The organism is Pseudomonas sp. BS-2016, from assembly GCF_001806145.1.
In the GTDB taxonomy this organism is placed as follows: Bacteria; Pseudomonadota; Gammaproteobacteria; order Pseudomonadales; family Pseudomonadaceae; genus Aquipseudomonas; species Aquipseudomonas lundensis.
The window spans coordinates 113,689-171,359 of sequence record NZ_MLCT01000019.1 but is presented as its reverse complement, the minus strand read 5'-3'; the positions used below and the strand labels follow the sequence as shown (position 1 = coordinate 171,359).

Sequence of the window (57,671 nt, the reverse complement as noted above, 5' to 3'; positions counted from 1 at the left end):
GTCGCAATCCGAATCACCGCCGCCACCAGCCACGCCAGTAGAATCGGCGAAATTTGCGCATTCACCGCCATGTGACCGATCACGTCGCCCACACCGCTGGCCACCAGCATTTGCTTGAAACCACCGCCAGCACCAATGATCAAAATGATCGCCGCCGTCGGCGCCAGGCTCGCGTCCAGCAATTTGAGGATGCGCTTGGAGTCGATGCCCTGGCGCGCGCCAAAGGTGTACAGCGACAGCAGCAAGGCCAGCAACAGCGCGGTGATCGGGTGGCCGATCATGTCCATCCAGCCGCGGAAGAAGTTACCGTCGGGCAACGCCACGTCGGCAAAGGTCTTGAGCAACATCAGGAACACCGGCAGCAACACTGTGGCCAGCGTGATGCCGAAACTCGGGAGGCTGCTGGATTCCGGCTCGCTGGCCAGTTGATCCACCAGTTCCTGGGACGGGTTGCCGGGAATGTACTTGGAGATAAAGCTGCCGTAGATCGGCCCCGCGATGATGGCCGTCGGCAAGGCAACGATCAGGCCATACAGAATGGTCTTACCGATGTCTGCGCCAAAGACCCCAATGGCCAGCAACGGTCCCGGATGCGGTGGCACCAGGCCATGAACGGCAGACAAACCGGCCAGCAGCGGAATGCCGATCTTGATCAACGACACGCCGGTGCGGCGCGCCACGATGAACACCAACGGAATCAGCAGGACAAACCCGATCTCGAAAAACAGCGGAATGCCCACCAGAAACGCAGCGAACATCATCGCCCACTGCACGCGCTCTTTACCGAACGCGCGAATCAGGGTGCGGGCGATCTGATCGGCCCCGCCTGAGTCGGCCATCATTTTGCCGAGCATGGTGCCCAGCGCGAGGATGATGCCGACAAAGCCCAGCACGCCACCGAACCCGTCCTGGAAAGACTTGATGATTTTGTCCGTAGGCATGCCCGAGGTCAGGCCGAGGAACGCCGAGGCAATAATCAACGCGATAAACGGATGCAGCTTGAACCGGGTGATCAACACGATCAACCCGATGATGGTGACGACAGCGTCAAGCAGTAGAAAGGTGTTCTGGGACATGCCTAGCATGGGGCGTCTCCTGGCTTGTTGTTGTTATCGGGCGCGAATGTGCAGCCGGGGATGAGTCGGATAGCGCTGTCTTTTTTATGCAAAATCATGGGGTTGTCTGCAACGAATGTTCATGCCACCAATCGCGGGCCTGAGACGCCAGCTCATCGATGTCATGGGTGGCCGCGTTCAGGGTCAACACCAGAGGTTCATTGACCGGCGATTCAAGGGCAGCGAACTGGCTGTCAATCAGGGTTTTGGGCATGAAATGCCCGGGGCGATGAGCCACCCGATCTGCCGCTACTTCGGGCGTCAACTCAAGGAACACGAAGCCCAAACCGTCGACGGCGCTGCGCAGACGCTCGCGATAACGCAACTTGAGCGCCGAGCAGGTCAATACCGGGCGCTGGCCCCGCTCAACGGCAAGGCGCAACTCGTCTGCCAGGCTGGCCAGCCATCCGGCACGGTCGTCGTCGGTCAGGGGGATCCCGGCACTCATCTTGGCAATGTTGGCCGCGGGGTGAAACGCGTCACCCTCAATCGGGGTCGCGCCATTGAGCAGGCACAATGCCTGGCTCACGCTGGATTTGCCGCAGCCGGCAACACCCATGATGACCAGGGCAGTGATAGGTTGACTCATGAAACACCTCAGTCCGTAGACAGCGCTGTCTTTGTCCGTGCGTTCAGTACCTGAAAGCAAAGCACAAAGCCGGGGCTACCGACGTCTATTTCTCATTTTTGTGGGGAGACGCGGTGACGCTCTCGACATACAAAGCTGGGGTAACCGGAGTGCCGACAATCAGGCAATTGCGGGCATCCGTGGACAGCGCTACCTTAGTGGCTTGTTTTTTGTTTGGCAAGCCGCGATGACCTCCGTCAAAAACGATAAAAATACCCGCACAACGGGCCGTCCGACCCTCAATGAAGTCGCCCGACTGGCAGGCGTAAGCCCTATTACAGCCTCGCGCGCATTGCGCGGCATCAGCAGTGTGGCCACCGAACTGGCCGAAAAAGTGCGCCAGGCCGCCGCCGACCTGAACTACGTGGTCAACCCTGCGGCACGCGCCCTGGCCTCGGCCCAGAGCCATTCGGTGGTGGTTTTAGTCCCGTCGTTGTCCAACCTGCTGTTTATCGACACCCTCGAAGCCATCCATTCGGTATTACGACCCAAGGGTTTTGAAGTCTTGATCGGCAACTTCCATTACTCGCGTGACGAAGAAGAAGACCTGCTGCGCAACTACATGGCGTACCAGCCGCGCGGGCTGCTGCTGACCGGGTTCGATCGCTCTGAAAGCTCACGGCGCATGATCGAGTCCAGCAATGTGCCCTGCGTGTACATGATGGAACTGGACGCGGGCGCCGGACTGAACTGCGTAGGGTTCTCCCAGTTGGAAGCGGGCGAGACCGCCGCGCACCATTTGATTTCCAGCGGCCGTCAACACCTGGCTTATATAGGGGCGCAACTCGACCAACGCACCTTGCTGCGCGGTGAAGGCTATCGGCGCGCGCTGCAAGCCGTCGGCCTTTACAACCCGGACCTTGAAGTGCTGACGCCACGCCCTTCATCCGTGGGGCTGGGTGGCGAGTTGTTCTTGCAGTTGATAGCCGCACACCCGCAGGTGGATGCCATTTTCTTCGGCAATGACGACCTTGCCCACGGCGCCTTGCTGGAAGCGGCGCGGTTCGGGATCAAAATCCCTGAACAAATCGCCATGCTGGGGTTCAACGACCTGCCCTCTTCCGAGTTTATGGTGCCGCGGCTCAGCAGCATTCGCACGCCTCGCGAAGCCATTGGCCGTCGTGCGGCGGAACAAATGCTGACCCTGATGGCCGGTAATCGAGTCGCCAATCCTGTGCAAGACATGGGGTTTGAATTGATGGTGCGCGAAAGCAGTTAATCCTTAACCGGCCCAAAAGCGGCAAGCGGGCGGCAAGGTTTCTCCGCCCGGCCTTGCCGTTGACCGCCAGGCCCCGCGCGGGACGGGGGTTAACGTGCCCGGCATGCTAATTGCTCGATAAGTGGCTATCCACGATTTGAACAGGGCTCACGCATGCTAGTTACTGCGCAAAACACCTTGACCCTCCTGAAGACCCAGCGCCCGGACCTGGACCCTGTCACAGGGGCCGCCAGCGCGCTGTACAACGGTCAACTGCAAAACAGCCAGCCGCTGACCAATATTCAAGCCACGCCGACGTCGGCGGCCGGCAATGCTCAGGCCGATAACGTCAACGCCGCCTTCGCCAAAACCCGCGTGCTGTTGCAGGCCAGCGTGCCTGAAACCGCTGCCACCCAAGGAACTGCCACCCAAGCCTTCAAGGACTACATGGACACGCCTGTGGCGCAGCGCATTCGTGAACAGTTTTTGAAGGAAATGGGCCTGACCGAGGACGACGTAAAAGCCATGCCGCCCGAAAAGCAGCAAGCGATCAACGACAAAATCAGCGATTTGATGCAACACAAAGAAGCCCTCAAACACGCTGAAAGTGCCCGACACAAACAAGAAGAGCAGGTTTAGCGCTTGCCTGTCATCGCTGACAGACAATGCGAAGGACCTGTCAGTGCAACTGCAACGTGGCGTTGAACTGGCTGATAGCGTCTACCACGTGCCTGGAGCCTTGCTGAATTTCCAGAATCGCCACCCCGGCTTCATTGGCCAGTTCAACGCCTAATCCTGTTCGGCTCAAACTCGATTGCATGCTGTTGACGGCATTAAGGGACAAGTCGTGGTTTTTGCGCACCACTTCCACTATTTCCACGGTTGCCGCACTGGTGCGCGCGGCCAGGCTTCTGACCTCATCGGCCACCACGGCAAAACCCCGCCCATGCTCTCCGGCACGCGCCGCTTCAATGGCCGCATTGAGTGCCAGCAAGTTGGTCTGATCGGCGATGCTGCGAATTGTTTGCACAATCTTGCCGATGCTGTCCGATTGCTTGCTGACCGCATCGATGCTCTGCGCTGCCTCGTTCAGGTCCTGGGAGATGGCCTCGATGATTTGCACCGTTTGCTGAACCACCTCAGAACCTTTCTGCGCACTTGCATCGTTTTGCACCGAAGTGGCATGGGCTGATTCGGCCGCTGTTTGCAGGTTGGTGACTTGAGCCGTGATATCACTGGCGAATTTCACCACTTTGTATAAACGGCCCTTGGCATCGAAGATCGGGTTATAGGAGGCCTCAAGGAACACCTGACGGCCATATTTATCGAGCCGCTCAAATCGTCGCGAGTGCACTTCGCCGCGGTTGAGTGACGCCCAAAATGTCTTGTACTGCGCCGACTCTCGTTCGCTCGGCGTGCAAAACATGCCATGGTGCTGGCCCACAATCTCTGCCAACGAATAATGCATGGTGTTGAGAAAGTTCTGATTGGCGTTGATTACGCAACCGTCCGGCGAAAACTCGATTAGCGCCATGGAACGACTCAAGGCGTTCACGATGCTTTCGTTCTCATGTTCGGTGTGGATACGTTGCGTGATGTCCGCCGCCACTTTGATCACGCTGCTGACCTGTTTGTCGGCGCCAATGATCGGCATATAGCTGGCCTCAAGCCAGACTTCACGGCCGCTTTTATCGAGTCGCAGGTAAGTGCCACTCATGGCTTCGCCCTCACCCAGCGCGCGCCAAAATCGTGCGTACTCTTCGCTTCGGGTGTAAGGCTCTTCGCAAAATAGGCGGTGATGCTTGCCGCGTAGCTCTTCGACGGGATAACCCATGACCCGGCAAAAATTATCGTTGGCATCGAGAATAGTGCCGTCGGGGGCAAATTCGATGATGGCCATGGAGCGACTGATGGCCATTACCTTGGCCTTCATTTCCTCGAGTGAACAACTCAGGCGTTGATTTTCAAGCAAGTCAGCTTTGCGATGTAAATCGAACATGGCTCAATCCCTGGAGATGCTGTCTATTGATACGTCATAGGCTTCAAGACACAACAAACCATCAGCTTGCAAGGCTCATGCCGCTGGAGCCAGGCGCACCTCGGGGGATTCAAGCATTCGTTATTCGCGCCCCGTAATTAATGAGCATAGCCAGCCAATGAAGGGTTGCAAGCAAAAGGCCATCAATTTGCGGCGCACCGCCCATTTTGCAAAACGTTCCCAAACGGACGATGCGGGATGCGCCACAGGCCTTTGTATATACTGGCGTCCGACTTCTCCACCGATAGTTCCCACATGACCACCCTTGTCTACAGCCTGCTCGATGCGCCTTTATGGCCATTGATGAACAAGTTTTACCGCCACCATCAGTCGTCAATGAAAGCGGTCAAAGACGCGCAATTGTGGGTGGCGCGGCAAGAAGAAATCATCGCCGGGCTGTGCCTGCGACCAGTGGCAAACGGCTATTGGTTGACGGGTGTGTTTGTCGCGCCCGAGTGGCGCAAACAAGGTGTCGCGGCGACGCTGATTGATCGCGCGGTGTCGGCCTGCGACGGGCCGGTCTGGTTGTTTTGCGACCCAGGGTTGCAGGGCTTTTATGAAAGGTTGGGGTTCTCGCTCGATACCCGACTGCCCCATGCCTTGCATGAGCGGCTGGTGCGTTACCAACGTAACAAAGCGATGGTCGCGCTGGGGATCGGCCTGTAGTCGCTGCCTCAACAAAAACGAGGCAGCCACCACAGAGGCAGGACGTTTACTCCAGCGTGCCAGGCTCCAGCTCCGGAAATAGCACCTCGATATAACCGAACTTGCTGAAGTCCTTGATCCGCGACGGGTACAGGCGGCCAATCAGGTGATCGCATTCATGCTGCACCACCCGTGCGTGGAACCCTTGCGCTTCGCGCACAACCGGTTCGCCTTTGGGCGTAAAGCCCTCGTAGCGGATCCGTTGGTAACGCTCCACCGCGCCGCGCAAACCCGGCACCGACAAGCACCCTTCCCACTCCTCTTCGACCTCCGGACTCAACGGCGTGATAAGCGGATTGATCAGAATGGTCTGCGGCACCGCCTCGGCATCCGGGTAACGCTCACTGTGTTCGAACCCGAAAATCACCAGTTGCAGATCCACCCCGATTTGCGGCGCAGCCAGACCGACGCCACCGGCATGTTCCATGGTTTGCAACATGTCATCGATCAATTGCCACAACTCGGGCGAGTCGAACATGTCATCCGGCACAGGTTTGGCGACCTGCAGCAGACGTTCATCGCCCATTTTCAAAATTTCACGAATCATAGTCAGGCTTCATCTGAGGGGGATGTAAGGGAATGGTCGCGGCCAAGGCCGGAAACATGTTGCTTGGGATTGGGATCGTCCGCTTCATCGAACGTTTTCTCACCCGGGTCCTTGCCTTCGGCGGACATGTGCTCGATCACTGCGTTCATTTCTGCCCCCAGTAGCAGCACGGCTGCCGAGATGTAGAAATACAACAACAGCACGATGATTGCCCCGATGCTGCCGTACATGGCGTTGTAATCAGCGAACGTCTTGACGTAAAAGGCAAACCCCAACGACGCGGCGATCCACACCACCACGGCCAATACCGAGCCCGGTGTAATGAAACGAAACTTCTGTTCGACATCGGGCATCACGTAATACATCACCGCCACGGCAACCATCATCAGCAGCACGATCACCGGCCAGCGCAGGATCGTCCACAGCGTCACCACAAATTCTTCAAGCCCGACCTGCCCCGCCAGCCAGCTCATCACTTGCGGGCCCAGCACCATCAACGCGGCGGCAGCCAGCAACATGCCCGCAAGACCGATGGTGTAAAAAATCGACAGCGGCAAACGCTTCCAGATAGGCCGCCCTTCTACCACGTCATACGCCGCGTTCATGGCGCTCATCATCAGGCGCACACCGGCCGAGGCGGTCCACAAGGCAATCACAATACCCACCGAGAGCAAACCGCCCTTGGACTGTTGTAACTGGTCGATCACCGGGTTGACCTGTTCCAGCGCCTGCGGCGGCAATACCAGTTCGGATTGCAGGCGCAGCCAGCTGAAGAAGTCCGGCAGGTGCAAAAAGCCGATCAGCGCGATCAGAAACAGAATGAACGGGAACAACGAAAACAACATTTGATAGGCCAACGCAGAGGCGTACGTCGACATCTCATCGTCAATGAATTCCTTGACCGTACGGATCAACACTTTGCCCAACGGCAGGCCATTCAAGACCGGAAATAACATAGCGTCTCCTTTCGCCGCTCAATGAGAGGGTTTACAAGCCATACAACAACTTCAGGTGGGGGTTTTACCTCAAAAGTAGTCGAGTTGGCGACTTTGGAAACAGGTCCGCGCCCAACGTGTAAAAACGGCCATCACTGGATGGCCGTCATTTATTTCTTCAGGCAAATCAATTGCCCTCAGGATCCAGCGCTGTTCAGGCTTTGTCGACGGTCTTCTTGACCGCATCCTTGGCCTTGCCCACCGCCTGCTGGCCTTCGCCTTTCACTTCCTGGGCTTTGCCTTCTGCGCGCAGTTTGTCGTTATCAGTGGCTTTGCCAACCGTTTGTTTGACATTGCCTACTGCTTCGTTCGCCATGCCTTTGATCTTATCGCCAGTGCTGCTCATGGGATTTCTCCTAGTGAAATTTCGGATGTCATTAACTCGACATTAGGATTGACCTGACGCTTTACGGAGGAGTTTCATTTATTTTCTGTGAGTCATTTCATCGCCCGGCGCAGGTTGGGCTTTATGTTTGCCCGCGAACCCCCGAGAATGCGCGACGTATTCAGGCTCAGGCGCTGAAGATCCAGAAAGACAGGAAGGTTATGAAACTCGATAAAAAGCAGGCCATTGCTCGCAGAAACCAGGCACTTGGCGGTGCAGTGATCGGCGTTAACAACGGTCACTTCGCCTCACTCAACACCAACAAGAATATTTGGTGGTTCGACATCCCGCTGGCCCGTCTGGCCGTTGGTCAGTACGAATGGGTGCACCTGCTGCTGCACACGCCGAGCACCGATGAACTGCTGCACCTGAAAGTGACCACGGCGTTTCTGCGCGAGAAACGCGAAGGCATGGTGGTACGCGCCACCCACAAGCGCACGCCGACCATGAGCCTGGAACTGAGCGCTGACAAGGATTCGTTCTTGCAGGACGTACGCCCGACCGGCACGGGCGTGAACTTCGCCCAGTTCTTGCAAAAATAACCCGTTGCACAAACGACAAAGCCCCGCATGGCGGGGCTTTGTCGTATTCGGGCAGTTACTTTTTCAGGCCAAGCTTTTTCAGTTCTTCGTCACGCAACTCGCGACGCAGGATTTTGCCCACGTTGGTCGTAGGCAATGAATCGCGGAATTCAACGATTTTCGGCGCCTTGTAAGCCGTCAGGTTGGCACGCATGTGCGCCATGACTTGCTCCTTGGTCAGCGTCATGCCCGGCTTGACCACGATGAAGACCTTGATCAACTCGCCGGTTTTCTCGTCCGGGATGCCGATGGCCGCTGATTGCAGCACGCCCGGCAGCGAGGCCATCACGTCTTCCAGTTCGTTGGGGTACACATTGAAGCCCGAGACCAGGATCATGTCTTTCTTGCGATCGACAATGCGCATGTAGCCGTCCGGCTGGATGATGGCAATGTCACCCGACTTCAACCAGCCTTCGCTGTCCATGATTTCGTCGGTGGCGTCAGGGCGCTCCCAGTACCCTTTCATGACCTGCGGGCCCTTGATGCAGAGTTCGCCCACTTCACCCAGCGGCAACTCTTCACCGGCATCGTTGATGACTTTGCACAGGGTCGACGGGACCGGAATACCGATGGTGCCGACCTGGATGTTCTGAATCGGGTTGACCGACGCCACCGGGCTGGTTTCGGTCATGCCATAGCCTTCGCAGATCGGGCAGCCAGTCACGGCTTTCCAGCGTTCGGCCACGGACAACTGCAAGGCCATGCCGCCCGACAACGTGACTTTAAGCGCGGAGAAGTCCAGCTTGCGGAATGCTTCGCTGTTGCACAGCGCCACAAACAAGGTGTTCAGGCCCACGAAACCGCTGAACTTCCATTTCGACAGTTCTTTGACCATGGCCGGCAGGTCACGAGGGTTGCTGATCAGCACGTTGTGGTTACCGATCAGCATCATCGCCATGCAGTGAAAGGTGAACGCGTAGATGTGGTAAAGCGGCAATGGCGTAATGAGGATTTCGCAACCTTCATTGAGGTTGGAGCCCATCAGCGCCTTGCACTGCAACATGTTGGCGATCAGGTTGCGATGGGTCAGCATCGCGCCTTTGGCCACGCCGGTGGTGCCACCGGTGTATTGCAGCACGGCCACATCGCTGCTCGGCGGGTTGGCATCCCTGACCGGCTGGCCGTGCCCTTTGCTCAGCACATCGTTGAACTTGATGGCATTGGGCAAGTGATAGGCCGGCACCATTTTTTTCACGTACTTGATGACGCTGTTGATCAGCACGCGCTTGAACGGAGACAGCAGGTCGGCCACTTCGGTGATGAATACGTATTTGACGGACGTTTGGGGCACGACTTTTTCGGCCAGGTGCGCCATGTTCGCCAGACACACCAGCGCCTTGGCGCCCGAGTCATTGAATTGGTGTTCCATTTCCCGCGCGGTGTACAGCGGGTTGGTGTTGACCACGATCAAGCCGGCGCGGATGGCTCCGAACACAGCGATGGGGTATTGCAGCAGATTAGGCAATTGAACAGCGATGCGATCGCCGGGTTGCAAGTCAGTGTGCTGTTGCAGATAGGCCGCAAAGGCACCCGACAATTCGTACAGTTCACCGTAGGTGATGGTTTTGCCAAGGTTGCTGAACGCCGGTTTGTCGGCGAAGCGTTGGCAAGATTGTTTCAGTACCGTCTGGATATTTGGATATTCGTCCGGATTGATTTCAGCAGCAATCCCAGCTGGGTACTTATCCTTCCAAAAGCCTTCAAACATGGAAGCCCACTCCTCAGCGACGCGAATTCTTCACCGCATTTGATGCGGTTATTATTTGTTTGATTTTTATAATTGATAACTCTGGCTTTTTACTTACCGAGAAGTCACAAAGCGCGCCGAGAGTAGCAGCTTTGCCAAAGGCCGCCTAGAGCCAAAAGTGGGCTTCAAAGTAACCAACCTGACTGTAGGACAATCCTAAGTCATCATTAGAATAAAAACTCAATATCGTTCAAACCCCTTCTATTCCGGGCCTCTCCGGGCGGAGGCGGCACGCAGGTCCTATTAATGGAGACGAATAAAAACGCCCGTTCACGTCGCGTAAACGGGCGTTTGTCGCCTGGTTGAACGAATCAGGCGATATCACGCAACTCACGGCGCAAGATCTTGCCCACCGGGGTCATGGGCAATGACTCGCGCAGCACGATTTGCTTCGGGACTTTATAACCGGTGAAGTTGTCTTTGCAGTAGGCCTTGAGTTCTTCAACCGTAACCCCGCCCTCACGTGCCACTACGAACAATTTGACCGCCTCCCCGGTGCGCTCGTCCGGCACACCGATGACCGCACAGTTCGCCACTTTCGGGTGAGCCATGACGATGTCTTCGATTTCGTTGGGGTACACATTGAAACCGGACACGATGATCAGGTCTTTTTTGCGGTCCACGATGCGCACGAATCCATCCGGGTCAATCACCGCCACATCGCCGGTTCTGAACCAGCCTTCGGCGTCGAGTACTTCCGCGGTGGCTTGCGGATTTTGCCAGTAGCCTTTCATTACCTGCGGGCCCTTGACGCACAACTCGCCTCGCTCCCCCAACCCGAGATCGACCCCGTCGTCACTGATGACTTTCATCGCAGTGCCCGGCACTGGCGTACCCACCGTGCCCAGCCGTGCCAACGAACCACACGGGTTGGCGCTGGCCACCGGCGACGTTTCGGTCAGGCCATAGCCTTCGACGATGCGGCAACCGGTGAGTTTCTCCCAGCGTTCGGCCGTGGCCTTGACCAAGGCCGTACCGCCGGAGTTGGTGACTTTAAGCCCGGAGAAGTCCAGCGCCTTGAAATCCGGGTGATCCATCAACGCCACGAACAACGTGTTAAGCCCCAGAAACGCCGTGAAGCGCCAGTTGCTCAGCTCTTTGACAAACCCCTTGATGTCACGCGGGTTGGTAATCAGTACGTTGTGGTTGCCGGTGACCATCATGCACATGCAATTCGCGGTGAAGGCATAGATATGGTAGAGCGGCAACGGCGCGATCATGATTTCGCGTCCGTCGCGCAGGATCGACTGCCCCTGGGCGTCATGCTGCGACAGGCACGCTCGCACTTGCAGCATATTGGCAACCAGATTGCCGTGGGTGAGCATCGCGCCTTTGGGCAAACCGGTGGTGCCACCGGTGTATTGCAGCACGGCAATGTCATCCAGGGTCGCGTTCAGGGCGTGAAGCGGCTGACCGGCGCCACGGTGCAAAACGGTTTTGAAGGACACCGCCTGCGCCACGTTGTAGGCCGGTACCAGCTTTTTGACTTTGTCGACCACCAGGTTAGTCACCCAGCCCTTAACCGCGGGCATCATGTCGCCCATTTTGGCTTCAATCAGGTAGTCGATCTCGGTGTCTTGCAAGACTTCCTGCACCCGCTTGCCGAACATGTTCAAGTACACCAGCGCACGAATACCGGCGCTTTGGAACTGATGGCGCATTTCACGGGAGGTGTACAGCGGGTTGGTGTTGACCACCACTAACCCGGCACGTAGCGCACCGAATACCGCGATGGGGTATTGCAGGATATTGGGCATTTGCACCGCGATGCGGTCACCCGGCTTGAGGTCGGTGTGCTGCTGCAAATACCCGGCAAATGCCGCACTGTGACGCTCAAGCTCGGCATACGTGAGGGTCACCCCCAAATTGCTGAAAGCGGGCCGGTCGGCGAATTTCTTGCAGGAGCGTTCAAACACATCCACGACCGACGTAAAAGCCGTCATATCGATGTCCAGCGGTACACCGGCGGGACGTTTGTCATTCCAGAAATCAGGTTGCATTGTTTTTATCCTCTTACCTGAGCCAGTCTGGCCGCCTCTTTCATGCACTAAAAAGCGGAACCTGCGGACGTTAACAGTTCTCAAGTAGTAGGCAAATACAGCGATCTTCGCCATTTACATCTTGAATTGTTTTGCTGCGACGCCGCCGGTTGAGTGGCCAGCGCGCAAATGCGCTATACACTGCTACGACTCGCGAGGAAGGACTCACCATGACCACGGACAGTTTTTGGCTGGATGCAAATGACCGCACCGGTCTTTTCGTCAATCGCTGGCTGCCCGCTGGCGCAGCGAAAGCCATTGTGTTGCTGGCCCATGGCATGGCGGAACATGGCGGGCGCTATGCACGGCTGGGGGACGCCCTGTGCAGTGCCGGTTTTGGGTTGTACGCCCACGATCAGCGTGGCCACGGCAAGACCGCCGAACGCGGCACGCCGGGCTATTTTGCCGATCACGACGGCTGGTGTGCCGTGGTCAGCGACGTGGCCACCCTGCAACAGCACATCAATCAGGCACATCCCGGTGTTCCGGTGTTTTTGCTGGGGCACAGCATGGGCAGTTACGTCGCTCAATCTTATTTGCTGCACCACAGCGCCAGCCTGCACGGCGCGATCCTCAGTGCGTCGAACTTCCAGCCGGCCATGCTCTACCGCGCGGCCAGCCTGATTGCCCGCTTTGAACGCTGGCGCCAGGGACCAACGGGGCGCAGTGCGCTGATCGACTGGCTGTCGTTCGGTTCATTCAACAAAGCCTTCAAGCCCAATCGCACCCGCTATGACTGGCTCAGCCGCGACCCTGCCGAGGTCGATGCCTACGCGGCAGATCCGTTGTGCGGGTTTCGCTGTACCAACCAGTTCTGGATCGATCTGTTGGGCGGTTTGCAGCAAATCAGCACACCCGCGAACCTGTCGCAGATCGACGCGAGCCTGCCAATACTGATCATTGGCGGGGAATGTGATCCGGTCAGTGCAGGCAAGCGTCTCACTGACTTGGCCAATGCCTTGCGCCAGTCGGGCAATAAGTCGGTACAACTGAAGGTGTACCCCCAGGCGCGGCACGAACTGTTTAATGAAACCAATCGCGATGCGGTGATGGCCGACGTGATTGCCTGGCTCGAACAGGCACTGACTCACCCACGGCCCGCGCGCAGCGAATGAACACCCAGCATCATTAAAAAAGCCATTAGAATCAAAAACTTGCAATTAAAACCGGCACAGGACATGCGCTAGATGACTCAAGTTACCAACACCCCGTACGAAGCCCTCGAAGTCGGCCAGACGGCCAGCTACAGCAAAACTGTGGAAGAGCGTGACATTCAACTGTTTGCGGCCATGTCCGGCGACCACAACCCGGTCCACCTTGACCCGGAGTTCGCCGCGGCAACCATGTTCAAGGAGCGCATTGCGCACGGCATGTTCAGCGGCGCTCTGATCAGCGCGGCCGTCGCCTGCGAGTTGCCCGGCCCCGGCACCATTTACATCGGTCAGCAAATGAGCTTCCAAAAACCGGTGAAGATTGGCGACACCCTGACCGTACGCTTGGAAATCCTGGAAAAACTGCCAAAATTTCGCGTCCGTATTGCCACCCGCGTATTCAATCAGCGCGACGAACTGGTGGTGGACGGTGAGGCCGAAATCCTCGCCCCGCGCAAGCAACAGACCGTCACCCTGCCCACCTTGCCCGCCATCAGCATTGGCTGAATGACACGCATAAAAAAACGCCGGATAACCGGCGTTTTTTCATTTCAGCCTGAACTTAAGACTGAGCACGCGCCTGGTTGCGCAGCGCTTTCACCTGATCGTGATTGCGTTGTACGCCGTGATATTGGCGCTCTACCAGGTCACGGATACCCAGCAGGTTATGCTTGGTGATTTTCTCAAGGGCTTCTTTGTAAGCCTTCAGCGCATGGTCTTCACCACGCTCGGCTTCGTTCAGCACAGCCTCTTCATCCTTACCGGTAAACATGGACTTCACGTCCACCCAACGGCGGTGCAAATCACCGGCAACGCTGGTGCTGGTCTCCGGGTCGCCGCCAAGTTTGCGCACTTCTGCCTGAAGTTCAGCGGCGGCGGTTGCGCAATCAGCGGAACGCTTGGCAAACAGGGCTTTGAGTTCAGGGTGCTTGATGTCTTCTGCACAGGTTTTGAAACCTTCCTGGCCGTCTTTGCTGGTTTCGATCAGATCGTTCAAAACTTTGATGGATTCTTTATTGATGTCAGTCATTGTTCAATTCCTTACAAGGTTGAGGATCGTGCAATAGAGATTGCATGGCCCGTGCCAGACTTTTAATTTTTATAAAACCTTTTAAAAACAAAGACTTAATAATTAACTGAACTTCTGTATCCGGTTTTTTTGCATGATCTGTCAATTGGCCTGCATGCAGAATGCCTGTATTTTCCAGATCAACGTTTCACGCCAGAAAAGGCCGAACCATGAACCCCGAAAAACTCGAACTGCTGGTAACCCGCGAAATGCCGTTCGGCAAATACAAAGGCCGGATCATTGCTGACTTGCCCGGCCAGTACCTGAACTGGTTTGCCCGCGAAGGTTTCCCCCATGGAGAGCTGGGTGGCTTGCTGGCCTTGATGCAAGAGATCGATCACAACGGGCTGTCCGATCTGCTTGACCCGTTGCGCGCCAAACACGGAAAACCCAAACCTCGCCATTGACAGAGCGCCCCCTATGCCAAGGATTGAAGACAACGCCCGCGACGAACACTTCTGGCACGCCATCGCTCAACGCTACGACGTGGCCCCCGGCCCGATCAATCTTGAGAACGGCTACTTTGGACGCATGACTCGCGGCGTCGCGCAGGACTACCAGCGTCAGGTCGACTTTATTAACCGCAGCAACTCAGTGCACGTGCGTCAGCGCTTCGACGGCACGCAAAGCCTTGAAATCCGTGCTCACTTGGCCGACGTGCTGAAGGTCGAGCCCGCCAGTATTGCCCTGACCAACCGCGCGTCGGACGCCTTGCAGTCGCTGATCCGCAACTACACAGGCTTGCAGCCCGGTGACCAGTTGCTGATCTGCGACCTCGAATACCACAGCGTCGAATACGCCATGCGCTGGGTGGCACAGCAACGCGGACTGGAGATGATTGAAATCACCCATGCCCACCCCGCCACGTACGAGAGCCTGCTCAACGGCTATCGAGAAGCCTTTACGCAACACCCGCGCATCAAACTGATGGCCCTGACCCACGTCACCCATCGCACAGGGCTGGTGATGCCGGTGCAGGCGATTATCGAATTAGCGAAAGAGCATGGGGTCGATGTCATTCTGGACGGCGCCCACGCGCTGGGGCAGATCGACTTCGACCTGCCGGGCATGGGCGTGGCATTTGCCGGTTTCAACTTGCACAAGTGGATCGGTGCGCCATTGACGCTGGGCTTTATGTACATCGACCCGCAGCGGTTGGCCGACATAGCGCCGGACATGGGCAGCCAGCACTACCCGGAACCGGACATCCGCAACCGTGCCCCATACGGGACGCCCAACATTCCGGCGTGGTTGAGCCTGCCCAAAGTGCTGCAAGAACACCTCGACCTGGGAGGTTCCAAGGCCAAGGGCGAGCGCCTCAGGGCCCTGCGCGATCTGTGGGTGCGTGAAGCGCGCACGCTGCCGGGTATCGAAGTGCTGACGCCCGACGACCCGCGCCTGTATTGCGCCATCACCTCGTTGCGCTTTACCCACCTGGACGATCAGCAGCCGATGGTCGAGCGCCTACTCAAGGACTACAACCTATTGACTGTGGCGCGTAATGGCTCGGCGTGCGGCAGTTGCATTCGCATCACCGTGGGCATGGCCACGACGCGGGATGACATCCATCAATTGATCCGGGCGTTGCGTGAGCTGGCTGTGGGCTAACAATCGCGCCTCACGGCAAAACACACAGGCAAAAAAAAGGTGCGCCGACCAAGCGCACCGAAAAACCGTAGAACACACAACACATTCGTGAAACAACCCTCAGTCCAGCAGCGCCAGCGCCTCCGCTGTGCATTCCTGGATGCGGGCCCAATCGCCGTTTTTGATCCACTCGCTGTCGAGCATCCAGCTGCCGCCTACACACATGACGTTTTTAAGCGCCATGTAACTGCGGATGTTGGCCGGGCTGACGCCCCCGGTCGGGCAAAACTTCACTTCACCGAACGGCCCGCCCAGCGCCTTGATGGCCGCAACGCCACCGCTGACCTCGGCTGGGAACAATTTGAAACGGCGATACCCCAGCCCGTAGCCTTCCATGATCCCCGACGCATTGCTGATACCCGGCAGCAGTGGAATGTCGCTGGCCACACTGGCTTGCAACAGGTCGCGGGTGATGCCCGGCGTGACGATGAATTGCGAGCCGGCTTCTTCGGCTGCTGCCAGCATATGGCGGTCCAGGATGGTGCCAGCGCCCGTCACCAGCTCCGGGCGCTGGTCGCGCAGGATGCGAATCGCCTCCAGCCCGAACTCCGAACGCAGGGTCACTTCAAGGGCATTGAGACCGCCCGCGGCCAGCGCATCGGCCAGCGGCAAGATGTCCTGCTTACGCGCAATGGTGATGACCGGCAGGATCCGGGCCTTGGCACACAGCGCATCGATCAGGGCGACTTTCTCAGCCATCGAAACGTTCGGGGTGGTTGTTTGCATGGCAGCTGATCCTTGGCTCATGGGCACCAGTAAATCTCTAACGTAGGTTGCAGAAAGGCTCGAATCGGCAGGGCAGCAACATCATCGCCAGCCAACGCCGTGTTAAGGGTGTTCAATTTGGCCGGCCCCTGAATCGACAGCACAGTGTGCTTTGCACTGCTCAGCAGGCTGCGACTCATGCTCAGGCGCTGATGCGGCACGGTCGGCGCCAGCATCGGCCAGCAGCGGCGCTGGTTATTGAGGTCCAGTGCGCTGGCCAGATTCGGGCTGTCAGGGAACAGCGAGGCCGTGTGACCGTCATCGCCCATGCCGAGGATCAGCACGTCAATTGGCGGTAACTCGGCCAACTGGCGATCGGCCTGCTGCGCGGCCTCTTCCAGATTGGCCGCCACGTTGTACAGCCCCACGAAGCGGGCCTTGGCTGCAGGGCCTTGCAGCAGGTGTTTTTTAAGCAAGCCGGCGTTGCTGTCGGCGTGTTCAACCGGCACCCAGCGCTCATCGGCCAGGCTGACCACCACGCGCGACCAGTCGACAGGCTGTTTGATCAGGCTGTGAAAAAACGCTACCGGGCTGCGACCGCCCGACACCACCAGCGTGGCCGTGCCTTGCTGTTGAATCGCGTCGGTCAATTGCACGGCCACAGCCGCGGCCAGTTCATCGGCCAATACCGCCGGTGATGTGAAGGTGTGCGCAATGACGCCTTCAGGCAGTTTCAAATCAGATATCGCCATACCAGGACCTCCCGTCTCGGGTAATCAGGGCAATGGAACTCATCGGTCCCCAGGAGCCCGCCGCGTAAGGCTTGGGCGCATCGCCAGACTTCTTCCAGCCGGCGATCAACTGGTCGCACCATGTCCATGCCGCTTCAATTTCGTCTTTGCGCACAAACAGGTTTTGGTTACCGCGCATGACTTCCAGCAACAGACGCTCGTAAGCGTCCGGGACCCGAGCACTGTGATACGTGTCGGAAAAATTCAATTGCAATGGCCCGCTGCGCAGTTGCATGCCCTTGTCCAGGCCCTGATCTTTGGTCATCACGCGCAACGAAATGCCTTCGTCCGGTTGCAGGCGAATGATCAGCTTGTTGCCGATTTGCAGACGCTGCTCCGGGGCGAAGATGTAGTGCGAAGGTTCTTTGAAATGGATGACGATCTGCGACAGCTTTTGTGGCATGCGCTTACCGGTGCGCAGGTAAAACGGCACACCCGCCCAACGCCAGTTGCGGATATCAGCCCGCAGCGCGACGAAGGTTTCGGTGTCGCTCTGGGTGTTGGAGTTTTCTTCCTCCAGGTAGCCCGGCACCGACTGCCCTTCGCTGTAACCGGCGATGTACTGGCCGCGCACCACTTGGGTGGTGAGACCCTCCGGGGTAATCGGCGCCAGCGCCTTGAGCACTTTGACCTTCTCGTCGCGAATGCTGTCGGCCGAGAGGTCCGCAGGCGGGTCCATCGCGATCAGGCACAACAGCTGCAACAGGTGATTCTGGATCATGTCGCGCAGTTGCCCGGCCTTGTCAAAGTAGCCCCAGCGCCCTTCGATCCCAACCTTCTCCGCCACGGTGATTTCCACGTGGGAGATGTAACGCTGGTTCCACTGGGTTTCAAACAGGCTGTTGGCAAAGCGCAGGGCGATCAGGTTTTGAACGGTGTCTTTGCCCAGGTAATGGTCGATGCGGTAGATGCGGTTCTCGGGGAAGAACTGCGCCACGGCGTCATTGACCTTGCGCGAGGATTCAAGGTCCGAGCCGATCGGTTTTTCAAGCACCACGCGGGTGTTTTCAGTCAGGCCAACGCGGGACAGGTTTTCGCAAATGGCTCCGTACACCGCCGCCGGTGTGGCGAAATAGGCGATCAAGCGTTGTGCGGTGCCCGCCTGTTCGGCCAGCGCCACGTAATCGTCAGTCTTGAGAAAATCCACATGCAGGTAGCTCAATCGGGCCAAAAAGCGGCCGATGGCTTGATCTTCGATTTCCTTGTCGCCCACGTACTGGCGCAACTGGCTGTCAATATGGGCCAGATGCGTGAGTGCGTCGCCCGGCTCGCGAGCCAACGCCAGAATCCGCGTGTTGTCATGCAGCAAACCGGCGCGATCCAGTTGATACAAAGCAGGGAACAATTTGCGCAACGCCAGATCGCCAAGGGCGCCAAACAAGGCAAAGGTGCACGGTTCAACCGTAATCGAAGACATGATGTTGGTTCTTTTATCAAGTTAAGCTACAAATACCTTTTTTCAAGGCATCACTCAAGGAGAAATGTAGTAATAAACACAACATTTTCTCTAAATGCAGATTGCTACTAGTGGTGGTATCGGGCCAACAGTAGGATAGGCCACCTTTCAGCGCCGCATTCGCATGCGGCTCTTTTGCATCGACGCCCCAAGGAACATAAATGGACCGCGTGCGCAATCTACTCGAACAAATCAAAGGCCGCCTCGAAGAGCTGAACAAGGCCGAGCGTAAGGTGGCCGAGGTCATTCTGCAAAACCCGCAGCAGGCGACCCGCTTCAGCATTGCGGCGCTGGCCCAGGCTGCGTCGGTCAGCGAGCCGACCGTCAACCGTTTCTGCCGCTCGTTCGGCGTCAGCGGTTACCCCGAGCTCAAGCTGCAACTGGCGCAAAGCCTGGCCAGCGGCGCCGCGTATGTCAGCCGTGCCGTGGAAGCGGACGACAACCCCGCCGCTTACACCCAGAAAATTTTCGGCAGCGCCATCGCCTCGCTCGACAGCGCGTGCCAGGCGCTGGACCCCAATCTGATCAGCCGCGCCGTAGACCTGCTGATTCAGGCCCGGCAGATCCACTTTTTCGGCCTGGGTGCTTCGGCCCCGGTAGCGCTGGATGCACAGCACAAGTTTTTTCGCTTCAATTTGGCGGTGACGGCCCACGCCGACGTGTTGATGCAACGCATGATTGCGTCGGTGGCCCACACGGGCGAGCTGTTTGTGATTATTTCGTACACCGGGCGCACCCGAGAACTGGTCGAAGTGGCGCGCATTGCACGGGCCAATGGCGCGTCGGTGCTGGGCTTGACGGCTGAAAACTCGCCCCTGGCCAAAGCCAGCACCTTGAGCCTGAACATTCCGCTGCCGGAAGACACGGACATCTACATGCCCATGACGTCGCGCATTATCCAGCTGACCGTGCTGGACGTGCTGGCCACCGGCATGACCCTGCGCCGTGGCGTCGACTTCCAGCCACACCTGCGCAAGATCAAAGAAAGCCTCAACGCCAGCCGTTACCCGGTGGGCGATGAGCTGGAGTAAGCGCCGGGCCGGTCAAGTCCAAGCGCGAGCCGCAGGCTCATCAGGCATGACATAACCCCGCCCGGGCATGCAGGCTCAAATGCGCTTGCTCACCCGGCGCCAGGCTCTGGTGCCGGGTGCCACCACTGGTGGATTCGACACACACAAACCCCATGACTTCACTCCAACTGACGCCCAATAGCGGCCGTTTGCCGGGGTGCCACACCACGGTGTTGCCGCTGTCGCCTGTATCAATGCTCAGCGCGCGCTGCCAGGCATGGTCGTTGAGTTGCATTTCACCGTCGTGGTGAAACACGCGCTGGCAACCGCCTTCCACCCGCAACTCGCCTTTTTGTTCGCACGGCTCACGATTCAACTGGTCATAACCCACCACCCCGTCCAGCCCGGACAGCGCTACCTCAGCAACGTCACCAATACGCCAATAGGCGCGCAGTGCCTGACTCATGTGGCAAGGTTCGTCGTCCTGGTGTTCGGTACTCAGGCGCAGCGTCATGCTTTCACCCAAGCGGGCGTGCAGGTCCACTTGCCAGTCGCACAGTTGCAAACGCCAGTGCAGGCTCACGCCTTCTTCGTCGGCATGACTGTCCAGCAACTTCCAGTCAATCAACCGCGCCCACCCATGGGACGGCCAGGCATTTTCGCTAGGATGACGGCCATACCAGGGCCAACAGATCGGTACTCCACCACGAATGGCGCCTACCTGCGGCCATTTCGCCGCGCACCATAGCCAGGGCTTTTGCCCCGTCGGCTTGAAGTGCAACAACTGCGCGCCCTGACGGCTGAACACGGCCTGACAATGCGGGTGATCGATTACCAGCACGTCGCGCTGCTGAAAGCGCTCCCACTGAAAGACGGGCTGTTCACGTTTGGACTTGAAAAAGCGATGAAGCGGATGCTCGTGCATGTGCCGCAATCCTGAAAAATCATGCGTCGGGTTGGGTCGACCCGAAAAAAAGCGGATAGCCAAGGCTACCCGCTAGATAAAGCGCAAGCTTGGCGCGATCAGAACGTCGACTGAATTTTCAGCCCGGCGACCAGTGCGTTATCCACCTTGTCCACACCCCCCGGATGGGTGATGTACTGCAGGTTTGGACGCACGGTCAGCCAATTGGTCACGTGGAAACCGTAGTTGAGTTCGTAGTTGTACTCGGTGGAACGCAGAGGCGAGTACAGCGGGTCACTGTAGTCAGTGGCGCCGATGGATGCGTTGATCAGCTCAGCGCTTTTTTTCACGTCATCGTTGACATGAATACGGGCGGCACCAATACCGATGTCATCCTTTGGACGCGCATCGAAGGGGCCTTTGTACACAAACATCAGCGACTGGTAGTTGTCGACGATGTTGGTGGCCTTGTCATGGAAGGTGGCATTGGCGGCTACGTGCAGGCCGCGGGTGGGGTCACCATTGTGCTGAGTGAGCTGTTGCTGCACGACAAACCAGTAACCGTGTTTGCTGTCACGCACGCGGTAACTTTGGCCATCATTGGTGAGGTCGACTTTCACGTCATCCGCCGGGGCGGTGCTTTTGTAATAACCGACACGGTATTCGCCCGGCAACTCATTGACCTTGGGCGACCACACCAATTCAACCGGCAGCACGGTGCCTTTGGTGCCGCTGCCACTGAGCTTGAAGCCGTTGCCATGTTCCAGTTGCGACGGGTTCTGGTTGTAGGCACCGATTTGCGCATACAGCTCTGGCGTGATGTTGTACTTGACCCGCAACGCCGCCTGACTGACCGGCCAGTTGTACCAGATGTTGGTGGCCCAGTTGCCCACCTGGGAGCCGCAGAACGCCAGGTTTTGGAAGTCGCAAGGGAAGGTGTTGAAATCCTCGCCTTCGCCAAAGTACCCCGCTTTGACGTCCAGCTTGCCTTCCAGGAACTGGTGCTGGATCCACAGCTGGGTCAGACGCACCATGTGGCCACGGCCGTAGACTTCCTGCGATGAACTCAACGTGCCAGCACGCGGATCGCCGACGCGGTCATTGGAGATGTTTTCACCATTACGGTTGGTCAGTTGAATCTTGGCTTGGGTGTTATCCCATCCCCAGAGTTTTTCCAGGTCCAAGGCCACGCCCAAACCAAACTGATCGCTGTAGCGCGCCGTTTTGTCATGGTTGTAACCCCCGTGCAGGTTGGCCCCCACCTCACCGACGTAATCGGCCTTGATGTCGATACCCTGCTCGATCAACTTGGTCCGCTCGCCGCCCCAGTCGCCGGTCATCCATTTCGAGTCGGCGCTGAACGCGTCGGCTGCATAACTGCCGGTTGCACCCAGGCTGAGTGCGGCCATCACCGACAGTTGGCAGGCCAGACGGGTGCGGGTCATTGTGTTGTTCATCCCTTGGATCCTCGTTGGTTTCTTATTGGCTTTGTTTAACGCGGCACCGCTCAAGAAGCACCTGATGACAGGCTCCCTGTACAGATTCAACGCCCCTTGAAATGCGCCACGTTATCCGCCCGGCCCTGCGCAGGGGGCGCATTCATCGCCCCCAATCGCTCACCTGTGTTCGCATCAAACAGTAGCACTTTCGCAGGATCGAACTGCAAGTTGAGGCTTTGACCGACCTGAGGCGCATCATCAGGGGCCAGACGGCAGCACACTTTGCTGCCATTGAGGTTCACAAACACCAGCGTGTCCGGCCCGGTGGGCTCTACCACCTGCACTTCAGCCCGAATGGTCGGCAACCCGTTGGGCTCGTTAGCCGCCAGCACGATCTGCTCGGCGCGAATGCCGACGATCACGTCACGGTCCTCCAGACCTGCATCACGGGTGCCCAACGGCAGCTCGCAACGCGCCTGCCCGCTGTCGAGCAACGCCACCAATCGCCCTTCCTGACGCTGCAAACGCAACGGGATGAAATTCATCGGCGGCGAGCCGATAAAACTGGCGACAAACAGGTTGGCCGGATCGTTGTAGATCTGTTTCGGGGTGCCGAACTGTTGGATGATCCCGTCTTTCATCACCGCCACTTTGTCGCCCAGGGTCATGGCTTCGATCTGGTCATGGGTGACATACACGGTGGTGGTTTTCAGACGCTGGTGCATCAACTTCATTTCCGTGCGCATCTCGACCCGCAGCTTGGCGTCGAGGTTGGACAACGGCTCATCGAACAAATAGATCTTCGGTCGCCGCGCCAGCGCCCTGCCCATGGCCACCCGCTGCTGCTGCCCGCCCGACAGTTGGCCGGGCTTACGGTTGAGCAGGTGCTCGATCTGCAGCAGCTTGGCCACCCGCGCCACTTCTTCATCAATGGCGGCCGTGCTCATTTTGCGAATCTTGAGACCGAAGGCGATGTTGTCGCGCACGTTCATCGTCGGGTACAGCGCGTAAGACTGAAACACCATCGCAATGTCGCGGTCCTTGGGGCTCATGCCGCTGATGTCGGCGTCGTCCACCAGAATCGCACCACCGCTGATGCTCTCCAGCCCCGCGATGCAGTTCATCAACGTGGATTTGCCGCACCCCGACGGGCCGACCAGAATCAAAAATTCGCCGTCGTCGATTTTCAGTTCGATGTTTTTCAGCGTGTCCGGCAAACCCTTGCCATAGGTTTTGTTGACATTGCGTAATTCGAGCGTTGCCATGCGTTACCCCTTGACCGCGCCGGACGTCAGCCCGCGCAGGAAATACTTGCCCGCAAAAATGTAGACCAGCAGTGTCGGCAGCCCGGCAATCATGGCCGCAGCCATGTCGACGTTGTATTCCTTGGCCCCGGTGCTGGTATTGACCAGGTTGTTCAGCGCCACAGTGATGGGTTGCGCGTCGCCGCTGGCGAACACCACGCCGAACAGAAAGTCGTTCCAGATTTGAGTGAACTGCCAGATCAGGCACACCATGATGATCGGCACCGACATCGGGAGCAGAATGCGCCCGAAAATCGTGAAGAACCCCGCTCCGTCCAGACGCGCCGCCTTGACCAGTGCGTCGGGGATGCTCACGTAGTAGTTGCGGAAAAACAGCGTCGTGAAGGCCAGCCCGTAGACGACGTGCACCAGCACCAGGCCGGTGGTGGTGTTGGCCAGCCCCAGCTTGCCGATGGTGAACGAGGCAGGCAGCAATACGGTCTGGAACGGCAGGAAGCAGCCGAACAACAGCAACCCGAAAAACAGTTGCGAACCGCGAAAGCGCCACATCGACAGGACGTAGCCGTTCAGGGCGCCGATGAACGTGGAGATCAGCACTGCCGGGACGGTGATTTTGACCGAGTTCCAGAAATAGCCACCCACGGTGTCCCACGCCTTGATCCAGCCAATCCCGTCGATCACCTGCGGCCAGCTCAGCAGGTTGCCAGTGCGGATGTCTTCCGGGCTTTTGAAACTGGTGAGCAGCATCACCACCAGTGGCACCAGATACACCGCTGCGGCGAGGATCAACGTGGCGTAAATCGCCAGACGGCTGAAGGTAAAACGCTGCGCATTAATCATGGCGTTTATTCCTCAGCTCGGAGTACAGGTACGGCACCAGAATGGCCAGAATCGCCCCCAGCATCATGATGGCGCTGGCAGAGCCGACGCCCATTTGCCCACGGCTGAACGTAAAGGAGTACATGAACATGGCCGGTAAATCAGACGAATAACCCGGCCCGCCCGCGGTCATCGCGGACACCAGGTCAAAGCTCTTGATGGCGATGTGCGCCAGAATCATGAACGCACTGAAAAACACCGGACGCAGGCTGGGCAACACAATGCGCAAATAGATGGTCGGCAGGGTTGCGCCATCGACTTGAGCCGCGCGAATGATGGATTGATCCACACCACGCAACCCGGCCAGGAACATCGCCATCACAAAGCCCGAGGCTTGCCACACGGCAGCGATCACCAGGCAGTACACCACGCGGTCCTGATCCAGCAGCCAGTCGAACCGAAACCCCTCCCACCCCCAGTCGCGGAGCATCTTGTCGAGCCCGAGCCCGGGGTTGAGCAGCCATTTCCAGGCCGTACCGGTGACGATCATCGACAGCGCCATCGGGTACAGGTAAATGGTGCGGATGAAGCCCTCTTTGCGAATGCGCTGGTCGAGCAATACGGCCAGAAAAACCCCGATCACCAGGCTGATGGCAATAAACAAACCGCCAAACACCGCCAGGTTTTTACTGGCCACCCACCAGCGATCGTTTTCCATCAACCGCACGTATTGCTGTAAGCCCACCCATTTGTAACTGGGCATGAAGCTGGAGTTGGTGAACGACAGCACAAAGGTCCACAAAATGTAGCCATAAAAACCGACCAACACGATCAGCATGCTGGGTGCCAGGACCAACTTGGGCAACCAGCGTTGCAGCGCATCAAACGGCGAGGCTTTACTCAACACAGCCACGGCACTCATCGAATTGCTCCCGAGAGGGTATGCCGGCATCTGCCTTCGCACATGCCGCACACGCCGGGTATCTAAGGGGGACGCCGCACGGGTGTGCGGCGGTTCATGTCAGCGGATTACTGGGCAGCCTTGATCGCGGAAGCCAATTGCTTGCCAGCCTTTGACGGATCCGCGTTTTTGTCACTCATGAAGTTGGTGACGACATCAAAAATGGCGCCCTGCACCGCCAGAGAGGTGGCCATGTTGTGGGCCATGCTGGGCAACTGCCCTTTTTCACCCGCGCTGGCAAAGTCTTTGGCCGAGGCTTGAGCGCAGCTGTCGAACTTGCTCATGTCCAGGTCATTGCGAACCGGGATCGAGCCTTTGTTCTGGTTGAACACGTACTGGAACTCCGGCTCCAGTGCGACTTTGGCCAGATCGTCACGCGCGGCATTGTTGCCAGGGGTGTCGTTCTTCTTGGCCAGTTTGAACATCGCCAGTGAGTCGATGTTGTAGGTAAAGCTGCCGTCGGTACCGGGGAATGGCACACACTCGTAATCGGTGCCGGCTGTTTTACCGGCAGCCGTCCATTCACTTTTCGCCCAGTCGCCCATGATCTGCATGCCGGCCTTGCCGTTAATGACCTTCGCGGCTTCGAGGTTCCAGTCTTGCCCCGTGCCGTCCGGATCCATGTAACCCTTGAGTTTTTTCAACTGCGTGAAGACCTCGGTCATCTGCGGGCCGGTCAATGTGGCTTCATCTTGATCGACGAAGACCTTTTTGTAGCCCTCCGGCCCCATCACGCTCAGCACCAGGTCCTCGAAGACCGTGCTGTCCTGCCAGGGTTGCCCGCCGTGGGCCAACGGAATAAAACCGGCCGCCTTGAGCTTGTCGCCTGCTGCATACAGCTCGTCGAGGGTGGTAGGTGCCTTTTCGATGCCCGCTTTCTTGAAGACCTCTGGGTTGATCCACAGCCAGTTCACACGGTGGATGTTCACCGGTACGGCAACGTAGTGGCCTTCGTACTTCATGGTCTCGGAGACCGTTTTAGGGAGCAGTGCTTCCCAATTGTTGGCCTTTGCCACATCGTCCACCTGGGTCAGCAACCCGAGCGCGGCCCAGTCCTGAATGTCGGGCCCCTTGATCTGCGCGGCAGACGGCGGGTTACCGGACACGGCACGGGTTTTGAGCACGGTCATGGCGGCGGCACCGCCGCCCCCTGCCACCGCGCTGTCCTGCCAGGTGTAGCCGTCTTTTTCGACCAGCTTTTTCAGCACATCCACCGCTTTGGCTTCGCCACCGGACGTCCACCAGTGCACGACTTCAACGTTGCCTTTGGTGTCGGCGGCGTAAGCATGGAGGGGAAAAATCGAGGCGAGGGAAATAACAAGGGCGAGGCGATTGAACGCATTCATCGGTAGACCTTTCTTGTTGTTATGACGGGGCAAGTCTGGTGCTTGCGCTTGGAACGAGTGTAGTCATCCGGCATAGGCCGCACGTAACGAAGAGATGCGCCTTTGTCACAAGTCAGTGACAAATCACTCACGTGCTACACGCTCAAACAGCAACCGTATTCCACAAGTTGGCGAATCTGAAAAAAAGAAGATTCTTTTCCATCAGACGTGTAAAGCAATTTCCGCTTTGCCTGTAGGACGCATCCCTAAGTCCCTTCCCCACGTTGTACCCATTAAATACATCGGCGAATCTTCTCTACATCGTTACAACTTATGAACGGATGTCGACACCCATCAGGAGATAGCAGCCATGTCCAGAAGTAACCCTTTTCTGCCCAACCAGCATTTTATTTACCCTCTCAAACATCAGAACGGTGAGATTTATGCCTGGAAAGTCGATATCCAGCGTGCAGGAAAAGTTCACGTTCAAGTGTTCGATGCGTGCGAGTATGGCGGTATAGACGCCGCGTTACAGGCCGCTGAACAGGCGCGCAATCAATGGGTGTTGAAGATGCCGCAGGCCTTTAGCTATGAAAACCGTCAACGCTTGATGCCCCATAACACCAGTGGCCATCCCGGGGTTTACCGGATCCAGTCCAACAACATTGAATATTGGCGGGCCACCACCCGTATTCACGGTTACAACTTGAGCAAAAGTTTTCGTATCGACCGTTATGGCGACGAGCAGGCCAAAATGATGGCGTTGCAAGAACGCGAGCGGCAGTTAACCCTGTGTAACGAACCTTACGACGTGGCCATGGAAAAACTGCAGCAGCACTTCAGTCAAACCAGCGCCCGCATTCGCGAAAATCGCATCAAGGCGGCCATGAATAAAAAGGCTCAAGAACCCGAAACCGAGTCCGCGGCCAGTTCGTGCCTGGAGCCCGTACTGCCCATCACGCCAGAACAGGCAAGCCTGTCCATCAGTCGGCATCTGGCGGCAAGCGGCAAGTGAGCCACAGGCCTGTGTGGTTGCTGTTGCAGGGTGCGCCGGGCAAGCGCCGGGGCCGCTTTAATCCGCTGTTCGCGGTACTGACAACGTGACCCGCAGGCCACCGCCGCGCACGTTTTGCAAGCTGACTTCTCCGCCATGGCTATGGGCAATGTTGCGGGCAATGCCCAACCCCAAGCCATAGCCTTGCTGATGCCCTGACAACCGGAAATGCGGCTCGAACACTTGCTCCAGTCGCTGTTCGGGAACCCCGGGGCCGTCATCGTCGACATGCAACACGAACGCGTGCGCGTGGTCTTCAATCACCAGGTGCGCGTGCTTGCCGTATTTGAGCGCATTGTCGATCAGGTTGCCCATGCACCGGCGCAAGGCCAGGGGCTTGCCAGAAAAGGGCCTCGACGCCCGCCCGGTCACCGTCACGCGGCCATTGCCGTGGGGCAGCAAATAGGGCTCGATTAAACATTCGAGCAACAGGTTCAGGTTCACCGGCTCAATGTTTTCGTGGATGTCCGTGTCTTTCACACACTGCAAGGCGCCTTTGACCAGCAGTTCAAGCTCATCCAGATCTCGCCCGAATTTGTGCTGCAACGCTTCGTCTTCCAGTAGCTCGACGCGCAAGCGCAAACGGGTAATCGGGGTTCGCAGGTCGTGGGAAATCGCGCTGAACAACTGGCTGCGCTCGGTGAGGTAACGGCTGATGCGCACCCGCATGGTATTAAACGCTCGCCCGACCTCAGCCACCTCACTGCCGCCCCCGATTTCGACTGGCTCGACTTGCTCCTCGCCCAGTGACAAATCCCGCGCTGCACGGGCCAGACGCTTAAGGGGCCGACTTTGCCAGTGCACCAGCACACCGATGGAGAGCAATAAAAACCCGCTGCTCAGCGCAATAAACCATAACTGCATCGCGGGCAGGCCTTCTTCCTCAAGGCTGGTATAGGGCTGGGGCAACAGGGAAGCGATATAGAGCCACTCGCCGGGGGACATCTGGATTTGCGTCACCAGCACCGGTGGGTTGACCGGTTCCAGGGTCAGGGCAAAGTGCGCCCAAGAGCGCGGCAGCTCATCGAGCGTCAGCCCGGCGTTGAAGATCCGCAGGTCTTGCGGGCTGACAAACTTCACCGACAGGTCGACAGCAGGGCCCAGGGATTGGCGCAGCACTTGGTCCACGGCCTCAAGCACAGCCTGTTTGCGCTGGGTCAGTGGCAACGCGCGCATGTCCAGGGGCCGCTCATTGAGGCTGACGACAAAGCGCGTGCCGCCCATGCTGCGCATCTGGTCCAGCACCAGCGGCCGGTATGCCAACGGCAATGACTTCATGTAGGTGACGGTGGCGTTCATCGAATGCGCCAGGCTGCGCGCACTGGTGACAAGTCCTTGCAGTTGCGTGGCCCGCAGTTGCGACAGCCAGATCACGCTGGACAAGGTTTGCGCCAGCAAGATGGCGATCAAGGTGAGCAACAACATGCGGCCGAGCAATGAGCGGGGCACCCGCGGCCGGCGCCAGTACTTAATGGCCATGACCTGTCGTGACCTCGGCGGCCAACTGATAGCCGCTGCCGCGAATGGTGCGGATCAGTCGCGGGGGCTTTTCGGTATCGCGCAGGCGCTGGCGCAAGCGACTGACCGCCATGTCGACGATGCGGTCCAACGGCATCAGGTCGCGGCCACGGGTGGCATTGCCGATGGTGTCACGGTCCAGAATTTGTTGCGGGTGATCGAGAAACAATTTGAGCAAGGCAAAGTCGGCCCCCGAGAGGATGACTTCTTCGCCGTCGGTGTGAAACAGGCGATGGGTCACGGTGTTCAGGCGCCATCCTTCAAAGGCCATGATTTCGTGACCGGCACCGGCACTGGCAAATTGCACACGCCGCAGCAGCGCTTTAATCCTTGCCTGCAATTCACGGGGGCTGAACGGTTTGCCCAGGTAGTCGTCGGCCCCCAGCTCCAACCCCAACACGCGGTCGGTTTCGTCGGAGCTGGCAGTGAGCATGATGATGGGCGTCTGGGCACAACGGGGGTGCTGCCTGACCCAGCGACACAGGCTGAAGCCATCTTCGTCGGGCAGCATGACGTCCAGAATCAATAAGTCGCAGGGCGTGAGTTCGAGGGCTTTGCGAAAGCCCGCGCCATCACTCACCGTGCTCACCTGAAAACCGGCGCGGGTCAGGTAGATGTCCAACAGGTCGCGGATTTCCTGATCGTCGTCGACCAGCAAAATGGATTTACCGAGTGAGCTCACAGCGGTGTTCCTTATTGTTTTTGTGAGTGCGGCGTTTCGCGGTCAGGCGAACGCTTGTTGCAATGCTACGCCCGCCCCCATCAACCCCGGATACGGCGCGGTGACCAGCCAGACCGGTATGCCAGTGAGGTAATCGCTCATGCAACCTTTGTCAGCAAAGCTGCGGGCAAAACCACTGGCCATAAAAAGGTCGGCAAAGCGTGGCACCACGCCGCCGACAATGTAGACGCCGCCACGTGCGCCCAGTGTCAGGACGTTGTTGCCCGCCACTCGACCCAGCCAGCAACTGAACTGCTCAAGGACCTGTAAGGCAATTGGGTCGCCTGCCAGGGCAGCGGCCGTGATGGCGCGGTCACTGTCGAGCACAGGTGCATGCCCGTCCACCGCGCAAATCGCGCGATAAAGACGCGGCAAGCCGCTGCCGCTCAGGACGGATTCGGCGCTGACGTGACCGATTTCGTTGTAAATGTGCTGCCACAACAGGACTTCACGCGGGTTACTCATGGGCAAGTCAACGTGCCCGCCCTCGCCCGGCAAGGCCATCCACTGCGCCTCGCCCAGGCTCAGCAAAGTCCCGACGCCCAGGCCGGTGCCGGGCCCGATCACCACCGCAGGGCGCAGCGGTTCGGCCAGGCCGGCACACACCTGGCGCACGTCGCCCGGTTGCAGGCGCGTCATGCCCAGCGCCATGGCACTGAAGTCGTTGATCAACAGCAGGTTGTCCACCTGCAACGTCTGACAAAACGCCGAACGGCTCAGGCGCCAGTGGTTATTGGTAAAGCGGAATTCATCGCCGCTCACCGGCCCGGCGACGGACAGGCACACCGAGCCGATCGCGCCCAATGGCAAGTCCAGGCCTTGCAGGTAGAGCTTGATGGCATCTTCCGGGCATGCAAAGTCGGCAGTGGCCAGCACGCGGACAGCGCGCAGTTGATCGTTTTCCCACAAGGCAAACCGCGCGTTGGTGCCGCCGATGTCACCGACCAGAGCAAGCTTCATTTAAGGTTTTCCAGAGACGAGGTAAAGGTACTGGCGCCCTGCTCGGCCGAGCTGAAGGCCTGGCGCATAAACGCAAACAACTCGCGCCCGGTGCCGACCGCGTCGCTCAGGGTGCCGATGGCCGGGGTGCGTGCGGCGAATTCTGCCTCATCCACCAACAGTTGCAACGTACCTTTGACGCCGTCGACGCGAATCATGTCGCCATCCTGCACGCGGGCCAGCGGACCACCGACGGCCGCTTCCGGGCTGACGTGGATCGCCGCTGGAATTTTGCCGGAAGCGCCTGACATGCGTCCGTCAGTAATCAACGCGACCTTGAAACCGCGGTCCTGCAACACCCCCAAAAAAGGCGTCATCTTGTGCAGCTCGGGCATGCCGTTCGAACGCGGCCCCTGAAAGCGCATGACGGCGACAAAATCGTGTTCCAGCTCACCCGCCTTGAACGCATCGGCCAGTTGTTGTTGATCCTGAAACACCCGCGCCGGGGCTTCGACAATTTGATGCTCGGGCGCCACGGCCGAAACTTTCATCACCCCGCGCCCCAGGTTGCCTTCCATCACCCGCAACCCGCCCTCGGACGAGAAGGCGCGTGCAACCGGACGCAAGATGCTTTCGTCGAGGCTTTCAATCGGGCCATCACGCCATACCAGCTCGCCGTCCACCAGGAACGGTTCGCGGGTATACAGGCTCAGGCCGCGACCCGCCACCGTGTTGACGTCTTCATGCAATAACCCGGCTTCCAGCAGCTCGCGAATCAGGAATGCCATGCCGCCAGCGGCCTGGAAGTGGTTGATGTCGGCCTTGCCGTTGGGATAGACGTGGGACAGGGTCGGCACGACTTCGGAAAGGTCCGCCATGTCTTGCCAGGTCAGTTGAATCCCGGCGGCCCGGGCGATGGCGGGCATGTGCAAGGTGTGGTTGGTGGAACCACCGGTGGCATGCAACGCCACGATGGAGTTGACCAGCGAACGCTCGTCCACGATCTCGCCCAAAGGCATGAAGTTGCCGCTTTGCCGGGTCAGGCGGGTGACTTGATGCGCGGCCTCGCGTGTCAGCGCATCACGCAAAGGCGTGTAGGGATTGACGAACGAGGCGCCCGGCAAATGCAGGCCCATCACTTCCATCAATAGTTGGTTGGTGTTGGCGGTGCCATAAAACGTGCAGGTGCCGGGGCTGTGGTAGGACTTCATCTCCGATTCGAGCAGCTCTTCGCGGCTGGCTTTGCCTTCGGCGTAGCGCTGGCGCACGTCGGCCTTTTCCTTGTTGGAAATGCCCGATGGCATCGGCCCGCCCGGCACGAAGATCGTCGGCAAATGGCCAAAGCGCAGCGCCCCTATCATCAGACCCGGCACGATCTTGTCACAAATGCCCAGCATCAGCGCCGCGTCGAACATGTTGTGCGACAGCGCGACCGCCGTTGACAGGGCGATCACTTCGCGGCTCAGCAGGCTCAGTTCCATGCCCGCTTCGCCTTGCGTCACGCCATCGCACATGGCCGGGGTGCCGCCTGCGAACTGCCCGACCGAGCCCATTTCACGCAGGGCCTTTTTGAGTTGCTCGGGAAAGTGCTCGTAAGGCTGATGCGCCGAGAGCATGTCGTTGTAGGACGAAACAATCGCCACGTTGGCGGCGTTCATCAAGCGCAGGTTGTTTTTATCTTCCGTGCCACACCCGGCCACGCCATGGGCGAAGTTGGCACATTGCAGCTTGCCGCGTTGCGGGCCATCACTGGCGGCGCCACGAATGAGTGTCAGGTATGCCTCACGGGTTGCTCGACTGCGGGCAATAAGACGCTCGGTGACTTCAAGAACGCGGGGATGCATGTGTTGAACTCCAGGCTAACGGATGTGGCGACCTGTGCGTGTCCTATGCTGATCGAGGGGCCAGACACGCACTTCGATCATTTGGACCCGTTGATTCAGGTCACTCGTTGTAGATAAAACAAAATATTGCCACCAAAATGGCTTGTTTTCTATTTCTATGCGAATAATCTTGTAATTCCAACAACAAATCGATGGCAGGCGCTTTCCATGACTCTACGAATCGCAATCAATGGTTTTGGCCGAATCGGCCGCAACGTCCTGCGCGCACTGTATACCCAAGGCTACCGTCAGGACCTGCAGATCGTCGCAATCAACGATCTGGGTGACAGCGCAATCAATGCACACCTGCTCAAGTACGACACCGTTCACGGCACTTTCGATGCAACCGTTGAGCACGATCAGGAAAGCCTGACCGTCAATGGCGACCGCATTGCCGTCACGGCCATTCGTAACCCGGCTGAACTGCCGTGGGCTGCATTGAAGGTCGACGTGGTGTTCGAATGTACCGGTTTCTTCACCGAGCGCAGCAAGGCCGAGGCGCATATTAGCGCTGGCGCGCGCAAGGTGATTATCTCCGCGCCGGGCAAAAATGCCGACGCCACGGTGGTGTACGGTGTGAACCACGACATCCTGCGCCAATCGCATCAAATTATTTCCAGCGCCTCCTGCACCACCAACTGCCTGGCGCCGGTTGCCCAAATCCTGCACCGCGAACTGGGCATTGCCAACGGTTTGATGACCACCATTCATGCCTACACCAATGACCAGAACCTGACCGACGTTTACCACAGCGACCCGTACCGCGCGCGCTCGGCCACGCAGAACATGATCCCGAGCAAAACCGGCGCCGCCGAAGCCGTGGGCCTGGTATTGCCCGAACTGGCGGGCAAATTGACCGGCATGGCGGTGCGCGTCCCGGTGATCAACGTGTCGCTGGTTGACCTGACCGTCGAGCTCAAGCGCGAAACCACGGCGGCTGAAGTCAACGCGCTGTTCAAAGAAGCCAGCCAGCATTCCAAAGTGCTGGGCTATAACAGCCTGCCGCTGGTATCGAGCGATTTTAACCACAACCCGCTGTCGTCGATTTTCGATGCCAACCACACCAAAGTCAGCGGCAAGATGCTCAAAGTCCTGGCGTGGTACGACAACGAGTGGGGCTTCTCCAACCGCATGCTCGATAACTGCCTGGCGCTGTGCAACGCGGAGTGACGCGATGATCGGTATCAGCTTCACCACGGCCACCCTGGCGGCGCGCAAGCGTATCGCCCTGGTGGCTCACGATCACTGCAAGGGGTTCTTGCTGGACTGGGCCGAGCGTCACAAGGCCACCCTCAGCCAGCATCAGTTGTGCGCCACCGGCACCACCGGCCTGTTGCTGAGCCAGCGCCTGGGGCTGCCGATCGAAAGCATGATCAGCGGCCCGCTGGGCGGGGACCAACAAGTGGGGGCACGCATCGCCGAGCAACAGGTCGACATGCTGGTGTTCTTCTGGGACCCGTTCGAGCCGCAACCCCATGACCCGGACATCAAGGCCCTGCTGCGGGTTGCGGCGGTGTGGAACATCCCTGTGGCGTGCAATGAATGCAGCGCGGATTACCTGCTCAGCAGCCCGCTCATGAGCCAGCCCCACGATCACCGGGTGCCGGATTACGCCGCGTATTTGAAAGGACGCGTGTAAACCCGCAGGCACATCGCCGTAAACCGCGCATAAAAGGCGGGAGACAAAAACAGCGCTTGACCAAACGCACAGATGATAAGCATTATCATTCGCTCAAATTCGGTCTGGTAGCACTGTGAGTCAGTCCCACTTCAATCAAGTCTTCCTGACGCAACGGGTGATCCTGTTGCGCACGTTACAGCGGATGGTCAATAACCCCAGTACCGCCGAGGACCTGTTGCAGGAGACTTACCTGCGCGTCACCCGCGCGCTGAGCGAACGCACGGTCGAGCATCTGGAGCCGTTTGTGTTCCAGACTGCGCGTAATCTGGCGCTGGACCACCTGCGCTCACGGCGTATTCAGTCGCGCACGGTGCTCGAAGATGTGCCGACCGAGGTCATCGAAAGCGTCCCCTCCTCACTCAGCACACCCGAAGAAGCCCATCAAGCCGCGCAACTACTGGAGCGTTTGAGTGTGAGCCTGAGCCAGCTAAGCGCACGTCAGCAACGCATTTTCATTCTCAGTCGCCTGCATGGTTGCAGCTATCAGGAGATCGCACGGGAGCTTGACGTGTCCCTGAGCACCGTTCAAAAGGAACTCAAATTAATCATGGCAATCTGTGTCGGGGTAGCCGATCGAATCAATCGGCCGTAATCTTGCCGGGACAACCCCGTAAGAAAAATCCGACTTGGCAGCTTTCACGCCAAGGATTCCAAGACGTTGAACACCACTGTGCCTGAGACTGCCAAGGATCACCCGTGAAGGACACTCCACCCCCCGCCGTGCCGGAACTGGCGCAGGATGCTCTGCAAGACAGTGCCATGGATCAGGCGCTGGACTGGCTGATCACCCTGGAGTGTGCCGACGCCTGCGAAAAAGCAGCGTTCCAGGCCTGGCTCAAGGCAGACCCGGCCCATGCCCAAGCGTTTGCCAAAGCCCATGCCGTCTGGAATGGCCAGCCGCTGATTGACGCGGCACACACCCTGAACACACGCCGTGCGCCTACCGTGTTGCAACGCATTGGCCGTCACTGGAAACACGTGGCCACTGCGGCGGTGCTGGTGATTGGCGTGGGCAGTTACAGCAATGTGCCATTGCGCTTGCAGGCCGATCATTTGACCGTGGTGGGCGAGCGTCAGCGCCTGGAGCTGGAAGACGGCTCGAAAGTGTTGCTCAACACCAATTCGGCGTTCTCCAGCCACCGGGTCAATGCGCAAAGCAATGCGCGGTTGTATCAGGGTGAAGCGTTTTTCGAAGTCCCGGCCAATCTTGAATTCCCGCTGGTGCTCGATGCCGGCCCGGTTCGCGTCAGCGTGCGCGACACCGCTTTCGCCGTCAGCTACCTCAACGGGCAGGCTCAAGTGCGAGTGCAGCGCGGCGATGTCGATTTACGCATGAACAGCGGGGGCACGCAGATGCGGTTGTCTGCCGGGAACAGTGTGAGTATCGGCCCCAATGGTTTTGGCCAACCGGTCAAGCTCAACCCGCAAACCGATCTGGCCTGGGTTCAGGGGCGACTGGTGTTCGAAAACTGCCCCATGAGCCAAGTGCTGGAAGAAGTGCGGCGCTATTACCCCGGCTGGATCGTCAACAATAATGAGCAACTGGCCAGCGTCGCAGTGACCGGCAATTACCGTCTGGACCAGCCTCTGGACATCGTTCGTTCCCTCGCCCATATCACCTCGTCCAGCCTCTCGGAATTCCCGGCGCTGGTCATTCTCAACTAAATCCGGTTTTTTTTACGCGATAGCACGAGGTCATACGTCTCGTTGTAGTCAATGCAACTGATTCGCATTTTGAGTCAGCTTCGCAACTATAAGATTCGTTCACCACGGAGCGCTATCAATGCCCACACGTTTCAACAGCCGGTCCTCTTCCAACGGTCGCACCCGCCCAAAACACCCGTGCACCTTGTCGTTGTTGACCGTCGCCGTGCTGATGGCCGGCGCGCACGTCGTTCCGGCCATGGCCGCAACCGATGCGCCACCTGAACGCCGCGCTGTGGGCAATTACAAATTCGCGATATCACAGCAGCCGCTGGTGTCGGCGCTCAACGACTTCACGGCCGTCACCGGCTGGCAAGTCGGTTTACCGGCCGAACTGGGGCAGAACGTGTCTTCACCGGGTGTGCGCGGGTCTCTGTCGCCAGAAAAGGCACTCGACCGCCTGTTGATCGGCACCAACCTGGGCTACCGCAAACTGGGCAGCAATAACATCGTCCTCGAAAAACGTTCCGCCGGCAGCGGCACCCTCGCCCTGCAGCAAGTGACCATCAGCGCCACGCGTCAGGAGCAAGACGTCATCAGCGTGCCCAGCACCGTGACCGTGCACGACCGTGAACAACTCGACCGTCAAAACGTCAACACCATCAAAGAACTGGTGCGCTATGAACCGGGCGTGTCCGTGGGCGGCGGCGGTCTGCGCGGCGGCATCAGCGGTTACAACATTCGCGGCATCGACGGTGACCGGATCCTGACTCAAGTCGATGGCGTTGAAATCCCCAACTCGTTCTTCAACGGTCCGTTCGCCAAAACCCAGCGCAACTACGTCGACCCGGAAATCGTCAAGCGCGTAGAAATCCTGCGCGGCCCGGCCTCGGTGCTGTATGGCAGCAACGCCATCGGTGGCGCGGTGAGCTACTTCACCCTCAACCCGGACGACATCATCAAACCGGGCCAGGAGGCAGGCGCACGCCTGAAGACCGGTTACAGCTCGGCCGACCGCAGCTGGCTCAAGTCCGCCACCGTGGCAGGCCGCGCCGACCAGTTCGACGGCTTGCTGCATGTAAGCCGCCGGGACGGCCACGAAACCGAATCCTATGGCAACCACGGCGGCACCGGCCTGACGCGCACTGCGGCCAACCCGGAAGACGTGAACACCACCAACGTATTGGCCAAGGCGGGCTGGAACTACAACGATGACGACCGACTGGCGTTCACCTACGAGAACTACCGGGACGAGCGCGACATCAACCAGAAAAGCGTGGTAGGCGGCCCGTTCAACCTGGGCCAACCGCTGGGCATGTACAAGTCACGCAACGGCAATGACACCGTGACCCGCGAGCGTTTCGGCATTGAAAACACCTTCGCGCTCGACAGCATGCTGGCCGACCACGGCAAACTGAGCCTCAACTATCAGGTGGCCAAGACCGACCAAAGCACCGAAGAACGCTACTTCCCGTTCAGCCGTGATGTGTATCGCACCCGCGACACCCGCTATAAAGAGCAGCAATGGGTGTTCGATGCCCAGTTCGACAAAGCCTTCGCAGTCGGCCCCACCGACCATTTGCTGACCTATGGCACCACTTTGAAACACGACAAAGTCACCGGCTCGCGTTCCGGCAGCGCGGTGTGCCTTGCGGTAGGTGCTGGCTGTAAAGCAGTCGGCGCCCTGAGCACGGCCAAAGGCGACGTGTTCGCCAAAGTCAGCGACTTCCCGGACCCGACCATCGACACCTACAGCCTGTTTGCGCAAGACGAAATCAGCTGGAATCAATGGACCTTCATGCCCGGCGTGCGCTACGACTACACGCGCCTCAAGCCCAAGATCACCCAGGAGTTCCAGAACGCGGTCAACCCCGACGGTAAATACCCCGTCAGCGACGATGAAAAAACCTGGCACCGCCTTTCGCCAAAACTGGGCGTGACCTACGCGTTCAACGATAACTACACCTGGTTCGGGCAGTACTCCGAAGGTTTCCGCACCCCGACCGCCAAGGCGTTGTACGGCCGCTTCGAAAACCTGCAGGAAGGTTACGTCGTCGAACCCAACCCCAACCTTGAGCCGGAAAAGAGCAAAAGCTACGAAACCGGCCTGCGCGGCCACTTCGACGAAGGCTCGTTTGACGTGGCGGTGTTCTACAACAAATACCGCGACTTTATCGATGAAGATAACGTCACGCCCGGCTATGACATGGACAGCTTCCAGAGCCGCAACATCAAGCACGCCACCATCAAGGGGGTCGAGCTTAAAGGCCAGCTGCAACTGGACGCCTTCGGGGCTCCGCGTGGCCTGTACACCAAAGGGTCGATTGCTTACGCCTATGGCCGCAACGATGACACCGGCCAGCCACTCAACAGCGTGAACCCGCTGACGGGAGTGTTTGGCCTCGGTTATGACCAGGACAACTACGGCGCTCTGGTGAGCTGGACCCTGGTCAAGAAAAAAGACCGCATCGACGACACGGCCTTCAAAGCGCCAGACATTCAGGGCAAGCGATTCGAAACCCCGGGGTTCGGCATTGTGGACGTGAGCGCTTATTACAAAGTGACCCAAGACGTGACCGTCAGCGCAGGCGTGTACAACCTGACCGACAAAAAATATTGGCTGTGGGATGACGTGCGCAGCTACGACGGCGTGGGTGAAGCATCGGCCGTAAACCCGGCCAACCTCGACCGCCTGACCCAGCCGGGCCGCAACTTCGCGATCAACCTGGTCTGGGACATCTAGCCGGCGTTCTCACTGCGCGGTGTTTTCGCTGCGCAGTGAGGATTTTTTACTGTCACGCGTCTTCTTGTACGTCTAGTTACCAAGCGCATCTCATTCTCAAGGACATCTTCATGACCTCTCAAGACACTGCACAGCGTCCTGCCCTGCGTTCCCAACGCCTGAACCAGATCACCCACGAGCCTCATCAAAAACTCGACGCGCTGGTCAAGGCCCACAAACCCTTTGAAACTCGGGAAAACTTTGCCCGCTTTGTGGTGGCTCAATACCTCTTTCAATCGGAACTGCAAGCGCTGTACACCGACCCTTCGTTGAAAGAAATCGTCCCGGACTTGCCAGAGCGTTGCCGCGCAGAGCAAGCCAAAGCTGACCTCGCAGACCTCGACACTGAAGTCCCGGCTCCTGTCGCAGGCGCGATCAACGCGCCAAGCAAGGCTCACGCGCTGGGCTGGATCTTTGTGTCGGAAGGTTCCAAGCTGGGCGCCGCCTTCCTGATCAAACGGGCCGTGGCACTGGAGCTGAGCGACACCTTCGGCGCCCGTCACTTGGGCGAGCCAGCCGGCGGCCGCGCTGAAGGCTGGAAACGCTTCGTCAAAACCCTTGATGGCCTGGAGCTGAGTGCTGAAGAAGAGGCCGATCTAGACAAAGGTGCAGTAGCGGCCTTCGAGCGTTTCACCGTATTACTGGAACACGCCTACGCTGCTCAGCCAGAACTGGCTTAAGCTAGACCTGCTCGGTCGGCGCGCGCTGGCCGAGCACTCTTTTTTGCGTCTTGAGCTTATGACCCGCCAAACCCAATCCCCGTCGAAAATAGCCCAAATCCTCTTCGGCCTGCTGGCCTACGTCAGCCTGGGCATCGGCCTGATCGCCATCGTGGTGCCGGGGCTGCCGACCACCGAGTTCATTTTGCTGGCGGCCTGGGCCGCGACCAAAAGCTCGCCGCGACTGAGCGCCTGGCTGGAAAACCACCGCCTGTTCGGCCCGATCCTGAGCAATTGGCGCAACGGCAAAATCATTCAACGCAAAGCCAAAGTCAGCGCCACCATCAGCATGCTGATCTGCGCGGGGTTGATGTTGTATGTGCTTGAGCATCAATGGCCGGTGTTTCTGGCCATTGCGGGCATGAGCCTGGGCAATCTGTGGATCTGGTCCCGGCCGGAACGGTTACCGCCAGCGCTGTAGCAGGCGGCACCATCGATTCAATCCGGCGCGCTTATAACGTCAATTCACCCGCATACAGCCCATAAGCCGCCGCCAGGGCCGCCACCACCACCGCTCCGAAGATCGCCCGTTCCGCGGCGACAAACAGCGGCTCGCGCTGTTCACGTTTGGCCTGGGCAAAGAAGAACACTCCCGGCGCATACAGCAACGCCGAGAGCAGCAAGTACTTGGGCCCCGCCGCATACAGCAACCACATGGCATAGATCAGGGCGATCAGCCCCACCAACAGGTCTTTGAAACGCGAGCGGCTGGCCTGCGAGTAGGTCTCGCCCTTGATGCACAACAACACCGCATAAGCCGCCGACCACAGGTAAGGCACGAGGATCATCGACGACGCCAGGTAGATCAGGCTGGTGTACGTGCCCGCCGACACCAGGGTGATCAGCAGGAATATCTGGATCATGCTGTTGGTCAGCCACAGGGCATTGACCGGGACATGGTTGGCGTTTTCCTTTTTCAGGAACGCTGGCATGGTGTTGTCTTTGGCCGTGGCAAACAGGATCTCGGCGCATAACAGCGCCCACGAGAGCAGCGCCCCCAGCAACGAGATGGCTAACCCGATGCTGATCAAAATGGCGCCCCACTCCCCCACCACATGCTTGAGCACGCCGGCCATGGACGGGTTTTGCAGTTTGGCCAATTCCGGCTGAGTCATGATGCCCAGCGACAGCACGTTCACCAGCACCAACAGTGCCAGCACCCCCAAAAAGCCGATGACCGTGGCTTTGCCCACGTCCGAGCGTTTTTCGGCGCGCCCCGAATAAACACTGGCGCCTTCAATGCCGATAAACACGAATACTGTCACCAGCATCATGTTGCGCACCTGGTCCATCACGCTGCCCAGGCTGGGGGTTTCGGTGCCCCAGAAGTCCAGGGTGAAGATGTCGGCTTTAAACGCGACGCCGGTCAACACGATAAACATCACGATCGGGACGATTTTCGCCACGGTGGTGATCTGGTTGATAAACGCCGCTTCCTTGATGCCGCGCAGCACCAGAAAGTGCACACCCCACAGCAACAGCGAGGCGCAGCCAATGGCGATGGGCGTGTTGCCCTGACCGAAGACCGGTACGAAATACCCCAGCGTACTGAACAGCAACACGAAGTAGCCGACGTTGCCCATCCACGCGCTGATCCAATAGCCCCAGGCCGAGGAGAAGCCCATGTAATCGCCAAAACCGGCCTTGGCGTAGGCGTAGACCCCGGAATCGAGTTCCGGTTTGCGGTTAGCGAGGGTCTGGAACACAAACGCCAGCGCCAGCATCCCCACCGCGGTAATGCCCCAACCAATCAGGACTGCCCCGCCAGCGGCGTGTTCCGCAATATTTTGCGGCAGCGAAAAAATCCCGCCGCCAATCATGGAACCGACCACCAGGGCGATCAAAGCATTAAGCCGAAGCTTCTGGGTTTGTTGCGACATCGCCACCTCGTTATTGGGTCTGGAACTGTTTTCGATACACGCTTAATAGGCTACAGATGTTCACTGACTAAATATATGAGCCGGTTAAACGTCTATAAGCACCCCGCAATAAGCCCCTTCTTTTTAATCGCAAGATTTTCTATTGAAGCCTGAAAAAACAACCCTGTGTACATGACGTTTTTATTTCATGGCGCGGTTCATGAAATATGAAAGCTACATTTGCAAAACTGAAAATAGTGACTAGCTTCAATCCCCACGACCTCGTTGCCACATGCGTATTAAGAACCTGTAAGTCCTCTGGAGCGGGCCTTTCAGGAAGCGTCAAAATAATACGTGATTGCGACCTTCCCACGCGCCACACAATGGAATGTAGTAATGCCCTGATCTAAGTCAAACGGCTGAAATATCAACGGAATTATCTTAAGGCCTCACTTCTCCTGGATTGGAGTTAACACAAATGTCTGATACTCCCGGAAAACTACGATTGGGTGCGTTGGTTGCTCTGGTAGTCGGCTCAATGATTGGTGGCGGTATTTTTTCGCTACCTCAAAACATGGCAGCAAGTGCCGATGTTGGAGCCGTACTTATTGGTTGGGCAATCACCGCAGTCGGTATGCTAACCCTCGCTTTTGTCTTCCAGACCCTCGCTAACCGCAAACCCGACCTCGACGGCGGCGTCTACGCCTATGCCAAGGCCGGTTTTGGCGATTACATGGGTTTCTCATCCGCCTGGGGTTACTGGATCAGTGCCTGGTTGGGCAACGTCGGCTACTTTGTGTTGCTGTTCAGTACGCTGGGGTATTTCTTCCCGATCTTTGGTGAAGGCAACACCCCCGCCGCGATCATCGGCGCGTCGGTCCTGCTGTGGGCCGTTCACTTCCTCGTTCTGCGCGGCATCAAGGAAGCAGCGTTCATCAACCTGGTGACCACGGTGGCCAAGGTTGTGCCGCTGATCCTGTTCATTCTGATCGCGGTCTTCGCTTTCAAACTGGACATCTTCACCAGTGACATCTGGGGCCTGAAAAACCCTGATCTGGGCAGCGTGATGGACCAAGTGCGCAACATGATGCTGGTCACCGTCTGGGTGTTCATCGGTATCGAAGGCGCGAGCATCTTCTCTTCCCGTGCCGAGAAACGTTCGGACGTGGGTAAAGCCACTGTGATCGGCTTCATCACCGTGCTGCTGTTGCTGGTACTGGTGAACGTGCTGTCGCTGGGCATCATGACTCAGCCCGAACTGGCCAAACTGCAAAACCCTTCGATGGCGGCCGTGCTTGAGCATGTGGTCGGTCACTGGGGCGCGGTGCTGATCAGCGTCGGTTTGATCATCTCGCTGCTGGGTGCCCTGCTGTCGTGGGTCCTGCTGTGCGCCGAAATCATGTTCTCGGCCGCCAAAGACCACACCATGCCGGCCTTCCTGAAAAAGGAAAACGCCAACCATGTACCGGTCAATGCCCTGTGGCTGACCAACGCCATGGTGCAGGTGTTCCTGGTTATCACCCTGTTCTCGGCCAGCACTTACCTGTCGCTGATCTACCTGGCGACCTCGATGATCCTCGTGCCTTACCTCTGGTCGGCGGCTTACGGCCTGCTGCTGGCGGTGCGCGGCGAGACCTACGAGAACGCACTGGCAGAACGCAAGAAAGACCTGATCATCGGCGGCATCGCCCTGATCTACGCCGTGTGGCTGTTGTATGCCGGCGGCCTGAAATACCTGCTGCTATCAGCCCTGCTGTACGCACCTGGCGCGATCTTCTTCGCCAAGGCTAAACGCGAGACAGGCCAGCAAGTGTTTACCAGCATTGAAAAAGTGATTTTTGCTGCCGTCATCATCGGCGCCCTGGTGGCGGCCTATGGACTGTACGACGGCTTCCTGACCCTGTAAGTCCCTGTTTATGTACTTTGGAGGTTGACTGTAATGACCACGGAAAAAGTGAAATACGGCGTACATTCCGAAGCCGGCAAACTGCGCAAAGTGATGGTTTGCTCCCCTGGCCTGGCTCACCAGCGCCTGACGCCAAACAACTGCGACGAGCTGCTGTTTGATGACGTGTTGTGGGTCAACCAGGCCAAGCGCGACCACTTCGATTTCGTGACCAAGATGCGCGAGCGCGGTATCGATGTACTGGAAATGCACAACCTGCTGACCGACATCGTGGCGATGCCTGAAGCACTGGACTGGATTCTTGACCACAAAGTGACCCCCAATCAGGTGGGTGTGGGTCTGGTGCACGAAGTCAAAGCCTGGATCAAAAGCCTTGAGCCACGCAAAGCGGCTGAGTACCTGATCGGTGGTGTGTCGGCCGACGACCTGCCAGACAGCTTCGGTGGCAAAACCATCGAGATGTTCCGTGACTTCCTCGGTCACACCAGCTTTATCCTGCCACCGCTGCCCAACACCCAGTTCACCCGTGACACCACCTGCTGGATCTACGGTGGCGTGACACTGAACCCGATGTACTGGCCAGCGCGTCGTCAGGAAACCCTGCTGACCACCGCCATCTACAAGTTCCACCCTGAGTTCACCAACGCCGACTTCCAGATCTGGTACGGCGACCCGACTCTGGACCACGGCAACGCCAGCCTTGAAGGTGGCGACGTGATGCCAATCGGCAAAGGCGTGGTACTGATCGGTATGGGCGAACGTACATCGCGTCAGGCCATTGGCCAACTGGCGCAGAACCTGTTCAAGAACAAAGCCGTGGAACGCGTGATCGTTGCCGGTATGCCTAAATCCCGCGCCGCGATGCACCTGGACACCGTGTTCAGCTTCTGCGACCGCGATCTGGTCACCATCTTCCCTGAAGTCGTGAACCAAATTGTTGCCTTCTCGCTGTACCCGGACGAGAGCAAACAGGGCGGCATTGACGTTCGACGTGAAGAAAGCAGCTTCCTGGATGTGGTCGCCAAAGCGCTGGGCGTTAAAGCCCTGCGTGTGGTTGAGACCGGCGGCAACTCCTTCGCGGCAGAACGCGAGCAGTGGGACGACGGCAACAACGTTGTGGCACTGGAGCCTGGCGTGGTGATCGGTTACGACCGCAACACCTACACCAACACCCTGCTGCGCAAGGCCGGTGTGGAAGTCATCACCATCAGCGCCTCTGAGCTGGGACGCGGCCGTGGCGGCGGTCACTGCATGACCTGCCCAATCATCCGCGACCCGATTGACTATTAATTCATCCCTTTGAATGCTTGCGCCAGCCCCGAACCGGGCGGCGCAAGCCGGTTACCAGAAACCCAGGAGATTCCCATGGCGTTTAACATGAAAAACCGCAGCCTGCTCAGCTTGGTGCACCACACCCAACGCGAACTGCACTACCTGCTGGACCTGTCTCGTGATCTCAAGCGCGCCAAGTACACCGGTACTGAAGAGCCGCACCTCAAAGGCAAAAACATTGCGCTGATCTTTGAAAAAACGTCGACCCGTACCCGTTGCGCGTTCGAAGTGGCCGCTCACGACCAAGGCGCCCACGTCACCTACATCGACCCGGTTTCTTCGCAGATCGGCCACAAAGAAAGCATGAAAGACACCGCCCGCGTTCTGGGCCGCATGTTTGATGCCATCGAATACCGTGGCTTTGCGCAAGAAATCGTTGAAGAACTGGCCAAGTACGCTGGCGTACCGGTGTTCAACGGCCTTACCGCTGAATTCCACCCGACGCAAATGATCGCTGACGTGCTGACCATGCGCGAACACAGCGACAAGCCTCTGCACGACATCAGCTACGCCTACCTGGGCGACGCCCGCAACAACATGGGTAACTCGCTGCTGCTGATCGGCGCCAAACTGGGCATGGACGTGCGCATCGCCGCCCCTAAAGCCCTGTGGCCAGAAGAGTCGTTCGTTAAGCAATGCCAGGAATTCGCCAAGGAAAGCGGTGCCAAAATCACCCTGACCGAAGACCCTAAAGTGGCCGTCAAAGGCGTGGACTTCATCCACACCGACGTCTGGGTGTCGATGGGCGAGCCGGTTGAAGCCTGGAACGAACGCATCAAACTGCTGCTGCCTTACCAGGTCAACATGGACCTGATCAAAGCCGCCGAAAATATCCGTGTGAAGTTCATGCACTGCCTGCCAGCGTTCCACAACTGTGAAACCAAGGTCGGTAAAGATGTGGCTGAGCACCATCCAAACCTCAAAGACGGCATTGAAGTGACCGAGGAAGTGTTTGAATCTCCCTTCAACATTGCCTTTGAACAAGCCGAAAACCGCATGCACACCATCAAGGCAATCCTGGTTGCAGCCCTGGCTGATATCTAAGGACGTGCATGGCTGCCGGAGCGGACTCGCCTGCTCCGGCACAACCCGGCTGTTGTGAACTTCCCTTCTATTAAGGAAATACCTATGCGTATCGTCGTTGCACTGGGCGGTAACGCCCTCCTGCGTCGCGGTCAACCCATGACTGCCGAGAATCAACGCGAAAACATCCGCACCGCCACTGCCCAAATCGCCCGCATCGCCACTGGCAATGAACTGGTCGTCGCCCACGGCAACGGCCCGCAAGTGGGTCTGCTGTCCCTTCAAGCTGCCGCCTACACCGCCGTCAGCCCTTACCCGCTGGACGTGCTGGGTGCTGAAACCGAAGGCATGATCGGCTACATGATCGAGCAAGAGCTGGGCAATCTGTTGCCGCAGGACGCGCCCTTCGCCACGTTGTTGACCCAGGTGGAAGTGGACCCCAAAGACCCGGCCTTCCAGAACCCGACCAAGCCGATCGGCCCGGTGTACAGCGAAGCCGAAGCCAAAAGCCTGGCCGCTGAAAAAGGCTGGAACATTGCCCCCGATGGCGACAAGTTCCGCCGCGTGGTGCCCAGCCCTAAACCAAAACGCATCTTTGAAATCCGTCCGATCAAATGGCTGCTGGAAAAAGGCACCATCGTGATCTGCGCGGGCGGTGGCGGCATTCCGACCATGTATGGCGAAGACGGCAAGCTGCAAGGTATTGAGGCGGTGATCGATAAGGATCTGGCCTCTTCCCTGCTGGCGCAGCAACTGGACAGCGACTTGTTGGTCATTGCCACTGACGTCAATGCCGCCTTTATTGACTGGGGCAAGCCAACCCAGAAGGGCATTTCCCAGGCGCACCCTGACGAGCTGGAAAAACTCGGCTTCGCCTCCGGCTCCATGGGGCCAAAAGTGGAAGCGGCCTGTGAGTTTGCCCGTAAAACAGGCAAAACCGCCGTCATTGGCGCCCTGGCCGATATCGAGGCCATCGTTCAGGGCAAAGCCGGTACTCGCGTCAGCACTGAAAAATCTGGTATTACCTACTTCTGAACCATGGGGCGGGCTTTCGGGCCTGCCCTTTTACCCCCTGCCCAAGGAGTCACCCTATGGCCTCGTTCGAACCCGGTCACCTGCATATCCACCGCGAACCGCTGCAACCGGGCGATTTCGGGTATGACATCAAGATTGATTACCAGGTCGTTCAGGATCCCAAGGAAGGCAAGTCCATGCAGTTCGACATGCACGGTCAGATCAATGGAAAGGATTTCAAGGATTCATTCACGCTGCCTAAAGACGTGGCCTTCAATTTTGCCCACGATGCCTTTCAGATTGCTGTCAAACATGGCATTCCCAAGACCGCTGACATCCGTTCGATGCACGGTCACTACGACAAGATGTTTTCGGATGTGATGGCCCAGCTTAACCACAAACCCGGTGACCCGATTAACCTCGATCATCTGGACTAATCCTGCCTGTAGCCGCTGCCGCAGGCTGCGCCAGCCGCTACAGGACGCGTCTCTTTGTCCTGTTGCCTCGCCCAAGGCATACTGGCCGTCTCCCGGCCTACAGTGTTCCCCGTTCTCATGCGTATCCATGTCAGCTTTATTGACCGCGTCGGTATTACCCAGGAAGTGCTGGCACTGCTGGGGGCACGCCATCTCAATCTCGACGCCGTGGAGATGATCCCCCCCAACGTGTATATCGATGCCCCGACCTTGAGCCCGCACGTACTCGATGAGTTGCGTGAAGCGCTGTTCCGGGTTCAGGGCGTGCAGTCGGTGATGGTGGTGGACATCCTCCCGGGGCAGCGTCGGCACCTGCAACTCGATGCCCTGCTGGCCGCCATGACCGATCCGGTGCTGGCCCTGGACAGTGAAGGCCATGTGCTGCTGGCCAATCCGGCGCTGGTCTCGCTGTATGGCCGCGAACCTGCCGGCGAAAGCATTGGCGAGTTGTTCACCGATCCCGACTTGCTGAGCGCCTTGCTGGAAAACGGCTTTCGCTTGCCCCTGCGTGAAGTCACGCTCAACGGCCACCCGCTGATGCTCGATGCCACGCCGATTACCGACGCGGGGGCTTTGTTGACCCTGTATCAGCCCAGCCGCATCGGTGAACGTCTGGCCGCGCTGCATCACGACCACGCCGAGGGGTTTGACGCCTTGCTGGGTGAGTCACCGGCAATACGTACCCTGAAGGCACGAGCCCAACGCGTCGCCGCTCTGGATGCGCCGTTATTGATTCAGGGCGAAACCGGCACCGGCAAAGAACTGGTCGCCCGCGCGTGTCATGCCATCAGCGATCGCGTCGGCGCACCGTTTTTGGCCCTCAACTGCGCGGCATTGCCGGAAAACCTGGCCGAAAGCGAGCTGTTCGGCTACGCCCCCGGCGCCTTTACCGGCGCACAACGGGGCGGCAAGCCGGGGCTGATGGAATTGGCCAACAACGGTACGGTGTTTCTGGATGAAATCGCTGAGATGTCGCCCTACCTGCAAGCCAAATTGCTGCGGTTTTTGAATGACGGCAGTTTCCGCCGTGTGGGCGGCGAGCGCGAAGTAAAGGTCAATGTCCGCATCCTCAGCGCTACTCATCGCAACCTCGAAAAAATGGTCAACGAAGGCACGTTTCGCGAAGACCTGTTCTATCGGCTGAACGTGCTCAACATCGAAGTGCCTCCTTTGCGTGAGCGGGGCCAGGACATCCTGCTGCTGGCGCGCACGTTTATGCAGCAGGCCTGCACTCAAATACAGCGTCCGGTGTGTCGCCTGGCGCCCGGTACGTACCCGGCCTTGCTGGGTAACCGCTGGCCGGGGAACGTTCGCCAATTACAAAACGTGATCTTCCGCGCCGCGGCCATCTGCGAAAGCAGCGTGGTCGACATTGGCGACCTCGACATTGCCGGAACCTCCGTCGCACGCCAAAGCGACGCAGACGTCGAAACCCTGGAGCACGCCGTTGAAGGCTTCGAAAAAGCCCTGCTGGAAAAGCTCTACGTCAGCTACCCCTCGACCCGCCAACTGGCCAGCCGCCTGCAAACCAGCCACACCGCCATCGCCCACCGCCTGCGAAAATACGGGATCCCCGACAAGACCTGAAGGTTGCCTGCCCCTTCATACAACCCGCGTTCTACTCGACGTTGACACGATGTAGGTGGCGTCGATGCCCACCGCCCGGCCGTATTGATTTCGTTCCAGTGTAGCGAATTCGCTACAGCCAAAGGCCGACGCAGTGCTGCAAGGCTTTGATCCCCTTCGTTTTTTTAAACCCGGTTGCGGTGTAGCGATTTCGCTACACACTCATCCTTCACATTCCATCCTGAAACCCATAACCAATTGATAAATAAACGTTTATTGATTTTGGCAGCCATCTTGCAGAGCAATCCTCAATGCGCTCGATCTTGCACGAGCATTTAACTGCGACCACCAGACGAGTCTGGCCTTGAGGAGTTTCCATGAGCGAATTGCGTTTTACTGAAGACCACGAATGGCTGCGCGCCGAAGCCGATGGCAGCGTGACCGTGGGCATTACCGCGTTTGCGCAAAACGCTCTGGGTGATGTGGTGTTTGTGCAACTGCCCGAGTTGCAGTTTTACGAAAAAGGCGCAGAAGCGGCCACCGTTGAGTCGGTCAAAGCCGCCAGCGGCGTGTACATGCCGCTGGACGGTGAGGTGCTGGAGGTTAACCCGGCGCTCGACAGCAGCCCCGAAGTGGTCAACGAAGATCCGTTGGGCGAAGGCTGGTTCTTCCGGTTCAAGCCGGCGCACGCCAACGCCGTCAGCCAGTTGCTGGATCAGGACGCCTATGACCGCCTGATCAAAGCCAATGCCCAAGCCTGAGGACAGCGCCATGACCATTAACCTGAGCACCGCCAACGAATTCATCGCGCGCCACATCGGCCCGGATCAGGCCGACGAGCACGCCATGCTCGCCACGCTGGGTTTTGACTCGCTAGAGGCCCTGAGCGCCAGCGTGATCCCCGAAAGCATCAAGGGCACCAGCGTTCTGAACCTGCCCGCCGGGCAAAGCGAAGCCGATGCACTGGCCTCGATCAAAGCCATCGCCGGCAAAAACCAGCTGTGCAAGACCTACATCGGCCAGGGCTATTACAACTGCCACACACCCGCGCCGATCTTGCGCAACCTGCTGGAAAACCCGGCGTGGTACACGGCCTACACCCCCTATCAACCAGAAATTTCCCAAGGCCGCCTGGAAGCACTGCTCAATTTCCAGACCCTGATCAGCGACCTCAGCGGCCTGCCGATTGCCAACGCGTCGTTGCTCGACGAAGCCACTGCGGCGGCCGAGGCCATGACCTTCTGTAAACGCCTGAGCAAAAACAAATCCGGCCGCGCATTCTTTGCTTCGCGCCATTGCCACCCGCAAACCCTCGACGTGCTGCGCACCCGTGCCGAACCGCTGGGCATCGAAGTGGTGGTGGGCGACGAGCGCGGTCTGAGCGACCTGTCTCCGTTCTTCGGCGCGCTGCTGCAATACCCGGCGAGCAACGGCGATGTGTTCGACTACCGCGAGCTGGTCGAGCGTTTTCACGCCACCCACGCACTGGTGGCCGTGGCCGCTGACTTGCTGGCCCTGACCCTGCTGACCCCTCCAGGGGAATTCGGCGCCGATGTGGCCATCGGGAGCGCCCAGCGTTTTGGCGTGCCCTTGGGCTTCGGCGGCCCGCACGCGGCGTATTTCGCCACCCGTGATGCGTTCAAACGCGACATGCCGGGGCGCCTGGTGGGTGTGTCGGTGGATCGTCACGGCAAACCTGCGCTGCGTCTGGCCATGCAAACCCGCGAGCAACACATCCGCCGCGAGAAGGCCACGAGCAATATCTGCACGGCACAAGTGTTGCTGGCCAACATGGCCAGCATGTACGCCGTCTACCATGGCCCTCAGGGCCTGACTCAAATCGCCCGGCGCGTTCATCAGCTCACGGCCATTCTGGCCAAGGGCCTGACTGCACTGGGACTCAACGTCGAGCAGATCGAATTTTTCGACACCCTGACCCTGCACACCGGCTCCAGAACAGCGGCCCTGCATGCCAAGGCTCACGCCAGACACATCAACCTGCGCGTGGTGGATGACGAGCGTCTGGGGGTGTCGCTGGATGAAACCTGCGGCCCGTCCGATGTCACTGCGCTGTGGGCCCTGCTCGCAGCCGAGGGTCAAGCGCTGCCAGACGTCGACACGCTGACCGCCACCGTGAGCAGCACCCTGCCGCCTGCCCTGCTGCGCCAATCGCCAATCCTCAGCCACCCGGTGTTCAACCGTTATCATTCTGAAACTGAACTGATGCGCTACCTGCGTCGTTTGGCGGACAAGGATCTGGCTCTGGATCGCACCATGATTCCGCTGGGCTCTTGCACCATGAAACTCAACGCGGCCAGCGAGATGATCCCGGTCACCTGGGCCGAGTTTGGCAACCTGCACCCGTTTGCACCGGCCGAACAAAGTCAGGGCTACCAGCAGCTCACGACTGAACTGGAGGCCATGCTGTGCGCCGCCACCGGTTATGACGCCATTTCCCTGCAACCCAACGCCGGTTCACAGGGCGAATACGCCGGGCTATTGGCCATACGTGCCTACCACCAGAGCCGTGGCGACGAGCGCCGCGACATTTGCCTGATCCCGTCCTCGGCCCATGGCACCAACCCGGCAACCGCCAACATGGCGGGCATGCGCGTGGTGGTTACGGCCTGCGACGCCCGTGGCAACGTTGACATCGAAGACCTGCGCGCCAAGGCCATCGAGCACCGCGAACATCTGGCGGCACTGATGATTACCTACCCGTCGACCCACGGCGTGTTCGAAGAAGGTATCCGCGAAATCTGCGGCATCATTCACGACAACGGCGGTCAGGTGTACATCGACGGCGCCAACATGAATGCGATGGTGGGCTTGTGCGCGCCGGGCAAGTTCGGGGGCGACGTGTCTCACCTCAACCTGCATAAGACCTTTTGCATCCCCCACGGCGGTGGCGGCCCGGGCGTCGGCCCGATTGGCGTCAAGTCGCACCTGACCCCCTTCTTGCCAGGCCATGCCAGCTTGCCTCGCACACAGGGCGCCGTGTGCGCCGCGCCGTTTGGCAGCGCGAGCATTCTGCCCATTACCTGGATGTACATCCGCATGATGGGCGGCGAAGGGCTCAAGCGCGCGTCGCAAATGGCCATTCTCAATGCCAACTACATCGCCCGTCGCCTCGAAGAGCACTACCCCGTGCTGTATTCGGGCAGCAACGGACTGGTGGCACACGAATGCATCCTCGACCTGCGCCCGCTCAAAGACAGCAGCGGGATCAGCGTGGATGACGTGGCCAAGCGCCTGATCGACTTTGGGTTCCACGCGCCAACCATGTCGTTCCCGGTGGCCGGCACGCTGATGATCGAACCTACCGAAAGTGAGTCCAAACACGAACTGGATCGCTTCTGCGACGCCATGATCCGCATCCGTGAAGAAATCCGCGCGGTAGAAAACGGCACGCTGGACAAAGAAGACAACCCGCTGAAAAACGCCCCGCACACCGCGGCGGAAATAGTCGGGGAATGGACCCACCCGTACAGCCGCGAACAGGCGGTGTACCCGGTCGAGTCGTTGATCGAAGGCAAATACTGGCCGCCAGTGGGGCGTGTCGACAACGTCTTCGGCGATCGCAATCTGGTCTGCGCCTGCCCGTCAATCGAGAGCTATCAGGAGGCCTGACACCCCCTCAGTTCCCGCCGCAGCGATTGAAACCGGTGCGGCGGGAGCATTGACCTTATGCCAATCCTTTTATAAGAAACCGGAGAACCCCATGTCGTTAAGCGTGTTCGACCTGTTCAAAATTGGCATCGGCCCTTCCAGCTCACACACCGTTGGTCCCATGCGGGCCGCTGCGCGGTTTGTTGAAGGGTTGCAGCGTGATGCGTTATTGCAACAAACAGCCTGCGTCAAAGTGGAACTGTATGGCTCGCTCGGGGCCACCGGCAAAGGTCACGGCAGTGACAAGGCGGTGCTGCTGGGGCTCGAAGGCGAACACCCGGACACCGTCAATACGGACACCGTGGACGAACGTCTGGCCACGATTCGCCACAGCGGCCACCTCAACCTGCTGGGCCTCCACAGCATCGAATTCAACGAAAAGCTGCACCTAGCGATGATTCGTAAACCCCTTCCCTATCACCCGAACGGCATGATTTTTCGCGCCCTAGACGACGCTGGCATTCAGATCCGCAGCCGCGAGTATTACTCGGTGGGGGGCGGCTTTGTGGTGGACGAAGGGGCGGCGGGCGCTGACCGGATCGTCGAGGACAGCACTGAACTCACTTACCCGTTCAAGACCGCCAAAGACCTGTTGCGCCACTGCGTCACCCACCACCTGTCGATCAGCCAGGTCATGCTGGCCAACGAGCGGGCGTGGCGACCCGAAGCCGAGACCCGTAGCGGGTTGCTGAACATCTGGCAAGTGATGCAGGACTGCGTCAGCGCGGGCTGTCGACATGAAGGCATTCTGCCTGGCGGGTTGAAGGTCAAACGTCGGGCCGCGGCCTTGCATCGTCAGTTATGCGCCCACCCTGAAGCCTCATTGCGCGACGCGTTGTCGGTGCTCGACTGGGTCAACCTGTACGCGCTGGCGGTGAACGAAGAAAACGCCAACGGTGGCCGTGTGGTCACGGCACCGACCAACGGCGCGGCCGGCATTATTCCGGCGGTGCTGCATTACTACATGCGCTTTATCGGTGGCGCCAATGAAGACGGCGTGGTGCGCTTTTTGCTGACGGCGGCGGCCATCGGCATTTTGTACAAAGAAAACGCGTCGATTTCCGGGGCCGAAGTGGGCTGCCAGGGTGAAGTCGGTGTGGCGTGCTCCATGGCCGCCGGCGCCTTGTGCGAGGTGCTCGGCGGCACGGTGCAGCAAGTCGAAAACGCCGCCGAAATTGGCATGGAACACAACCTGGGGCTGACCTGCGACCCCATTGGCGGTCTGGTGCAAGTGCCTTGTATCGAGCGCAACGCCATGGGTTCAGTGAAAGCCATCAACGCTGTACGCATGGCCCTGCGCGGCGACGGCCAGCATTTTGTTTCGCTGGATAAAGTGATCCGCACCATGCGCCAGACTGGCGCCGACATGAAAAGCAAATACAAAGAAACGGCTCGCGGCGGCCTGGCCGTCAACATTATTGAGTGCTGATTTTCAAGGAGTCATGAATGTCTACCGAACCCCTGCTTAAAACCCCGCTGCACGCCCTTCACTTGGAGCTAGGCGCGCGCATGGTGCCGTTTGCTGGCTATGACATGCCGGTGCAATACCCGCTGGGCGTGCTGAAGGAGCATTTACACACCCGTGAGCACGCCGGGTTGTTCGATGTCTCGCACATGGGCCAGATCCGGCTGCGCGGTGCGCAGGCAGCCCAAGGCCTGGAGACGCTGGTCCCGGTGGATATCCTTGACCTGCCGGTGGGCATGCAGCGCTATGCCATGTTTACCAACGAGCAAGGCGGCATTCTGGATGACCTGATGGTGGCCAATCTGGGCAATGACACGTTGTTTCTGGTGGTCAACGCCGCCTGCAAGGAACAGGACCTCGCGCACCTGCGTCAACACTTGGGCGATCGCTGCGAGATTGAACCGCTGTTTGAATCTCGCGCACTGCTCGCCTTGCAAGGTCCCGATGCAGTCAACGTGCTGGCGCGTTTGGCACCGGACGTGGCCAAGATGACGTTCATGCAGTTTGCCCCGGTCAAACTGATGGGCGCGGACTGCTACGTCAGTCGCTCTGGCTATACCGGTGAGGACGGTTTTGAGATTTCAGTACCGCGCGAACAAGCTGAAGCACTCGCGCGGCATTTGCTCGACCAAACCGAAGTCAAGGCCATCGGCCTGGGTGCGCGGGACTCACTGCGACTCGAAGCCGGATTGTGCCTGTACGGCCATGACATGACTGACGCCACCACACCGATTGAAGCCAGTTTGCTGTGGGCCATTTCAAAGGCGCGCCGCGCAGACGGGCCTCGTGCAGGCGGCTTCCCGGGGGCAGAAACAATCTTCGCCCAACAACAAGGCGGCGTTGCACGCAAACGGGTCGGCCTGCTGCCCCAAGAGCGAACACCCGTGCGCGAAGGAGCCGAGATTGTGGATGCTGAAGGCACTGTTATTGGCCAGGTGTGCAGCGGTGGGTTTGGTCCGACGCTAGGAGCCCCGCTCGCCATGGGCTATCTGGACGTGGAGCATGCGCCTATGGACACCGAAGTATGGGCAATCGTGCGTGCTAAGCGAGTCGCGATGAAAGTGTCCAAAATGCCGTTTGTACCGCAGCGTTATTACAGAGGTTAAACGCTTCACTGGAAGTTACACAGTTGCATGTTTACGCCATGCGCGTGTCATGCAACTGCCCCATTACCGTGCAAACTTTCGATAGTGAAAGCGTGCACTTAATGTCGAAAATAATTGAACCTTTCTATACCGTCACTGTGCTGTAAAAAAGCGCCGGGGCCTCTGAAAATCAGGGATAGACGGTTTATTTTCGGGGCTTGTTTTTATCGTCTAAGTTGTCGTAGAGTTTGCCCACTGTGTTTGCATGGGTCGCTGGAATCGTGACCTGGGCAGTAGCTCTAAGTTTGCTACAACCCGTTCGACGTCTCTTACTTTCCTGCAACCCAGCACCAGTACTCTTTCAGGTGAAAGAGACTGTCATTAATTGTTAGCGTCAAGGAATTAAGAAATGTCCCAACGTCAGAGCGGTACCGTTAAGTGGTTTAACGATGAGAAAGGTTTTGGTTTTATTACGCCTGAAAGCGGACCGGATCTGTTCGTGCACTTCCGCGCCATTCAGGGCAACGGCTTCAAGAGCCTGAAAGAAGGCCAGAAAGTCACCTTCATCGCCGTGCAGGGCCAAAAAGGCATGCAGGCTGACGAAGTTCAAGCCGAAGCTTAACGTTCTCGTACAGAAAAGCCTCTGATGGTGACATCAGAGGCTTTTTTATGGGCGCAATTCCGTAAGATGGCTTTTTTCTTTTAGAGACCCTGCCATGTCGAAACAACCGTTAAGCCCTCAAGGCGCGTTTCCCGCCGCTGGACTGGGGCGCCGCCTGGCAGCCATGTTCTACGATTTTTTGTTGTGCACGGCGCTGATGATCGTCACCACGTTCCTTTACAAACTGATCATGATGGCTTTTATCGGCGAGGCCAAAATGCGTGCCTTGTCTGAAGCCGGTGCCCTTGACGGCGATCCGCTGCTGTCGACACTCCTGTTTTTTGTCTTGTTCGGCTTCTTTGCCAAGTTCTGGACCCACTCCGGGCAAACCCTGGGCATGCAAGTGTGGGGGGTTCGTGTTCAGAACGCAGACGGAACAGCTATCAGCCTGTGGCAGGCGCTGTTGCGTTTTATTGTGTCCATCGGCTCGTGGTTATGTTTCGGGCTCGGTTTTTTCTGGTCATTGATCGACAAGCAAAAACGCACCTGGCATGACATGTACTCCAACACGCAGCTCGTCAGAATTCCCAAGCAAAAAAAGAAATAACACGCCGCACAAAAAAAGCCCGTATCGCTTGATACGGGCTTTTTTGTTGTGCAGTGCTCACCTCAGGTGGAGATGACCTCCCTCACCCCAAGCGAGCGCACTGCTTACTCTGCCAGTTTGAAAGTAATGAAACTGGCACGGCCTTGACGCAGGACGCGCATTGACACCGAACGGTTTTTCGGCAATGCCTTGGCAATTTCAGTGAACTGCTTGGCATCGCTGATCGCCTGGTTGTTCAGGTGCGTGATGACGTCGCCTGGACGCAGACCAATCAAGGCAGCCGGGCCATCCTGAACATCCTTGATGATCACGCCACCTTTGATGTCGTTGGTTTTCTTCTGCTCGTCACTCAAGTCCGCCACAGAAACGCCCAGACGGTTGCTGCTGCGCTCTGCGCCGCTTGGCGAATCCATTTCCTTGCCTTCATCGGGGATGGCGCCCACGGTCAAGTCGAGGGTTTTACGCTTGCCGTCGCGCACGACTTCAAGGCTTGCCTTGCTGCCAGCCTTGAGTGCCCCTACCAGATGCGGCAAATCGGCTGACATGACAATCGGCTGACCGTTCATGCTGAGGATCACATCCCCCACTTGCAGCCCGCCTTTGGCAGCCGGACCGTCTTCCAGTACCTGGGCCACCAGCGCACCGGCGGGTTTTTCCAGACCGAAGGATTCAGCCAGGTCTTTGTTGACCTCCTGAATCACTACGCCCAGCCAGCCACGGCTGACCTTGCCACCGCTTTTGAGCTGGTTGGACACGTCCATCGCCACATCGATAGGGATTGCGAACGACACGCCCATAAAGCCGCCTGAGCGGGTGTAGATCTGGGAGTTGATCCCGACCACTTCACCGGCCAGGTTGAACAATGGGCCGCCCGAGTTACCGGGGTTGATGGGCACGTCGGTCTGGATGAACGGCACATAGCTTTCGTTCGGCAGGCTACGGCCGATGGCGCTGATGATGCCTTGGGTCACTGTGTGATCGAAACCAAACGGCGAACCGATGGCAACCACCCATTGGCCAGCCTTCAAATCTTGAGACTTGCCGAGTTTAAGCACGGGCAGGTTTTTGCCTTCGATTTTGAGCAGCGCCACGTCGGAGCGCGGATCAGTGCCGATCAGTTTCGCTTTCATTTCACTGCGGTCTGACAGGCGAACGATGATTTCATCCGCATCGGCCACCACGTGATTGTTGGTCAGGATGTACCCGTCAGGAGAAATGATGAAACCCGAACCCAGGGACTGGGCCTCGCGCTGACGCCCGCCGCCGCTGCGCGGTGGCTGCGGAATACTGCGTTCGAAGAAGTCACGCAGGCCTGGCGGCAAGCCTTCCAGATCTGGCATTTGCCCCATGCTGGAGACGCGACGTTCCGGGAGTTTCTGCGTAGTACTGATATTGACGACCGCCGGGGAAGCCTGTTCCACCAATTGCGTAAAGTCCGGCAGTTGCACCACCGACGCATCTGCCAGGGCCGGGACTGCCTGCCCTAGCATCATCACGGCCGCAAAAATGGGTAAGTAATTTTTCAATCGAGGCATCGACATACAGCTCCCGTTAATAGCAAGCAGAGTTAAGCGGCTGGCATTCAAAGTTCAAGGTCAAAGCATAGA

At 58.5% G+C, this 57,671-nt stretch carries 52 protein-coding genes and 2 pseudogenes (1 of these 54 running past the window's edge); 29 read left to right on the top strand and 25 right to left on the bottom strand.

Going from position 1 to position 57,671, the window contains the following annotated elements:
* Both BKD70_RS11150 and BKD70_RS11145 read right to left on the bottom strand, forming a co-directional pair.
* Positions 1–1,085 carry the 5' portion of a GntP family permease gene (locus BKD70_RS11150; RefSeq protein WP_047277009.1) on the bottom strand. Its footprint begins 268 nt before the window's first position, so the window shows 1,085 of its 1,353 coding nt (coding positions 1–1,085); it begins with the start codon at positions 1,083–1,085; the stop codon falls past the left edge of the window.
* An 85-nt stretch (positions 1,086–1,170) separates the two neighbouring features.
* Positions 1,171–1,704 carry a gluconokinase gene (locus BKD70_RS11145; RefSeq protein ID WP_047277010.1) on the bottom strand — a complete coding sequence of 178 codons (534 nt, stop codon included), beginning with the start codon at positions 1,702–1,704 and terminating at the stop codon, positions 1,171–1,173.
* 226 nt (positions 1,705–1,930) lie between these two features.
* On the opposite strand from BKD70_RS11145, the gene BKD70_RS11140 reads away from it, so the two are divergent.
* Positions 1,931–2,962 (top strand): LacI family DNA-binding transcriptional regulator, encoded by a 1,032-nt coding sequence (locus BKD70_RS11140; protein ID WP_047277012.1) that lies wholly within the window; start codon positions 1,931–1,933, stop codon positions 2,960–2,962.
* 153 nt (positions 2,963–3,115) lie between these two features.
* Positions 3,116–3,580, top strand: coding sequence for a hypothetical protein (locus BKD70_RS11135; protein WP_047277014.1), 465 nt, complete (start codon positions 3,116–3,118; stop codon positions 3,578–3,580).
* Between the two features lie 40 nt (positions 3,581–3,620).
* Here the strand turns inward: BKD70_RS11135 and BKD70_RS25630 are convergent.
* Positions 3,621–4,052, bottom strand: a pseudogene (locus tag BKD70_RS25630) (methyl-accepting chemotaxis protein); the annotation flags it as partial.
* 117 nt (positions 4,053–4,169) lie between these two features.
* Positions 4,170–4,841: pseudogene (locus BKD70_RS25625) on the bottom strand (PAS domain-containing protein); the annotation flags it as partial.
* Positions 4,842–5,234: 393 nt separating this feature from the next.
* On the opposite strand from BKD70_RS25625, the gene BKD70_RS11125 reads away from it, so the two are divergent.
* Positions 5,235–5,645, top strand: a complete 411-nt coding sequence (locus BKD70_RS11125) for a GNAT family N-acetyltransferase (RefSeq protein ID WP_047277017.1) — start codon at positions 5,235–5,237, stop codon at positions 5,643–5,645.
* Positions 5,646–5,691: 46 nt separating this feature from the next.
* Here BKD70_RS11125 and def read toward each other — a convergent pair whose 3' ends face one another.
* The 3 genes from def to BKD70_RS11110 form a co-directional block, all read right to left on the bottom strand.
* Entirely contained in the window at positions 5,692–6,231 is a 540-nt protein-coding gene (gene def, locus BKD70_RS11120; protein ID WP_047277019.1) for a peptide deformylase, read from the bottom strand.
* A gap of 2 nt (positions 6,232–6,233) precedes the next feature.
* Positions 6,234–7,187: a YihY/virulence factor BrkB family protein gene (locus BKD70_RS11115; RefSeq protein ID WP_047277021.1), complete on the bottom strand. Its 954-nt coding sequence runs from the start codon at positions 7,185–7,187 to the stop codon at positions 6,234–6,236.
* Between the two features lie 193 nt (positions 7,188–7,380).
* Positions 7,381–7,572, bottom strand: a complete 192-nt coding sequence (locus BKD70_RS11110; RefSeq protein WP_047277023.1) for a CsbD family protein — start codon at positions 7,570–7,572, stop codon at positions 7,381–7,383.
* Positions 7,573–7,772: 200 nt separating this feature from the next.
* On the opposite strand from BKD70_RS11110, the gene BKD70_RS11105 reads away from it, so the two are divergent.
* Complete coding sequence (locus tag BKD70_RS11105) at positions 7,773–8,153, top strand: hypothetical protein (RefSeq protein WP_047277025.1); 381 nt, start codon at positions 7,773–7,775, stop codon at positions 8,151–8,153.
* 55 nt (positions 8,154–8,208) lie between these two features.
* Here BKD70_RS11105 and fadD1 read toward each other — a convergent pair whose 3' ends face one another.
* A complete protein-coding gene (fadD1, locus tag BKD70_RS11100) occupies positions 8,209–9,900 on the bottom strand; it encodes a long-chain-fatty-acid--CoA ligase FadD1 (protein ID WP_047277026.1) in 1,692 nt (563 codons plus the stop codon).
* Positions 9,901–10,250: 350 nt separating this feature from the next.
* Positions 10,251–11,939, bottom strand: a complete 1,689-nt coding sequence (fadD2, locus tag BKD70_RS11095) for a long-chain-fatty-acid--CoA ligase FadD2 (RefSeq protein ID WP_047277028.1) — start codon at positions 11,937–11,939, stop codon at positions 10,251–10,253.
* 209 nt (positions 11,940–12,148) lie between these two features.
* Between fadD2 and BKD70_RS11090 the strand changes: the two genes are divergently transcribed.
* A complete protein-coding gene (locus BKD70_RS11090) occupies positions 12,149–13,093 on the top strand; it encodes an alpha/beta hydrolase (RefSeq protein WP_047277031.1) in 945 nt (314 codons plus the stop codon).
* A gap of 72 nt (positions 13,094–13,165) precedes the next feature.
* Positions 13,166–13,636 carry a MaoC family dehydratase gene (locus BKD70_RS11085; protein ID WP_047277033.1) on the top strand — a complete coding sequence of 157 codons (471 nt, stop codon included), beginning with the start codon at positions 13,166–13,168 and terminating at the stop codon, positions 13,634–13,636.
* A gap of 55 nt (positions 13,637–13,691) precedes the next feature.
* Here the strand turns inward: BKD70_RS11085 and BKD70_RS11080 are convergent, their stop codons facing one another.
* Positions 13,692–14,159, bottom strand: coding sequence for a PA2169 family four-helix-bundle protein (locus tag BKD70_RS11080; protein ID WP_047277035.1), 468 nt, complete (start codon positions 14,157–14,159; stop codon positions 13,692–13,694).
* Positions 14,160–14,368: 209 nt separating this feature from the next.
* On the opposite strand from BKD70_RS11080, the gene BKD70_RS11075 reads away from it, so the two are divergent.
* Positions 14,369–14,605: a DUF3820 family protein gene (locus BKD70_RS11075; protein WP_019693207.1), complete on the top strand. Its 237-nt coding sequence runs from the start codon at positions 14,369–14,371 to the stop codon at positions 14,603–14,605.
* Positions 14,606–14,618: 13 nt separating this feature from the next.
* Positions 14,619–15,806 carry an aminotransferase class V-fold PLP-dependent enzyme gene (locus BKD70_RS11070; protein WP_047277038.1) on the top strand — a complete coding sequence of 396 codons (1,188 nt, stop codon included), beginning with the start codon at positions 14,619–14,621 and terminating at the stop codon, positions 15,804–15,806.
* A 99-nt stretch (positions 15,807–15,905) separates the two neighbouring features.
* On the opposite strand, the gene BKD70_RS11065 is transcribed toward BKD70_RS11070, so the two are convergent.
* From BKD70_RS11065 to zwf, 3 genes are read right to left on the bottom strand one after another with little or no spacing between them, the layout of a single operon-like run.
* Positions 15,906–16,571, bottom strand: coding sequence for a bifunctional 4-hydroxy-2-oxoglutarate aldolase/2-dehydro-3-deoxy-phosphogluconate aldolase (locus BKD70_RS11065; protein WP_047277040.1), 666 nt, complete (start codon positions 16,569–16,571; stop codon positions 15,906–15,908).
* Positions 16,572–16,588: 17 nt separating this feature from the next.
* The gene (gene pgl / locus BKD70_RS11060; RefSeq protein WP_047277042.1) at positions 16,589–17,302 is read right to left on the bottom strand and encodes a 6-phosphogluconolactonase; all 714 of its coding nucleotides are present in this window, start codon (positions 17,300–17,302) and stop codon (positions 16,589–16,591) included.
* Positions 17,289–18,758, bottom strand: coding sequence for a glucose-6-phosphate dehydrogenase (gene zwf / locus BKD70_RS11055; protein ID WP_047277044.1), 1,470 nt, complete (start codon positions 18,756–18,758; stop codon positions 17,289–17,291). Before zwf ends, pgl begins: the two co-directional genes overlap by 14 nt.
* A 209-nt stretch (positions 18,759–18,967) precedes the next feature.
* Between zwf and BKD70_RS11050 the strand changes: the two genes are divergently transcribed.
* Positions 18,968–19,828: a MurR/RpiR family transcriptional regulator gene (locus BKD70_RS11050; RefSeq protein ID WP_169835829.1), complete on the top strand. Its 861-nt coding sequence runs from the start codon at positions 18,968–18,970 to the stop codon at positions 19,826–19,828.
* A gap of 40 nt (positions 19,829–19,868) precedes the next feature.
* Here BKD70_RS11050 and BKD70_RS11045 read toward each other — a convergent pair whose 3' ends face one another.
* The 6 genes from BKD70_RS11045 to BKD70_RS11020 all read right to left on the bottom strand — a co-directional run bounded on the left by BKD70_RS11045 (position 19,869) and on the right by BKD70_RS11020 (position 26,541).
* A complete protein-coding gene (locus tag BKD70_RS11045; protein WP_047277048.1) occupies positions 19,869–20,732 on the bottom strand; it encodes a D-hexose-6-phosphate mutarotase in 864 nt (287 codons plus the stop codon).
* 98 nt (positions 20,733–20,830) lie between these two features.
* Entirely contained in the window at positions 20,831–22,168 is a 1,338-nt protein-coding gene (locus BKD70_RS11040; RefSeq protein WP_047277050.1) for a carbohydrate porin, read from the bottom strand.
* Between the two features lie 86 nt (positions 22,169–22,254).
* Entirely contained in the window at positions 22,255–23,415 is a 1,161-nt protein-coding gene (locus BKD70_RS11035; protein WP_047277051.1) for an ABC transporter ATP-binding protein, read from the bottom strand.
* Between the two features lie 3 nt (positions 23,416–23,418).
* Positions 23,419–24,255, bottom strand: a complete 837-nt coding sequence (locus BKD70_RS11030; RefSeq protein WP_047277053.1) for a carbohydrate ABC transporter permease — start codon at positions 24,253–24,255, stop codon at positions 23,419–23,421.
* Positions 24,248–25,156, bottom strand: coding sequence for a carbohydrate ABC transporter permease (locus tag BKD70_RS11025; protein WP_047277054.1), 909 nt, complete (start codon positions 25,154–25,156; stop codon positions 24,248–24,250). The genes BKD70_RS11030 and BKD70_RS11025 overlap by 8 nt, the downstream gene beginning before the upstream one ends.
* A gap of 107 nt (positions 25,157–25,263) precedes the next feature.
* Positions 25,264–26,541, bottom strand: coding sequence for an ABC transporter substrate-binding protein (locus BKD70_RS11020; protein ID WP_047277056.1), 1,278 nt, complete (start codon positions 26,539–26,541; stop codon positions 25,264–25,266).
* Positions 26,542–26,890: 349 nt separating this feature from the next.
* On the opposite strand from BKD70_RS11020, the gene BKD70_RS11015 reads away from it, so the two are divergent.
* Positions 26,891–27,535, top strand: a complete 645-nt coding sequence (locus BKD70_RS11015) for an AP2 domain-containing protein (protein WP_047277057.1) — start codon at positions 26,891–26,893, stop codon at positions 27,533–27,535.
* 57 nt (positions 27,536–27,592) lie between these two features.
* On the opposite strand, the gene BKD70_RS11010 is transcribed toward BKD70_RS11015, so the two are convergent.
* Genes BKD70_RS11010 through edd form a run of 4 tightly spaced genes read right to left on the bottom strand, consistent with a single transcriptional unit; the run spans position 27,593 to position 32,596 of the window.
* Positions 27,593–29,053, bottom strand: a complete 1,461-nt coding sequence (locus BKD70_RS11010) for an ATP-binding protein (RefSeq protein ID WP_047277059.1) — start codon at positions 29,051–29,053, stop codon at positions 27,593–27,595.
* On the bottom strand, positions 29,043–29,774 hold the full coding sequence (locus BKD70_RS11005; protein WP_047277060.1) for a response regulator: 732 nt from the start codon (positions 29,772–29,774) through the stop codon (positions 29,043–29,045). The genes BKD70_RS11010 and BKD70_RS11005 overlap by 11 nt, the downstream gene beginning before the upstream one ends.
* 42 nt (positions 29,775–29,816) lie before the next feature.
* On the bottom strand, positions 29,817–30,773 hold the full coding sequence (locus BKD70_RS11000; protein WP_047277061.1) for a glucokinase: 957 nt from the start codon (positions 30,771–30,773) through the stop codon (positions 29,817–29,819).
* Positions 30,770–32,596 (bottom strand): phosphogluconate dehydratase, encoded by a 1,827-nt coding sequence (gene edd, locus BKD70_RS10995; protein WP_047277063.1) that lies wholly within the window; start codon positions 32,594–32,596, stop codon positions 30,770–30,772. Before edd ends, BKD70_RS11000 begins: the two co-directional genes overlap by 4 nt.
* A 207-nt stretch (positions 32,597–32,803) precedes the next feature.
* Between edd and gap the strand changes: the two genes are divergently transcribed.
* From gap to BKD70_RS10960, 7 genes are all read left to right on the top strand, one after another.
* Entirely contained in the window at positions 32,804–33,805 is a 1,002-nt protein-coding gene (gene gap, locus BKD70_RS10990) for a type I glyceraldehyde-3-phosphate dehydrogenase (RefSeq protein WP_047277064.1), read from the top strand.
* Between the two features lie 4 nt (positions 33,806–33,809).
* Complete coding sequence (locus BKD70_RS10985; protein WP_047277066.1) at positions 33,810–34,274, top strand: methylglyoxal synthase; 465 nt, start codon at positions 33,810–33,812, stop codon at positions 34,272–34,274.
* 115 nt (positions 34,275–34,389) lie between these two features.
* Positions 34,390–34,908, top strand: a complete 519-nt coding sequence (locus BKD70_RS10980) for an RNA polymerase sigma factor (protein ID WP_047277068.1) — start codon at positions 34,390–34,392, stop codon at positions 34,906–34,908.
* Positions 34,909–35,075: 167 nt separating this feature from the next.
* Complete coding sequence (locus BKD70_RS10975) at positions 35,076–35,981, top strand: FecR domain-containing protein (RefSeq protein ID WP_099421405.1); 906 nt, start codon at positions 35,076–35,078, stop codon at positions 35,979–35,981.
* A 118-nt stretch (positions 35,982–36,099) separates the two neighbouring features.
* Complete coding sequence (locus BKD70_RS10970) at positions 36,100–38,703, top strand: TonB-dependent receptor (RefSeq protein ID WP_047277072.1); 2,604 nt, start codon at positions 36,100–36,102, stop codon at positions 38,701–38,703.
* 110 nt (positions 38,704–38,813) lie between these two features.
* Positions 38,814–39,422 carry a biliverdin-producing heme oxygenase gene (locus BKD70_RS10965; protein ID WP_047277074.1) on the top strand — a complete coding sequence of 203 codons (609 nt, stop codon included), beginning with the start codon at positions 38,814–38,816 and terminating at the stop codon, positions 39,420–39,422.
* Between the two features lie 58 nt (positions 39,423–39,480).
* Positions 39,481–39,882 carry a YbaN family protein gene (locus tag BKD70_RS10960; protein ID WP_047277076.1) on the top strand — a complete coding sequence of 134 codons (402 nt, stop codon included), beginning with the start codon at positions 39,481–39,483 and terminating at the stop codon, positions 39,880–39,882.
* A 31-nt stretch (positions 39,883–39,913) separates the two neighbouring features.
* Here BKD70_RS10960 and arcD (BKD70_RS10955) read toward each other — a convergent pair whose 3' ends face one another.
* On the bottom strand, positions 39,914–41,341 hold the full coding sequence (arcD, locus tag BKD70_RS10955) for an arginine-ornithine antiporter (RefSeq protein WP_047277078.1): 1,428 nt from the start codon (positions 41,339–41,341) through the stop codon (positions 39,914–39,916).
* 457 nt (positions 41,342–41,798) lie between these two features.
* Between arcD (BKD70_RS10955) and arcD (BKD70_RS10950) the strand changes: the two genes are divergently transcribed.
* The 12 genes from arcD (BKD70_RS10950) to BKD70_RS10895 all read left to right on the top strand — a co-directional run bounded on the left by arcD (BKD70_RS10950) (position 41,799) and on the right by BKD70_RS10895 (position 56,064).
* Positions 41,799–43,226 carry an arginine-ornithine antiporter gene (gene arcD / locus BKD70_RS10950; protein ID WP_047277080.1) on the top strand — a complete coding sequence of 476 codons (1,428 nt, stop codon included), beginning with the start codon at positions 41,799–41,801 and terminating at the stop codon, positions 43,224–43,226.
* A gap of 33 nt (positions 43,227–43,259) precedes the next feature.
* Positions 43,260–44,516, top strand: coding sequence for an arginine deiminase (gene arcA, locus BKD70_RS10945; protein WP_047277081.1), 1,257 nt, complete (start codon positions 43,260–43,262; stop codon positions 44,514–44,516).
* A 75-nt stretch (positions 44,517–44,591) separates the two neighbouring features.
* Entirely contained in the window at positions 44,592–45,602 is a 1,011-nt protein-coding gene (locus tag BKD70_RS10940) for an ornithine carbamoyltransferase (protein ID WP_047277083.1), read from the top strand.
* A gap of 84 nt (positions 45,603–45,686) precedes the next feature.
* Positions 45,687–46,616, top strand: a complete 930-nt coding sequence (arcC, locus tag BKD70_RS10935; RefSeq protein ID WP_047277085.1) for a carbamate kinase — start codon at positions 45,687–45,689, stop codon at positions 46,614–46,616.
* 56 nt (positions 46,617–46,672) lie between these two features.
* Entirely contained in the window at positions 46,673–47,032 is a 360-nt protein-coding gene (locus BKD70_RS10930) for a DUF5064 family protein (protein ID WP_047277087.1), read from the top strand.
* Positions 47,033–47,149: 117 nt separating this feature from the next.
* Entirely contained in the window at positions 47,150–48,658 is a 1,509-nt protein-coding gene (locus BKD70_RS10925; protein WP_047277088.1) for a sigma-54-dependent transcriptional regulator, read from the top strand.
* Between the two features lie 356 nt (positions 48,659–49,014).
* Positions 49,015–49,398, top strand: coding sequence for a glycine cleavage system protein GcvH (gene gcvH, locus BKD70_RS10920; RefSeq protein WP_047277090.1), 384 nt, complete (start codon positions 49,015–49,017; stop codon positions 49,396–49,398).
* 10 nt (positions 49,399–49,408) lie between these two features.
* On the top strand, positions 49,409–52,267 hold the full coding sequence (gene gcvP / locus BKD70_RS10915; RefSeq protein ID WP_047277324.1) for an aminomethyl-transferring glycine dehydrogenase: 2,859 nt from the start codon (positions 49,409–49,411) through the stop codon (positions 52,265–52,267).
* Between the two features lie 91 nt (positions 52,268–52,358).
* The gene (locus tag BKD70_RS10910; RefSeq protein WP_047277092.1) at positions 52,359–53,735 is read left to right on the top strand and encodes an L-serine ammonia-lyase; all 1,377 of its coding nucleotides are present in this window, start codon (positions 52,359–52,361) and stop codon (positions 53,733–53,735) included.
* Positions 53,736–53,752: 17 nt separating this feature from the next.
* Positions 53,753–54,877, top strand: coding sequence for a glycine cleavage system aminomethyltransferase GcvT (gcvT, locus tag BKD70_RS10905; protein WP_047277094.1), 1,125 nt, complete (start codon positions 53,753–53,755; stop codon positions 54,875–54,877).
* Between the two features lie 388 nt (positions 54,878–55,265).
* Positions 55,266–55,478, top strand: coding sequence for a cold-shock protein (locus BKD70_RS10900; RefSeq protein WP_007977299.1), 213 nt, complete (start codon positions 55,266–55,268; stop codon positions 55,476–55,478).
* Between the two features lie 94 nt (positions 55,479–55,572).
* Positions 55,573–56,064: an RDD family protein gene (locus BKD70_RS10895; RefSeq protein WP_047277097.1), complete on the top strand. Its 492-nt coding sequence runs from the start codon at positions 55,573–55,575 to the stop codon at positions 56,062–56,064.
* A 104-nt stretch (positions 56,065–56,168) separates the two neighbouring features.
* On the opposite strand, the gene BKD70_RS10890 is transcribed toward BKD70_RS10895, so the two are convergent.
* Positions 56,169–57,599: a DegQ family serine endoprotease gene (locus BKD70_RS10890; protein WP_371913987.1), complete on the bottom strand. Its 1,431-nt coding sequence runs from the start codon at positions 57,597–57,599 to the stop codon at positions 56,169–56,171.
* Between the last annotated feature and the right edge of the window lie 72 nt (positions 57,600–57,671).

Bases quoted from the DNA above. Each gene is read 5' to 3' on its own strand.
- BKD70_RS11070 (WP_047277038.1), top strand. From the start codon at position 14,619: ATGCCAAGGATTGAAGACAACGCCCGCGACGAACACTTCTGGCACGCC.
- BKD70_RS11075 (WP_019693207.1), top strand. From the start codon at position 14,369: ATGAACCCCGAAAAACTCGAACTGCTGGTAACCCGCGAAATGCCGTTC.
- pgl (WP_047277042.1), bottom strand. From the start codon at position 17,302: ATGGCGATATCTGATTTGAAACTGCCTGAAGGCGTCATTGCGCACACC.
- BKD70_RS11110 (WP_047277023.1), bottom strand. From the start codon at position 7,572: ATGAGCAGCACTGGCGATAAGATCAAAGGCATGGCGAACGAAGCAGTA.
- BKD70_RS10890 (WP_371913987.1), bottom strand. From the start codon at position 57,599: ATGCCTCGATTGAAAAATTACTTACCCATTTTTGCGGCCGTGATGATG.
- gcvT (WP_047277094.1), top strand. From the start codon at position 53,753: ATGTCTACCGAACCCCTGCTTAAAACCCCGCTGCACGCCCTTCACTTG.
- BKD70_RS10910 (WP_047277092.1), top strand. From the start codon at position 52,359: ATGTCGTTAAGCGTGTTCGACCTGTTCAAAATTGGCATCGGCCCTTCC.
- BKD70_RS10925 (WP_047277088.1), top strand. From the start codon at position 47,150: ATGCGTATCCATGTCAGCTTTATTGACCGCGTCGGTATTACCCAGGAA.
- BKD70_RS11025 (WP_047277054.1), bottom strand. From the start codon at position 25,156: ATGAGTGCCGTGGCTGTGTTGAGTAAAGCCTCGCCGTTTGATGCGCTG.
- BKD70_RS10975 (WP_099421405.1), top strand. From the start codon at position 35,076: ATGGATCAGGCGCTGGACTGGCTGATCACCCTGGAGTGTGCCGACGCC.
- BKD70_RS11125 (WP_047277017.1), top strand. From the start codon at position 5,235: ATGACCACCCTTGTCTACAGCCTGCTCGATGCGCCTTTATGGCCATTG.
- BKD70_RS11135 (WP_047277014.1), top strand. From the start codon at position 3,116: ATGCTAGTTACTGCGCAAAACACCTTGACCCTCCTGAAGACCCAGCGC.
- BKD70_RS11045 (WP_047277048.1), bottom strand. From the start codon at position 20,732: ATGCACGAGCATCCGCTTCATCGCTTTTTCAAGTCCAAACGTGAACAG.
- BKD70_RS10965 (WP_047277074.1), top strand. From the start codon at position 38,814: ATGACCTCTCAAGACACTGCACAGCGTCCTGCCCTGCGTTCCCAACGC.
- BKD70_RS11015 (WP_047277057.1), top strand. From the start codon at position 26,891: ATGTCCAGAAGTAACCCTTTTCTGCCCAACCAGCATTTTATTTACCCT.
- BKD70_RS10930 (WP_047277087.1), top strand. From the start codon at position 46,673: ATGGCCTCGTTCGAACCCGGTCACCTGCATATCCACCGCGAACCGCTG.
- BKD70_RS10985 (WP_047277066.1), top strand. From the start codon at position 33,810: ATGATCGGTATCAGCTTCACCACGGCCACCCTGGCGGCGCGCAAGCGT.
- BKD70_RS11035 (WP_047277051.1), bottom strand. From the start codon at position 23,415: ATGGCAACGCTCGAATTACGCAATGTCAACAAAACCTATGGCAAGGGT.
- BKD70_RS11090 (WP_047277031.1), top strand. From the start codon at position 12,149: ATGACCACGGACAGTTTTTGGCTGGATGCAAATGACCGCACCGGTCTT.
- BKD70_RS11010 (WP_047277059.1), bottom strand. From the start codon at position 29,053: ATGGCCATTAAGTACTGGCGCCGGCCGCGGGTGCCCCGCTCATTGCTC.
- gap (WP_047277064.1), top strand. From the start codon at position 32,804: ATGACTCTACGAATCGCAATCAATGGTTTTGGCCGAATCGGCCGCAAC.
- zwf (WP_047277044.1), bottom strand. From the start codon at position 18,758: ATGTCTTCGATTACGGTTGAACCGTGCACCTTTGCCTTGTTTGGCGCC.
- fadD1 (WP_047277026.1), bottom strand. From the start codon at position 9,900: ATGTTTGAAGGCTTTTGGAAGGATAAGTACCCAGCTGGGATTGCTGCT.
- BKD70_RS10900 (WP_007977299.1), top strand. From the start codon at position 55,266: ATGTCCCAACGTCAGAGCGGTACCGTTAAGTGGTTTAACGATGAGAAA.
- BKD70_RS11145 (WP_047277010.1), bottom strand. From the start codon at position 1,704: ATGAGTCAACCTATCACTGCCCTGGTCATCATGGGTGTTGCCGGCTGC.
- BKD70_RS11040 (WP_047277050.1), bottom strand. From the start codon at position 22,168: ATGAACAACACAATGACCCGCACCCGTCTGGCCTGCCAACTGTCGGTG.
- BKD70_RS11085 (WP_047277033.1), top strand. From the start codon at position 13,166: ATGACTCAAGTTACCAACACCCCGTACGAAGCCCTCGAAGTCGGCCAG.
- BKD70_RS11030 (WP_047277053.1), bottom strand. From the start codon at position 24,255: ATGATTAATGCGCAGCGTTTTACCTTCAGCCGTCTGGCGATTTACGCC.
- arcC (WP_047277085.1), top strand. From the start codon at position 45,687: ATGCGTATCGTCGTTGCACTGGGCGGTAACGCCCTCCTGCGTCGCGGT.
- BKD70_RS10970 (WP_047277072.1), top strand. From the start codon at position 36,100: ATGCCCACACGTTTCAACAGCCGGTCCTCTTCCAACGGTCGCACCCGC.
- edd (WP_047277063.1), bottom strand. From the start codon at position 32,596: ATGCATCCCCGCGTTCTTGAAGTCACCGAGCGTCTTATTGCCCGCAGT.
- BKD70_RS11080 (WP_047277035.1), bottom strand. From the start codon at position 14,159: ATGACTGACATCAATAAAGAATCCATCAAAGTTTTGAACGATCTGATC.
- BKD70_RS11020 (WP_047277056.1), bottom strand. From the start codon at position 26,541: ATGAATGCGTTCAATCGCCTCGCCCTTGTTATTTCCCTCGCCTCGATT.
- fadD2 (WP_047277028.1), bottom strand. From the start codon at position 11,939: ATGCAACCTGATTTCTGGAATGACAAACGTCCCGCCGGTGTACCGCTG.
- BKD70_RS11105 (WP_047277025.1), top strand. From the start codon at position 7,773: ATGAAACTCGATAAAAAGCAGGCCATTGCTCGCAGAAACCAGGCACTT.
- gcvP (WP_047277324.1), top strand. From the start codon at position 49,409: ATGACCATTAACCTGAGCACCGCCAACGAATTCATCGCGCGCCACATC.
- BKD70_RS10960 (WP_047277076.1), top strand. From the start codon at position 39,481: ATGACCCGCCAAACCCAATCCCCGTCGAAAATAGCCCAAATCCTCTTC.
- arcD (WP_047277078.1), bottom strand. From the start codon at position 41,341: ATGTCGCAACAAACCCAGAAGCTTCGGCTTAATGCTTTGATCGCCCTG.
- BKD70_RS11000 (WP_047277061.1), bottom strand. From the start codon at position 30,773: ATGAAGCTTGCTCTGGTCGGTGACATCGGCGGCACCAACGCGCGGTTT.
- BKD70_RS10940 (WP_047277083.1), top strand. From the start codon at position 44,592: ATGGCGTTTAACATGAAAAACCGCAGCCTGCTCAGCTTGGTGCACCAC.
- BKD70_RS10895 (WP_047277097.1), top strand. From the start codon at position 55,573: ATGTCGAAACAACCGTTAAGCCCTCAAGGCGCGTTTCCCGCCGCTGGA.
- arcD (WP_047277080.1), top strand. From the start codon at position 41,799: ATGTCTGATACTCCCGGAAAACTACGATTGGGTGCGTTGGTTGCTCTG.
- BKD70_RS11115 (WP_047277021.1), bottom strand. From the start codon at position 7,187: ATGTTATTTCCGGTCTTGAATGGCCTGCCGTTGGGCAAAGTGTTGATC.
- arcA (WP_047277081.1), top strand. From the start codon at position 43,260: ATGACCACGGAAAAAGTGAAATACGGCGTACATTCCGAAGCCGGCAAA.
- def (WP_047277019.1), bottom strand. From the start codon at position 6,231: ATGATTCGTGAAATTTTGAAAATGGGCGATGAACGTCTGCTGCAGGTC.
- BKD70_RS11140 (WP_047277012.1), top strand. From the start codon at position 1,931: ATGACCTCCGTCAAAAACGATAAAAATACCCGCACAACGGGCCGTCCG.
- BKD70_RS11065 (WP_047277040.1), bottom strand. From the start codon at position 16,571: ATGCAAACAACCACCCCGAACGTTTCGATGGCTGAGAAAGTCGCCCTG.
- gcvH (WP_047277090.1), top strand. From the start codon at position 49,015: ATGAGCGAATTGCGTTTTACTGAAGACCACGAATGGCTGCGCGCCGAA.